Below are 57,671 nucleotides of genomic sequence, written 5' to 3' on the forward strand. Positions count from 1 at the left end.
CCAAGGACACCGAACTCGACAAGGTGATGGCGCTCGATGGCGGTGCCGACGATTACCTGACTAAGCCGTTTTCGCTCATGGAGCTTGCGAGCCGTTGCCGCGCACTGCTGCGTCGCGGCGGCATGGTCAAGCAGGCGAGCGATGTGCTCAGCGTGGGCGATATCGTACTTTCGCCCAGCCACCGCGAAGTGACTGTTGCCGGTGAACCGCTCAAGCTCACGCTGCGCGAATTCGACCTGCTCGAGTACCTCATGCGCAAACCTGGCGTGGTCTTTACCCGCGAGTCGCTGCTGCAGAGCGTATGGGGCTGGGACTTCGACGGCGGTTCGCGCACCGTCGACGTACATGTGCAGACGCTCCGCCAAAAGCTCGGCGAGCATGCGAGCGCCATCGAGACCGTGCGCGGCGTGGGCTATCGTCTGGCCGAGCCTTCGGCCGGTGATGGTGCCGAAGGTGACGACACCGCGTCCACTGCATCGGAGGAGTAACCCGTGGTCTTCGCCCCCCAGGGAAAACAAACGTTGTCGCACCGCGTTTTTGTGACGATCTTTGTTTGCGCCATGGCGGTTATCGTGGCGTTTACGGTGCTGGGTGCGTTCTTTGTGCAAAACACCTTGGCGGATGCCACGAGTGCCAATCTGGCGCAGGAAACCGAGCTCATTGCTGCCGCCCTCGACGAGCAGCAGGAGCCCATCCCGTTCTTGCGTAGCCTCGATCGCGAGGACTTACGCATCACGCTGATTAACAAGGATGGATCGGTTGCCTACGACAACGAGGCGTCGCCTTCCGCACTGCCCAACCATGGTGATCGCCCCGAGGTCATCGAGGCCTTTGAGAGTGGTTTGGGTTCCGCGGAGCGCGCAAGCTCTACGCTCGACGAGATTATGCTGTATCGCGCCGTCACCCTTGATAACGGCCAGGTCGTTCGCTTGGCGCAGGCCCAGCCTGGCGTTGCGGCGATTTTGCTGTCGATGCTGGCGCCGATGCTGCTTATCGCAGCAGCGGGTGCAGTACTCTCGTTTTTTATGGCGCGCCGTGAGTCCCGTGCCATCATCGCGCCGTTACAAGAGGTGGATTTGGATCACCCACGCCGTAGCTATGAGCACGCCTATGCCGAGATGGTTCCCATGCTTGAGCGCATCGAGTCGCAGCGCCAGGAACTCAAGCGCCAAATGGCGGTGCTAGCGGACAACGACCGTATGCGCCGCGAGTTCACGGCGAATATCACCCATGAGCTCAAGACGCCGCTTACGGCGATTTCGGGCTATGCCGAGCTCATCGCAAATGGCATGGTCGAGGGCGAGGACGACCTGCGCAACTTTGGCGGTCGCATCTATCGTGAGGCGGGCCGCTTGGCAGCGCTTGTCAACGACATCCTTACGCTGTCTAACTTGGACGAGGCCGAACGTGCGACTGAAGGCGAGACAGTGCCCATTGGTTCCACGGAGCCTATTGAGCTCTCGCGTGCGATCTACGCGGTTGAGCAGCGTCTTGAACAGGTCGCCCGTCAGGCGAATGTGACGATAAGTCATGAGACCAAGCCTGTGGTCATCGAAGGCGTGTCGCGCTTGATCGACGAGCTCATCTATAATCTGGCAAGCAACGCCATCCGCTACAATCGACCCGGCGGTACGGTTACGTTGCAGTGCGGCACCAACGACGAAGACCATCCGTTCCTCGCTGTCGCCGACACGGGAATCGGTATCGCGCCTGAAGAACAGGGCAAGGTATTTGAGCGGTTCTATCGCGTGGACAAGAGTAGGTCCAAGGCACGCGGCGGAACCGGCCTGGGGCTTGCCATTGTCAAGCATGCGGCCCTGTATCATCACGCCACGCTCGATCTGTCGAGTGAGTTGGGCGTGGGAACCACCATTACGGTGACGTTTCCCATACAGCAGGACGAGCCATTCGCATAGCGATACAACATAGATATTGATGTAGACGCCGCATTTGACTTTCGGGTGCGGCGTTGTTGCGCAATTTTACGATTGCTTCCGACATTTTTACAGGAGAGCCTGTTTCTTATGTATAGAGTTTGGTCTCGGTAAAAAGATGCGATAACATACGGACAGTTTTGTCAATCCGAACTGGGGAAATGAAAGGCAAGCTGCATGACCCTTCTCGAACTGTTCCAGCTGCTGAAGAAGCACCTCAAGCTGGTCATCACCCTTCCGGTGGTCTGCGCGATCGCCATGGGCATCGTGTCCTTCGTTGCGATGGACAACACCTATACCGCGACGACGAGCATGTACATTCTCGCCAAGACCGACGATAGCGGTCAGATGAGCTACAACGATCTCTCGGCGAGCCAGATGCTTTCCAACGATATCGCCACGCTGCTGGATAGCGATAGCGTTAAGAGCGGCGCCGCCAAAGAACTGGGCCTTACCGATCTGGATGACTACAAGGTGTCTGTTTCCTCCGAGACCACCACGCGTGTCATTACGCTTTCGGTTACCGGCACCGATGCCAAGGAGACGGCTGAGGTCGCAAAGGCCATTGCCAGCTCGGTGAGTACGGTCGCTCAGAACGTCGGCGCTGCCCAGAGCATCAACGTTATCGACGAGGCTAAGACCCCCGAAGCCCCCAGCGGCCCCAAGCGCACGCTGTATATTGCCGTCGCGTTCCTCGCCGGTATCTTTATCGCAGTTGCCTATGTCGTTTTGGCAGACATGCTCAATACCCGCATCCGCGGTGCCGAAGAGGCAGAAGAGCTCCTGGGTATTCCCGTTGTTGGCCGAATTCCGGCTATGAAAGGTGGTAAATAGGCATGGCTAAGGCAAAGAACACCGATAAGCTCGTTGTGCAGAATGCCGCCAAGACCCTTCTGGCCAACATCCGCTTTGCGAGCGTGGATGACCCCATTCGCACCATCACCGTTACCTCCTCGATTCCCAACGAGGGCAAGTCTACGGTTTCCATTAACCTTGCTCAGGCAATCGCCACGAGCGGCAAGAGTGTCCTGCTGGTCGAGGCTGATATGCGTCGCAGGTCCCTTGCCGATATGCTCGGCGTCCGCTCCCGCGGCGGACTCTATGCAGTCCTGTCCGAGCAGGTTTCTATCGACCAGGCGATTGTCGAGACGGGTCAGAAGAACTTCTACTTCCTCGATGCCGAGCCGCACATTCCCAATCCTGCCGACATCATCGTCTCCCATCGCTTTGCCAAGCTGGTAAAGGCACTGTCCGCCAAGTTCCAGTACGTCATCTTCGATGCTCCCCCGGTCGGCACCTTCATCGATGCTGCCGAGATTGCCAGCCTGACCGACGGCGCGCTGTTCGTGGTGCGCGAGAACTTTACCAAGCGCGAAGAGGCGCTCAACGCCATCGGTCAGCTTAAGAAGTCCGAGAAGGTCAAGCTCATCGGTACCGTCATGAATTACTGTGAGACCGAGACCAGCGAGTACTACTATTCTTACTACACCAAGGACGGTAAGAAGGTTAAGAAGGGCTCCGACAATCAGGGGACTTCCAAAAAGGGCATCTTCACCAACCGAGCAAACGTTTAGTTGATTAAGGCTGACCTATGCGTGACATTCATTGCCATATCTTGCCGGGTGTAGACGACGGCGCCGCCGATCTCGATGAGAGCTTGGCGATGCTCGAGGCTGCCAAGCGGGCCGGTGTAACCAGAATCGTTTGCACTCCTCACTGCCGTGATCCCTATTTTGATTACGACAAGATGTGGGATGCCTTTGAGCTGCTGCGTGATAACGCTGACGGTTTTCCGCTCCAGATGGGCTTCGAGGTCAACCATCGAAAGCTCGTTGAGCTTGGTATCGATGCCGCGGAGCACCTGCATTTCGATGGGACCAACGAGTTTCTGCTCGAGCTTTCGACGCATGCCGATGCGTATGCGTTTAGAGAGTACGAGAACACGATTTACGATTTGCAGTGCCGTGGCTACCAGGTGATCATCGCTCATCCTGAGCGCTATCGTGCGGTTCAAAAGGATGTAAGCGTGGCGGAGCGCCTGGTCGATATGGGCTGCAAGCTGCAAGCTTCGGCGGACTTTATTGCCGGCGGTCGCTTTGGTCGCGAGAAAAAGCCGGCACAGCGCCTGTTCGATCAGAACCTGTACAGCTTCATCGCGAGCGATGCCCATAACGTGGGTCATTACGATTGCCTGGCGAAGGCTCGCGCGAAGTTTAGCGTGCGCGGAGCTCATTTTCGCTAAAATCTGTCCCTAACGTTCGCATTGAATGAAAGGGCAGCATGGATATCCAACTTAAGACGGGATGCTTTGATGACGCGGCGTTGGTGCGCCGCGTCGTTTTTATGGACGAGCAGGGCTACGAGAATGAGTTCGACGCTATCGACGAGGATCCGAACTGCATTCATGTGACGCTCTATGTAGACGGCGAGCTTGCTGGTTGCTCGCGCGTGTTTCCCGAAGAGCTTGAGCGCGCGGCTGACGCAGGGGCTCCGGTGTCGCCGGCGTGCGACTTGGACGAAGGCGTCGCGGCGGGGGAGACCTACATTATGGGGCGCGTGGCTGTGCTGCCGAGCATGCGCCGTCGCGGTCTGGCGAGCAAGATTGTCGAGGCCAGTGATACGTGCGCGCGTGATGCCGGCGCCAAGCTCATTAAGCTGCATGCGCAGGAATACGTGCTGCCGCTCTATGCCAAGGCGGGCTACACGCAGATTGCCCCGGTGGACTACGAAGACGAGGGCCAGCCCCATGCTTGGATGGCCAAGCGCGTAGATGGCAGATAGGGACGTTCCTTTCCTGCCGGCAGTCGGGGACACTCCTTGGCAATTGGCGTATCAGAGCGTTTAGACATACAGTTTTTCGATTCCGTATGTATATATGCGCGCTAATGGGTTATAAAATCTAAGTCTGGACATAGCAGGTCTGCGATGCGGCTCGGGCAACCGGGCCGTTTTTGCGGACGGGGGTAGCGCGAAAGGACTGCACATGCGTCAATTTAAGACCGAGAGCAAAAAACTGCTCGACCTCATGATCAACTCCATCTACACCAATAAGGAAATCTTCCTGCGCGAGCTTATCTCTAATGCGAGTGACGCCGTCGACAAGCTCAACTTTAAGAGCCTGCAGGACCCGAGTGTCAAGCTCGACCAGGGCGACCTGGCTATTCGCGTCTCTTTTGATAAAGACGCCCGCACCATTACCATCTCGGATAACGGCATTGGCATGACCGCCGAGGAGCTCGAGCGCAATCTGGGCACCATCGCCCATTCCGGCTCCGAGGAGTTTAAGACCGAGAACGCCGAGCAACAGGGCTCCGATGTCGACATCATCGGCCAGTTTGGCGTGGGCTTCTACTCCGCCTTTATGGTCGCCAGCCACGTGAAGGTCGTCAGCCGCGCTTATGGCGAGGACACCGCCCACGTTTGGGAGTCCGACGGTCTTGAGGGCTACACCATCGAGGATGGCGAGCGTGCTGAGCACGGTACCGATGTCATCCTGACGCTGCGCGAGAACGAGAAGCTCGACGCCGACGGCGAGGCCGAGACCTACGATCGCTTCCTGACCGAGTGGGGCCTCAAGAGCCTGATTCAGCAGTACAGCAACTATGTGCGCTACCCGATTCAGATGATGGTGAGCAAGAGCCGCCAGAAACCCAAGCCCGAGGACGCCGGCGACGACTACAAGCCCGAGTACGAGGACTACCAGGAGCTCGAGACCATCAACTCCATGACGCCGATTTGGAAAAAGCGCAGCTCCGACGTTGAGCAGAAGGATTACAACGAGTTCTACAAGTCCACGTTCCACGACTTTGACGATCCCGCGCGCACTATCAGCTTCCATGCCGAGGGTACGCTTGAGTACGATGCGCTGCTGTTTGTGCCGGGTCGCGCCCCGTTCGATCTGTACAGCAAGGACTACGAGAAGGGCCTGGCGCTCTACAGTTCCAACGTGCTGATTATGGAGAAGTGCGACGACCTGCTGCCCGACTACTACAACTTTGTGCGCGGTGTCGTGGACTCTGCCGACGTGACGCTCAATATTTCGCGTGAGACGCTGCAACAGAACCGTCAGCTCAAGGCCATTGCCAAGCGTGTCGAGAAGAAGATCACTGCCGATCTTGAGGACATGCGCGATAACGACCGCGAGGCATACGAGAAGTTCTTTGAGAACTTTGGTCGCGGTCTGAAGTACGGCATCTACTCGAGCTACGGCATGAAGGCCGACGAGCTCGCCGACCTGTTGCTGTTCTGGTCTGCCAAGGAGCAGAAGATGATCACCCTTGCCGAGTATGCCAAGGGCATGCCCGAGGGCCAGAAGGCAATCTACTATGCCGCCGGCGATTCGCGCGAGCGTCTGGCCAAGATGCCCGTCGTGAAGGGCGTGCTCGACCGCGGCTACGATGTATTGCTGCTGACGCAGGACGTGGATGAGTTCACCTTCCAGGCCATGCGTGAGTACGTGGCTGCCGATATGCCCAAGGTCTACGAGGATGACGCTGCTCGCGAGGCTGCCGAGAAGGCAGTTGCCGATGGTGCCGAGCCCGAGGTCGAGGATCGTCACCTGGAGCTTAAGAACGTCGCGACCGGCGATCTTGACATGGCGACCGATGACGAGAAGAAGGAGGCCGAGGACGCCACCAAGGAAAACGAGGACCTCTTTAGCGCTATGAAGGAGGCGCTCGGTGACAAGGTCGAGAAGGTTGCCGTCTCTGCGCGTCTGACTGACGCTCCCGCCTGCATCACCACCGAGGGTCCGCTTTCGCTCGAGATGGAGAAGGTGCTCCAGAAGGGACCCGAGGGCGCGCCCGACGGCATGCCCAAGAGCCAGCGCGTGCTCGAGCTCAACGCCAAGCACCCGGTCTTTGACAAGCTTGTCGCTGCCCAGAAGGCAGGTGACGCCGACAAGATCAAGCAGTACTCCGGCCTGCTCTACGATCAGGCCCTGCTGGTCGAGGGCATTCTGCCTGAGGACCCCGTTGCCTTCGCGGCGGCTGTTTGCAACTTGATGTAGTTAAGTAGTTACGCCTTTGGGTCCGCCGTTCTAACGAACCTATTGGTTCCGTCGTTCTAACGAACGACGGACCGGTCGACGCTGCAAACGCCCCTAAGCGGCAATCTGACGTTCAATCGTCGGTCGCGTACCAAAGTACGCTTCCCTCCTCTTTCACGTCACCTTGCTCGCTCAGGGGCGTTTTCGCTGACTTATGCTCAACCTGCGACGCTTTCGTGGCCCTAAGTAGTCATCGGGGACGTTCTTGTTTGACTGGTCGTTTAAGAACGCCCCCGATGACTATTCGGATTGTTAATTTGTGCGGGTTGTGGTTTTGCGACCTGCTGAAATTTGAGATACTGTACAACTGTACGTTAACTAATCTTCGTAGTATATTGCTACCCGCAAAACTCAATACCATTGTGCTTCGAGACGCTAAAGCGCCTACGTACAATGGTTGTTGATAGTACGATTTGATTCAACGACAGGATGGATGGTCTAAGCGTGAGTCTCGGCAGCAAACTATCCAACGCAAAGGTATCCTTTGCGATCTTTAAGCGTGACATCAAGCGATTGCTCGTGAACCCCGTCGCCTTGGTGGTTACCCTCGGCGTGTGTGTTATTCCCTCGCTGTATGCCTGGTACAACATCGTGGCAAACTGGGATCCGTACGGAAACACCCAGGGCATCAAGATTGCTATCGCCAACAACGACCAGGGAACCCAAAACGACCTGGTGGGCGAGCTCAATGCGGGCGACAAGGTCGTCGATCAGCTCAAGGAAAACGATCAGCTGGGCTGGACCTTCGTCGATTCGGCCGCCGATGCCAAAGAGGGCGTCGAGAGTGGTGAGTACTATGCGGCCATCGTAATCCCCAAGAACTTCTCAGATAACCTGGTCTCGATGCTCGACGGCAATTACCATCAGCCCAAGCTCACGTACTACGTCAACGAGAAGAAGAGCGCTATTGCGCCCAAGGTCACCGACACTGGCGCCAATACCATCGAGGAGCAGATCAACTCGGAGTTTGTCTCCACGGTGGGCGAGACCGTCGCGGGCATTGCTAAAGATGCTGGCATCGACCTTAAAGACAAGGCGACCCAGACCCGGGATTCGCTGGCGGGCTCGGTGTCCGAGGCGTCTGATACCCTGGGCGAAGTACGCGATTCCATCGGCGACATGAACACCGCCATCGACAAGACGAGCAGCTCGATTGCTTCGGCCGATGCTGCGCTGGCGGGCCTGCAGGGGCAGGCGCCCTCTCTAACGCAGGCGATCTCCCAGGGCAACGACCTGCTGGGCGAGGCTCGCGCCACGGCGGGCAACTCTATCACCTCGCTCTCCAAGGCACTCTCGGAAGGTAGCCTTGCACTCACCAAGACGTCAGCCTCCGCGAACGCTGCGATTGGCAAGCTAACGGGTACGGTCACATCTACGACCACCCGCATCGACAACTCGCTCGAGTCTCTCCAGGCGACGATCGATCACAATAAGGTCGTTATCGGACACTTGGAGATTCTCGTTAATGACGCGTCGACAGGTTCCGAGGAAATTGACGCGCGCATTGTATCGACCATCGATTCGCTTCGCGAGCAAAACCAGAAGCTGCAGAGCATCAAGGATGGCCTTTCCGCACAGTCGAGCGCCATGGCAAACGACGCTACGGCAATCTCGAACGCGAGCAACGCACTCAACGCGGCAATTCAGACCGGTACGGCTAACCTCGGTCAGGCTCAGACCGATCTGGGTCAGAACGCACTTCCGAAGGCTTCGAGCGCGCTTGATTCCTTTGCCGCCGTTTCGGGCGATTTGACCGGCATTGTGTCGGGTATGACCCCCACGATAGCGAGCGCGCGCGGCACGCTGGCGCAGCTCGACGCCACGCTCAAGCAGGCAAAGACCACGCTATCCCAAACCGACGCCTCCCTTGCCAAGGTTCAGGACAAGCTCGCGACCGCCGCCAATGACATTGCGGCGCTGCGGACCTCTGAGTCTATGGGCGAGTTAGCCGACCTCATGGACGTCGACGTCAATGACGTGGCAGATTTCATGGCATCTCCGGTTGAGCTGACGTCCAAGTCAATCTATCCGGTCAAGAGCTTTGGCTCGGGCATCGCGCCCTTCTACACCAATCTGGCGCTGTGGGTAGGCGGCTATGTGCTCATCGCTATCTATAAACTCGAGGTCGACCGCGAGGGCATCGGTAGCTTTACGGCGCGTCAGGGCTACTTTGGCCGCTGGCTGCTGCTGGTGATCCTGGGCGCGTTCCAGGCCATTATCGTTACGGTGGGCGACCTGGTCATTGGCGTTCAGTGCGTCAATCCGCTGCTCTTTGTACTGGGCGGCATCGCTATTTCGTTCACCTACGTCAACATCATCTATGCGCTGTCCACCACGTTTAAGCATATCGGTAAAGCCATTGGCGTCATCCTCGTCATTGTGCAGATCCCCGGCTCGTCGGGCATGTATCCCATCGAGATGATGCCCGGCTTCTTCCAATGGCTGCATCCGCTGCTGCCCTTCACTTATGGCATCAACCTGCTGCGCGAGACCGTCGGTGGCATGTATTCGTTCAACTACCTGTTCAACCTGTGCATCCTGGGCGTGTTCCTTGCCATCGCGCTCTTTATCGGTCTGCAGCTGCGCCCGTTGCTGCTCAACCTCAATCTGCTCTTTGATAAGCAGCTTTCCACGACGGGCCTCATGATCTGCGAGTCCAACGACCTACCGCGCCAGCGCTATTCGCTGCGCACGGCCATGCGCGTCATGCTCGATTCGGATTCGTACCGTCGCGAGCTGCTCGATCATGCCGTGGCGTTTGAGCATCGCTACCCGTACTACATCAAGGGCGGTTTTGCCGCCGTGGTAGGCGTGCAGGTTCTGCTCTTTGTGCTTTCGACGGTGCTCGATATCGACAATAACGGCAAGATCATCCTGCTCGTTATCTGGATTATCTCGGTCATTGCCATCTGCGGCTGGCTCATCAACATCGAGTACATCCGTGCAAGCCTCAACACACAGATGCGCATCTCGGCGCTTTCGGACGAGGACTTGCGCCGCGAGATGCGCGAGCACACGGCTGCCATCCCTGCCGCCCGTCGCATGTTTGGTCTCAACGCCAGCGAGCGGGGCACCAAGGACAGCGAACAGCCCACGAGCCGTCTGCCGCATATTGGTGCGCATCGTAAGGCTCAAGATGCCGACGGCGCTGACAACGTAAACGGAAACGACGGGGACACCACCTCGCTTGGCAAGCACTCTAAAGGAGGTGAGGCATAAATGAAAAACATCCTGCACCTGTTTAAGCGCGATGTCCAAAACGTGTCTCGCTCCGTGATCGGCATGGTCGTCGTGATGGGCCTGATCATCGTGCCATGTCTCTATGCATGGTTTAACATCGCCGGAAGCTGGGATCCCTACGGCAATACCGGCAACCTTAAGATTGCAGTGGTCAACACCGATGAGGGTTACGAGAGCGATCTGATTCCCGTCGAGGTCAACGTGGGCGAAAACGTAACCGCCACCCTGCGCGGCAACGAGAACTTCGACTGGGTCGTCCTCAACGACCGTGATAAGGCGATTGAGGGCGTTAAGTCGGGCGCGTACTACGCTGCCGTCGTTATCCCTAAAACGTTTAGCGCCGACATGATGACGCTTTTCTCGACCGAGGTGAAGCACGCCGATATCGAGTTCTATGAGAATCAGAAGGCCAACGCCATCGCACAGATCGTGACTGAAAAGGGTTCGAGCGCCGTCCAGAGTCAGGTCAACGAGACCTTTACCAAGACCATCACGACCATCGGCCTTAAGACCGTGTCCAGCCTGCTCGACTATATGAGTACCGACCAGGTGAGCAGCTTTATCGCCAATCTGTCCTCGACGCTGGGCGATTCGGTCGAGGACCTGCAGGACGTTCAGGCGAGTGCGACGTCGCTCGCGGGCATTTTGAGCTCCACGTCCGATTCACTGACATCGGCGGGCGGCATGCTCAAGCAGACGGGCACCGTTGATGAGTCGACGAAGCAGCTGATGGAGCACGCCAAGAGTGGCATCAATGATTCCAAGGAAGCGCTCAAGGCCGCCAACGATGCCGTTGACGCGGCGATTGACGGAAGCGCGGGCTCGTTCGACAACGTGTCCGCCGAGCTTGCGAAGGCATTCGATGCCGCGAATCAGCATGTTTACCTTACGGTGTCTCAGCTCAACGAAGCCGCAGCGGCGCTCAATACGCGTGCTGACGATATCGATGCGATGACCGATCAGCTCCGTAACCTTGCCGACCAGGTGAGTGATGACAAGCTCAAAGACGGTCTCGAGTCCGCTGCGACGTCGCTGGGCAGAATTGCCGTGGAGTACCGCAACAATGCGAAGGACCTGACGGCGACCGCAAAGTCCCTTTCGGACGGCATGGCGGAGGTCAACAACTCGCGTGCCGAGGTCGACCAGGCCATCGCCGATGCCAAGGCGGGTATCTCGGGAGCCAAGTCCGACTACGATTCCACGTTCTCGGTTAAGGCCAAGGAGCTCAAGAAGACCATTTCGGGCGTTCTGGATTCCCTGAACGGTATCTCGGGTGACTTGGATAGCGCCGTGAGCGGTCTGACCGACGCCTCTGGCTCGCTCGCAAAGGGCCTCTCCAAGGCTGCGACGCTGGTCAACAAGGCTTCCGATCAGCTGGGTGAGGCATCGGACAAGATCAGCGCCTTTAAGGACGAGCTCGATGGCGCCCTGATGTCGGACGACCTTGCCACGATCAAGACGATGATTGGCAACGACCCCGAGGGTTTGGCCGTGTCGCTTTCCGGTCCCGTCGCGCTCGATCGCAAGCCGGTCTATCCGATCCGCAACTACGGTTCGGCCATGGCGCCGTTCTACACGATTCTGTCGCTTTGGGTCGGCTCGATCGTGCTGGCAGCCATGATGAAGGTGTCGGTTGACGATGAACTTATCAACGAGCTCATCCCCGTACGCCTGCACGAGATCTATCTGGGCCGTTACCTGTTCTTTGGCGGTTTGGCCCTGCTGCAGGCAACGCTCGTGTGCGCGGGCGACATTCTGTTCTTTGGCATTCAGTGCGACAACCCGCTGCAGTTTGTGCTGGCGGGCTGGGTCGCGAGTCTCGTGTTCTCCAATATCGTCTACACGCTCACCGTGTCGTTTGGCGATATCGGCAAGGCGCTCGCCGTCGTGCTGCTGGTCATGCAGGTCGGCGGTTCGGGCGGCACGTTCCCCATCGAGATGACCGGCCCCGTGTTCCAGGCGATCTATCCGTTCCTGCCGTTCACCCACGGCATCAACGCCATGCATGCCGCCATGGCTGGCGCCTACCATATGGAGTACTGGATTGAGCTGGGTATCTTGGCGAGCTATCTGATTCCGTCGCTGGCACTGGGCGTCGTCTTCCGCCGCCCGGTCATCAAAGCCAACGACTGGATCATCGAAAAGCTGGAGTCGACTAAGTTGATCTAGTTCAGCCAGGTAAACGCCGTCGGAACATCGAGATCTTCCAGTTTGATACTTTATTATGCTGGATTGCGATGCAACACCGGTTGTTGCTACAGTAGCGGGGCGTACCGGGGGTCCGGTGCGCCCCGTTTTATTTGACCATGAGGCGGCACGCGGCCATGCACGTGCGGACACCACGCCCAGACTGAGCGCGAGGATGCCCTATGGCCCAGAATGCCGTTGATGAAATCGAAAACATGCCCGATAGCCCTGTAGCGCGCGAAGACCTGGGTGCCGGCGGCACCTCCCGCGGCGCCGGCGCGCGTTCTCCGTTCTTCTGGAAGGTCTTGCTGCTTTCGGTGGCGGTCATCTGGGGCTATTCCTTTACCACCATGAAAGATGCGCTCGATACCGTTCCGGTGTTCGAGCTGGTCTACGTTCGCTTTCTCCCGGCTTCGCTGGTTATGTTCGCCATCTTCCGTAAACGCATCATCGCACACTTTAATGCTCGCAACCTTATCGTCGGGCTGGGCATGGGTGCGCTCATGTGGGGAGCATACGGACTGCAGACGATTGGCCTGGCACAGACCACGGCAGGCAAGAGTGCATTTTTGACGGGCACGTACTGTATCCTTGTGCCGTTTGCCAGCTATGTCCTGAGCGGCGAAAAGCTCACTCGCTATAACCTGGGTGCGGCACTGCTGTGCCTGGCGGGCATTGGCCTGGTGGCACTCGATAGCGTCGAGTTCAATATCGGCGATGCCATTACGCTGGGCGGCGCGGTCTTCTTCGCCATCCAGATGGCGGTGACCGCCAAGTACGGTCGCAAAATGGACATCAACGTCATCACGTTTTGGATGTTTGTGGGCAATGGCATCCTAAGCCTGGTCTCGTCGCTGCTATTCGAGACCCAGGCGCCTCTGTCCGTGTGGACGCCGAATTTTATCTGTGTGATGGCGTTTCTCTCGGTGGGCTGCACATGCGTGGCTCTGCTCATCCAAAACGTCGGCCTGGCGCATGTCCCGGCTTCGACGGGCTCGCTGCTCCTTTCGATGGAATCGCCTTCGGGCGTGTTGTTTTCGGTGCTGCTGATGGGGGAGGCGCTCACCTCGCGCCTGCTCGCCGGCTTTGTGCTTATCTTCCTGTCGATTATCTTGAGCGAGACTCACTTCGATTTTTTGCGTCGAAAGCCGCGCTCGCAATTGTAAACAACTTGTTGCGCCGCCCTCCTGGGGCGGCGTTTTTTATGACTCGCCTTTAAAGTTGTACCTTGCACTTTACGCTATCAAAGTGCTTACTGCAAAAACGTTACTGGAGGGCATTTATGGCACCAGCTCAGTCCGATCTTCAACCGCAATCAGCGCCCAAGGCCACCGCAGCGGCGCAGGCCGCTATCGGTGACGGTCTCGTTGCAGAAGCTCAGGCTTTTGCAGACGAGCTCGCTGCGTGGCGACACGATTTACACCAGATGCCCGAGCTGGGTAATAGCCTCCCACAGACCTCTGCGTATATTCAAGCGCGCCTGACCGAGATGGAAATCCCATTTGCCACGCTCGTCGATGGTTCCTGTGTCGTGGGCCTTGTCGGCGCCGGCGCCGCCGCGGCCCAGGGCAATGGCGTCTGCACGGACGAACAGGCCGGTACGGTCATCATGCTCCGTGGCGACATGGATGCCCTGCCCGTTGCCGAAGAGTCAGGCGAGCCTTTCGCCTCTACGAACGGCTGCATGCACGCATGTGGACACGATATGCACGCGACGGCGTTGCTTGGAGCGGCGCGCCTGCTCAAGGCCCGCGAGTCTGCGCTTGTCGACGCCAACGCCACGGTTAAGTTGCTGTTCCAGCCGGGCGAGGAAACCTTTGAGGGTGCCCGCGCCGCCATCGCCGACGGTCTGCTGCAGAACCCGCGTCCCCAGGCCGCCTTTGCCATGCATGTCAATAGCCAGTCGCCGCTTGGCCTGGTGCTCTACGGCAGCCCGGCGCTCTCGGGCGTGTACGGTTTTCGCATCACGCTTCAGGGCAAGGGCGGCCATGGCTCGAGCCCCGAGATCTGCATCGACCCCATCACGGCCGGCGTCCATGTGCATCTGGCGCTTCAGGAGCTTATCTCTCGCGAGGTGCCGGCGGCCAAGGAGGTCGCGCTTACCGTTGGCAAGTTCGCCGGCGGTCAGGCCGCAAATGTCATCCCCGACACTTGTGTGCTCGAGGGAACGCTGCGTGGCTTCGACGTCGAGCTCATGGAGCACCTCAAGACCCGCATCGCGGAGGTCGTCAAAGGCGTTGCCACGACCTATCGTACGCCGGCGACTATCGAGACACTCTCGGATGTTCCCCCGCTCGTACTCGACGACGGCATGACGCAGGCGTCGCTTGGCTACGTGGGCGCGGTGCTGCCCAAGTCCGCCTTCCTGCCGCTGTTCCACGCCATGGCGAGCGAGGACTTCGCGTTGATCTCGAGCGAGATCCCGAGCGCGTACTTTACCGTGGGCGCTGCTGTGACTGATACGGACGAGCATTTTGCTCAGCATCATCCCAAGGCACGTTTTAGCGATGCCGAGCTTCCCCTTGGCGCCGCGGCTTATGCCGCCGTCGCTTTGGGCTACATCGCCGACCACCGGTAGCACCCAATCTTGCTACTCGTTTGCTTAAAAAGGAACAGTATGTCTCAGCAACGTAAGTTCTTCCCCGGCTGGCTCGTGGTGGCCTCCGGCTTTGTGATCATGGCCACGTGCTACACCATTTTCGTCAACTGCATGAGCCTGTTCCAGCCGCTCATCGTCAGCGACTTGGGGATATCTCTTGCGCAGTACAACATCTCCAATGCGATCTCCACGGTGGTGAGCGTTATCGGATCGCTTGTCATTGGCCATGTTGCCGACAAGGTTAGTGGTCGTATTTTGGGTTCGCTTACCGTCATCGCCACCTCGGCGGTGCTCGTGGGCATGAGCTTTGTCGGTGAGCTGTGGCAGGTCTACGTGCTCTTTGCCGTCTCGGGCTGCTTCGCCGTCGCATCGACCCGTCTGCTTATTAGCCTGGTGACCGCTAATTGGTTTACCGCCAAGCGCGGTCTTGCCATCTCCATCGCGCTTTCGGGCTCGGGCTTTGGCGGTGCCATCCTTTCGCCGATTGTGAGTTCACTTATCGTGAGCGTGGGTTGGCGCTCCGCCTTTCTGGTGCTTGCCGCCGTCTGCATGGTGGCGGCGCTGCCCATCACGGCGTATTCCTTCCGCACCAAACCTTCCGAGATTGGCCTGAAGCCGCTCGGCGAGAACCCGGGCGATCCGTCCGTCTCGACGGCTGGCGACAAGGACGAGCGCACGGCGCCCGAGGTTAACGTTGGCTGGTCTCGCATCAAGAAGAGCCCGGCGTTTTGGCTGCTCGTCGTCGCCTTTCTCTTTATGGGCCTCGTTAACGGCGCCATTTTGCCCAACCAGGTCACCAACATGACGAGCGTTACCGTCAACGGTGCCAAGATCGTCACGGGTGGCCACGACCCCATGTGGGCCGGTACGGTTCTTTCGGCCTACATGGTCACCGTCGTTATCGCCAAGATTTCGCTCGGCGCCATTTACGACCGTTTTGGCCTGCGCTTTGGCAATGTGCTGGGTTCTGTCGCGTGCATCATCGCCTGCGCCGCCCTGTGCTTTCCCGCAACCGACCTTGGCCCCATTGTGGCTGCCATTAGCTTTGGAATCGGAACGTGCATGGGCACCATCACGCCTACCATTGCCGCGTCCAAGCAGTTTGGCATGGCCGACCTGGGCAAGGTAACGGGCACCATCACCTCGCTCGAGATGGTTGGCGGCACGGTGGGCGCCATCGTCTCGGGAATACTGTTCGATGCCACGGGCTCCTTTACGAGCACATGGATCGTGTGCCTGGCGTGCTCGGTGGCAATGCTGGTGTTCCTGCTGGCGTCTGAGCCCATCGCGGCTAAGCTGCGCGCGAGCGTGGCGGGGGAGTAGGGACGACGTCGCTCGTAGCTCTTTGCCCCGTTTTGTCCGTGGCTGCCTTGGAAGCCGAATGGATGCTCGTACCGTCATTCGGTTTCCCATGCAGCCACGGGCTCAAGAGATGACCCGAAGTCTTTCCGTCCAACGGATTTTGTGATCCGAAGAGGCGGAAGGATTGCAGATTGCACACCGCGGCGGTGCATCTGGCCGAACGAGTCCCCATACCCTCGTTCGGTCAGATGCACCGCCGCTGTTTGTGTTTGTGCCGTATAATGACCACTACCTATGACGCGATACAAAAGAAAGGTGTTTGCCCATGCAGGCACAGAAGGCGGAGGGAACCCGCGACCTTATCGGCGCTGAGATGCGCGCCTGGCAAAAGATGCAGCAGATTGCTGCCGGCGTGTTCGAGCCGTTTGGCTTTAAGCCCATCGAGACGCCCGCCATCGAGCAGGTGGACGTGTTTGTCCACGGCATCGGCCAGTCGACCGACGTCGTGCGCAAGGAGATGTTCCGCGTGTTTAGCGGCGCCAACCTGGAGCGCGTCTTTACCGAGGGCACCGATACCAAGCTCAAGCCCAAGCAGCGCCTGGCGCTTCGTCCCGAGGGCACGGCTGGCGTGGTGCGCGCCGTCGTGGAGAACAACTTGGTGCCCCAGGGCTCCACGCCGTTTAAGGCTTACTACGCCGAGGCCATGTTCCGTGGCGAGCGTCCCCAGAAGGGCCGCTTGCGCCAGTTCCATCAGGTGGGCATCGAGTGGCTCGGCGCTCCCGATCCGGCGGCAGACGCCGAGTGCATCATTATGCTCATGGAGTTTTACAAGCGCCTGGGCTTCGATCTGTCCAAGCTCCGTCTGCTCATTAACTCGATGGGCGATGCCCAATGCCGTCCGGCCTATCGCGAGCAGGTTAAGCAGTTCATTCTCGACCACGCCGATGAGATGTGCGACGAGTGCCGCGAGCGCGCCGAGCTTAACCCGCTGCGCGCCTTCGACTGCAAGAACGACCACTGCCGCGAGATCATGGCCGACGCCCCGCTGATGGGCGACAACCTGTGCGATGAGTGCCGCGAGCACTACGAGCAGGTCAAGCGCTATCTGGACGTCGCCGGTATCGAGTACGTCGAGGATCCCACCCTGGTGCGCGGCCTGGACTACTACACCCGTACCGTCTTTGAGGTCGAGGCCCCTGGCGCCGGCGTCGGCTCCATCGGTGGCGGCGGCCGCTACGATGGCCTGGTCGAGCTCGAGGGCGGCAAGCCCACGGCCGGCGTCGGCTTCGCCGTCGGTTTTGAGCGCGCCCTGCTGGCCCTTCAGGCATTTGGTAACGACTTGGGTGCCGAGGAGGCCCCGTGCGTCTACGTCGCCAATGCCGGCAAGGAGCTGCGTCAGAACGTCTTTGCCATCACGCAGGAGCTTCGCGCCGCAGGCATCGTGACCGAGGCCGACTACCAGGGTCGTTCGCTCAAGGCCCAGTTTAAGCAGGCCGACAAGGTGGGCGCCAAGCTCATCCTGGTCCTGGGCGGCGACGAGCTTGCCGCCGGCAAGGTCAAGGTGCGCGACATGCAGAGTCACGACGAGGTTCTCGTCGATTTGGCCAACGTGGTCGAGGCGGTTCGCGAGCGCCTGTAGCGCATCTTTTTGAGCTGCGGGCCTGCTAACGTGCCCTGCTCATGGAGAGCGATTGTTACGGGGGTGTTTCGCATTTATGCGGAATGCCCCCGTTTGCATATGCCGTCCACCGAGAAATACGACCATTTGGGGCAAAAACCCTTGCAATGCAGAAAATACTTTTGTGTGGTAAAGCGCAATCAGTGTCGAAAGTATTTCTCAAGCGCCTATAATGAATACCGCATGTTACGTGCATAGAAGGAGGAATGGGAGGAAACGTGGCTGAGAACCTAAGCAACCAGTCTGTACCCGAAGCCGCGGCGCGCGTCGCTGCCGTGGTCAACCGCCTCGTTAACCGAATCGGCTCGAATGCCGAGTCCAGGGAGCGTCTCGCCGAGATCGAGATCCCCGAGGAGCTGCGCGACAATCTGGCGCTGTTCTTGCGCCTGGAGCGCCGTGTGCTTAGCGAGTATGATCCCGAGATCGCGGACCTGTTCGACAAGATTTTGACAGCCGAGATTGTGGTCAATGCCGGCAACCCCGGTACCTGCGCTGCCGACGAAGCCGTCGACGAGCAGGGCGTGCCCACCGCCGACGAGCCCACTGCCGTGGCATTTCGTGAGGTCGTCGATTTGATCGACAGCCTGCCGCTCGATAAGCAGCAGGTCATTGTCCGCGCCTTTACGAGCTTTTTCCATCTGGCAAACCTGTCGGAGGAGAACTACCGTGTGGCGCAGCTGCGCGAGCGCGAGGCCGGTGCGTCGACCGATACCGAGGTCGATCCTGCCAACGAGCTTACCGTTGCCTATCACCAGCTGGTGAATGAGCTGGGTGTCGAGGGTGCCAACGAGCTGCTCGACAAGCTCGAGTTCCACCCTGTCTTTACCGCACATCCCACCGAAGCCCGTCGCAAGGCCGTCGAGGGCAAGATTCGCCGTATCTCCAACCTGCTGGAGGAGCGTCCGCGTCTGGGCGGCTCCGACCTGGTGGAGAACGAGCGCCATATGCTGCAGGAGATCGACGCCCTGGTGCGTACGAGCCCCATCGCGCTCAAGAAGCCCACGCCGGTCGAGGAAGCCGATACCATCATCGACATCTTCGATAACACGCTGTTCGACGTTATCCCCGTTATCTATCGTCGTTTTGACGATTGGGTGCTGGGCGACAAGGCCGGTACTGTGCCGCCGCTGTGCCCGGCGTTCTTCCATCCCGGCAGCTGGATCGGTTCCGACCGCGACGGTAACCCCAACGTCACCGCCAAGGTGAGCCGTGAGGTCGCCGCCAAGTACTTTACGCACATGGTGCTCAAGCTCGAGGACAAGTGCCGCCACATCGGCCGCAACCTCACGCTCGAGGCTACCTACAGCAAGCCGTCGGCCGAGCTCATTAACCTGTGGAACCATCAGGTCGAGATGAGCCCTCGGTACACGGCCCGCGCCGAGCTGATCTCCGAGCACGAGCCGCATCGCGCCGTCATGCTCGTCATGGCCGACCGTCTGAACGCCACCGTGCGCCGTATCACCGACACCATGTACCACAGCGCCGACGAGTTCCTGGATGACCTGCGCGTCGTCCAGCGTTCGCTGGCCGCCTGCGGTGCCGTCCGTGCCGCCTACGGCCCGGTCCAGACCATCATCTGGCAAGTCGAGTCCTTCGGCTTCCATATGGTCGAGATGGAGTTCCGTCAGCACTCCGTGGTGCATGCCCGCGCCCTCAAGGATATCCACGAGAACGGTATCCATGGCGACCTGCAGCCCATGACGCGCGAAGTCATCGATACCTTCCGTGCCATCGGCTCCATCCAAAAGCGCTACGGCAAGAAGATGGCGCACCGCTACATCATCTCGTTTACCAAGAGCGCCCAGCATGTGGCTGACGTCTTCGAGCTGGCCCACCTGTCCTTCGCACACGAGGAAGATGTCCCCGAGCTCGACGTGATCCCGCTATTCGAGCAGCTCGAGGACCTCGAGGGCTGCGTCGACGTGCTCGACCAGATGCTTACGCTGCCCGTGGTGCAGAAGCGTCTTGCCCAGACCAACCGCCGCATGGAGGTTATGCTGGGCTATTCCGACTCCTCCAAGGACGCCGGTCCTACCACGGCCATGCTCGCGCTGCATTCCGCGCAGGAGCGCATTGCCAAGTGGGCCGAGAAGAACGATATCGACCTGGTGCTCATGCACGGTCGCGGCGGTGCCGTTGGCCGTGGCGGCGGCCCGGCCAACAAGGCCGTGCTGGCGCAGCCCAAGGGTTCGGTCAACTGCTTCTTTAAGCTCACCGAGCAGGGCGAGGTCATCTTTGCCCGTTACGGCAACCGCACGCTGGCTCAGCGCCATGTTGAGTCCGTTGCCGCCGCAACGCTTTTGCAGTCGGCCCCGAGTGTCGAGAAGACCAACACAGAGACCACGCAGAAGTTCTGGGATATGGCCGAGAAGCTTAACGCTGCAAGCCACGAGCGCTATCTGGACCTGCTGAACACCGAGGACTTTACACCGTGGTTCTCGACCGTGACGCCGCTGACCGAAGTCGGTCTGCTGCCGATCGGCTCGCGTCCCGCTAAGCGCGGCCTGGGCGCCAAGTCGCTCGACGACCTGCGTACCATTCCGTGGATCTTCAGCTGGAGCCAGGCACGCATTAACCTGGCCGCTTGGTACGGCCTGGGCACCGCCTGCGAGCAGCTTGGTGACCTTGACCAGCTCAAGGCTGCCTACCAGGAGTGGCCGTTCTTCCGCACGTTCATCGACAACATCGAGATGTCGATTGCTAAGACCGATCAGCGCATTGCCAAGATGTATCTACACCTGGGCGATCGCCAGGATTTGTCCGAGAAGGTCTTCACCGAGATGCAGCTCACGCGTAAGTGGGTCCTTGCCATCGTCGGTGACGAGTGGCCGCTGCAGCGTCGTCGCGTGCTCGGCTGCGCCGTTCGCGTGCGTAACCCCTATGTCGACGCCCTGTCCATCGCCCAGGTCCGCGCCCTTCGTGAGGTGCGTATGAACCAGGACGAGATGGCCGAGGAGAAGAAGGCCGAGTACATGAGCCTGATTCTTTCGACTGTGACTGGCGTCTCGGCAGGATTGCAGAACACGGGGTAATCGATAGCCCTGTAGTCGTCCGGGCCCGCCATCAGTTTACTTTTAGGCACGTCCTCGGACATGCAAGAAGCCCTCGCTGCGCACTTCGTGCGGCGAGGGCTTCTTGCGTCCTGCGGAGTGTGCCTAAAAGTAAACTGATGGCGGGCCCTGCGATGTCCGGTCTTCGGCGGATTACTGCTGGGGGAATAATGGCGCGCTTCGCGCGTTTGGAAAGGGCTTCGTGCTGCGGAATGCATTCAGAGGGAAACCCGTCGGGCCTCTTTGTCCTCGGTCTTCTGGGATTGGGGCTGAAGAGATTAAAGTGCGCTTTGCGCCTCGCGTCTTATCGATCGGGTTTGAGATGCATGTGGCGCTTCTCGACTTATGACTGTAGCGGCCGCGGTCCCGTTTGGGATCGCGGTTGTTTTGTTGTGGGTCAAATATGAACGTTGTGTTAATGAGTCGGTGGACGGTGGTGTTTTTCGGTGAGCGGCGTATCCTTCCAACGGTTTATCTAGTGTGTCAGTTGAAAGGAAGAGGGCGCTCGTCATTGTTTGAATGTGAACTGCCGTTTGACCACAAGACGTTGCATCTGGAGCTCGAGGATAAGAACTTCGCGGGTGTGATGGAAGGTCATCAAAACGAGTTTAAGACCACGAAATCGCAGGAAGAGCTGGTGGAGGAGTCGCTTTCCAACCCTTACGGCTCGCCTTCGCTCGAGGAGCTTTGTGCTGGCAAGAAGGATATTGTCATCATTAGCTCAGATCATACGCGTCCCGTTCCCTCGCGTGTGACGATGCCTATTCTGCTGCATCACATCCACTCCGCTGCGCCTGAGGCGCGCGTTCGCATTCTGGTTGCTACGGGTATGCATCGTCCGTCGACGCACGAGGAGCTCGTCAACAAGTACGGCGAGGAGATCGTTGCCAACGAAGAAATCGTTATGCACGTCGCGACTGACGACAGCATGATGAAAAAGATCGGCACCCTGCCTTCTGGTGGCGAGTGCATCATCAACAAGATTGCGGCCGATTGCGATCTGCTGCTTGCCGAGGGCTTTATTGAGCCGCACTTCTTTGCCGGTTTCTCTGGTAGCCGCAAGTCCGTCCTGCCTGGCATCGCCAGCTACAAGACCATCATGTACAACCACAACGGTCAGTTTGTGAACGATTCCCACTCGCGTGCCGGCAACCTGTGCCACAACCACGTGAGCGAGGACATGTTTGCCGCCGCCGAGATGGCTCACCTTGCCTTTGTGCTCAACGTGGTGCTCAACGGCAAGCACGAGGTCATTGGCTCCTTTGCCGGCGACATCCACAAGGCGCACGAGGCTGGCTGCGAGTTCGTGAAGAGCCTTGCCGGCGTTGAGCCCGTCGAGTGCGAGATCGCCATTACCACTAACGGCGGCTACCCCCTCGATCAGAACATCTATCAGGCTGTGAAGGGCATGTGCGCTGCCGAGGCCACGCTTCCCGAGGGCGGCGTGATCATCGACGTCGCCGGTTGTGCCGACGGTCACGGCGGCGAGGGCTTCTATCACAACATCGCCGACAACGATCCGGCAGAGTTTGAGCGCGCCTGCATCGATCGTCCTAAGGACGAGACCCTGCCCGATCAGTGGACGAGCCAGATCTTTGCCCGCATCCTGGCGCATCACCCTGTGATCATGGTCACCGACCTGTGCGATCACCAGATGCTCAAGGATATGCACATGACGCCGGTCAACACTATCGAGGAAGCGCTCAAGCTCGCCTTTGAGATGAAGGGTGCCGATGCCAAGGTCGCCGTCATCCCCGATGGCCTGGGTGTTGTTGTCGCACAGCACTAGTGCGCGGCTTAAACGAATCGTTTATAACCGACAAGAAAGATAAGGTTTTATGCTTACCAAACTCCTCTGCGAATTCGGCGCAACGGCCCTCATGATCGTCTTTGGCGTGGGTGTTCACTGCGATACCGTGCTCAAGGGCACCAAGTATCAGGGCTCCGGCCATATGTTTGCCATCACCACCTGGTCCTTTGGCATCTCGGTCTGCCTGTTTGTCTTTGGTGGCGCTGTGTGCATGAACCCCGCCATGGTGCTTGCCCAGTGCATCGTCGGCCTGGTGCCGTGGGGCAACTGCATCCCCTTCATGCTTGCCGATATGCTCGGCGGCTTTGTGGGTGCCGTGATCGCTTGGTTTATGTATGCCGATGAGTTCAAGGCTTCCGAGGACGTCGTCGACCCCATTGCCCAGCGCAACATCTTCTCGACCAACCCCACCACCGAGGGCACGAACTATGCTCGTAACTTCTTCTGCGAGGCTATCTGCACCTTCGTGTTCATCAGCGCCATCCTTGCTGCCGCTAGCCGCGCCGGCGAGAACGTTCTGATGCTCGCAATCTGCGTCGGCCTGATCGTTTGGGCCGTTGGCATGGGCATGGGCGGCATCACCGGCTTCGCCATGAACCAGGCTCGTGACCTTGGTCCTCGCATGGCCTATCAGGTGCTGCCGATCAAGAACAAGGCCGACAACAACTGGAAGTATGGTCTGCTTGTTCCTGGCATCGCGCCGTTTGTCGGTGCTATTGTGGCCGCGCTGTTTGTGCATGGTTTCTTGGGCATGTTCTAGTCCAAGGCTACATAGTTGTCCGCTGGCCGCATGGGGTAACTTCCCAGCGCGTCCTCGGACATGAAAGAACCCCCGCTGCGCACTTGAACTGCCTCCCATTTCTTGGACACAAGAAATGGGAGGCTTTTTTATGGCTGGAAACGCTTTGTACGACGTCGGGATGAGGCTGCGAGCGGCAGAGCTGCACGACGAGGGGCACGGCCGCGCGGCGATCGCGGCCCTTCTCGGGATGCCGGAGGAAACCGTGAGAGAATGGCTGTGCACCTACAGGTCTGCTGGTATCGAGGTTCTGGCCATGATGGGAAAGAAACACACCGCCTATTCGTTCGAGACGAAGCTGGCCGCCGTCAGGGCGGTCGTCGACGAGGGCATGACGAAGCCCGAGGCCATGGAGAAGTTCGGGATAGCCTCGCCAAGCCCTTTCAAGAAATGGCTGAAGGCCTACAGGGAGGAGGGCCCGGAGGCGCTCAGGCCAAAGCCCAGGGGGAGGCCGAGGGGGTCCGGCTCCCCGTCCGGGGAGACGACGCGCGAGCAAGAGCTCGAGCGCAGGATCAAGAAGCTCGAGGCGGAGAACGCCTACCTAAAAAAATCGATCGCCATGAAGGCGGAGAAACGCTCTCGAACGGCGAGAAGGCCGCGGTCGTGAGCGGGCTTTCAGGGCAATACCCCCTCGCCGACCTGCTCGAGTGCGCCGGCCTGGCGAGGTCGAGCTACTACTACGCGCTGTCGCACCCGAAGGCTCCCACCAGGCCCGAGCTCTGGGAGGCCGCCGCCGAGATATTCTCGCGCACCGCCAACGGGTGCGGCCACAGGCAGATCGCCATGTGCCTGCGCGCCGAGCGGGGCGTGCGCATAGCCGACAAGACGACGCTGAAGATGATGCGCGAGATGGGCATCAGCTGCGGGATCCGCCGCGAGACCGACTACCACAGGTACAACTCGTACAGGGGCAAGGTCGGAAAGACCTTCGAGAACGTCATCGGCAGGGACTTCGCCGCCGACGGGCCGTGGGAGAAGATGGGCACCGACGTCACCGAGTTCAAGCAGCCCTGGGGCAAGGCCTACTTCGCGCCGGTCTACGATTTCGGCAGCAAGGAGATCGTCGCCTGGTCCACGTCGCTGCATCCCAACATGGCCCAGCAGCACGAGCTGCTCGACCAGCTCGTGTCCAAGATGCCCGAGGGCTCCAGGCCGGTCCTGCACTCGGACATGGGCTGGCAGTACCAGCAGGCCGGGTGGTGCAAGCGGCTGGAGGAGGCCGGCGTGGTGCAGAGCATGTCCCGGAAGGGCAACTGCATCGACAACGGCGCGACGGAGCAGGTGTTCGGCCATATGAAGGACGAGTTCTTTCGCGGAAGAAAATGGCCTTGCTTCGAAGACTTCAAGAGAGACCTGGACGAATACATCATCCATTGGAACACGAGAAGGAGGCAGGTTAAACTGAAGGGACTGACCCCGGAGGAATTCCGGAATCAGTCCCTATGTGCGGCGTAGGCCGCTTATTAGCCCGTCCAAGAATTGGGGCGCAGTTCACACTTCGTGCGGCGGGGGTTCTTTCGTCCTGCGGAATGCGCTGGGAAGTTACCCCATGCGGACGGCTGCGGGGTCTTTGCTGCGCTCGAGCAAGCAACCCAACATATAAATCTGAATTTGGATGGGAGGGGCTTGTTGCTGATAGGGGCGCTGGGCTGTTGTTGACACTTTGGGATGCGTGGCGCCTTGGGGTGGGGCGGTGCTTTGGGATGAGCTTCTTACTTAGTTGAAGAGGGGCTTAATGGCTGATAGGTAGTCTTTGGCTACGTCGGTCTTATCTGCCTCGAAGTTGTGCCAGGCCCACCATTGGACCATTCCTACGAAGCTTGAGGCTATGTGGTGTAGTAGGAAGCTTCGGTCCATGGTGGCGGCGGGGCCGTTTGGGTCGGTGGGGACGGTTTCGGCTGCTCGGGCCATGATGATCTTGCGGAGACAGTCGGCGAAGACGCGTGAGCCGGCACCGGCTACGAGGGCTCGTACGCCCTGGCGGCGCTCCCAGAAGTTGTTGAGGATATGCTCGACCTGCACGAGTGAGTCGTCGAGCGGTGTGCCATCGTCGTCGAGGGCGTGGGTGCAGATGTCGCTCACGAGTTCGGACAGTAGGTCATCTTTGCTCTTGAAGAGGCCATAGAACGTGGCCCGACCCACATGGGCGCGAGCGATGATGTCGCCGACGGTGATCTTGCCGTAGTCCTCCTCGCGAAGGAGCTCGGAGAATGCTGCAACGATGGCAGCGCGGCTTTTTGCCTTGCGGGCATCCATGGCTATGCGTCCGCGTGAACGAGCAGGCAGCGGAGCGTGCCGGAGCAGCCCTCGTAGGGGCGCTTGCCGGCGCCGTAGCCGACGGCTTCGATGCGGTAGCGGGCCGGCAGGTGCTCGGACGTGCGCAGTGCGGCGACGACGGCAGCGCCCGTGGGCGTCACGAGTTCACCGGCGACCGGTGCAGGCGTGAGGGCGATATTGCCCGCCTGACACAGGTTGACGACAGCGGGGACGGGAATGGGCATGAGGCCGTGGGCGCAACGGATGGTTCCGTGGCCCTCGGAGAGCGACTCGACCACGATATCCTCAATACCCAGATCGTCGAGGCAGATGGCAACGGAGCAGACGTCGACGATGGAGTCGACGGCGCCCACCTCGTGGAACATGACGGTCTCGGGCGTTTTGCCGTGGGCCTTGGCCTCGGCGGCGGCGAGCGCGGTAAAGATGGCGAGCGCGCGACGCTTGGCGCCATCGCTTAGCTGCGAGCCATCGATGATGGCGGTGACGTCCGCCAAAGAGCGGTGGTGATGGTGGTGGGCGTGATGGTGACCCTCGTGGTCGTGGTCATGCTCGTGGTCGTGGTCATGCTCGTGGCAGTGCTCGTGTTCGTGCTCGCCATGATCATGATGGTGGTGCTCATGCTCGTGCGTGTGCTCGGCAGCTGCTTCGTTGCCGTAGAGCCAGGCCATATCGTGATCGTGGTTCTCGAGCTCCTCTGCAAGCTGGACGTCGAAATCGCAGGCGTCGATGCCATGCTTGCTTACGCGTGTGACGGCGATCGTAAAGCCGTCGACCGGCAGCGTGGCGAGCTGCTCGCGCAGGTGCTCCTCGCTGGCGCCTAGGTCGAGCAGGGCCGCGACGGTCATATCGCCGCTGATGCCCGAGGTGCCGTCGATGATAAGCGTGCGCTGATGATTGGACATGGAATGCTCCTTAACGGGCGCAGGGCGTGCCGGCGCTCAGATGATTGATAAGACTTGCCTGGTAGGCGGCACCAAAGCCGTTGTCGATGTTGACGACCGAAACGCCGCTGGCGCAGGAGTTGAGCATGGCGAGCAGCGCGGCTACGCCACCAAAGCTCGCGCCGTAACCCACGCTGGTGGGAACGGCTATGACCGGACAGCTTACCAGGCCGCCGACAACGCTCGCCAGTGCGCCCTCCATGCCGGCAATGGCGATGACCACCTGTGCCTGGGCAAGTTCCTCGGCATGCGCGAGCAGACGGTGCAGGCCAGCGACACCCACGTCGTAGAGGCGGTCGACCTCGTTGCCATAGAACTCGGCCGTCAACGCGGCTTCTTCGGCGACGGGCAGGTCGCTCGTGCCGGCGCAGGCGACGACGATGCGTCCATTGCCGGTGGGGGAGGGCTTGCCGCCCACGAGGGCGAGCTGTGCGTCCGGGACATATCCCAGGTCGATGCCGTTGCCAAGAAGCTCAGCGGTGCGCGCGGCTTTTTCGGCATCCAGGCGCGTGACCAGGATGCGCTCCTGGCCGGCATCGCGCAGTGCTTCGATAATGGCGGCAATCTGATCGGCGGTTTTACCGGCCCCGTAGACAACCTCGCCGGCCCCCTGGCGCACCCCGCGCGAAAGATCGAGCTGCGCAAAGCCCAAATCGGAGGTCGGAGCCGTTTGGATGCGCGTGAGGGCGTCGGCAGGGGTGACTGCTCCGCCGGCAACATCGCTCAGCAATTGCTCAAGATCTCGCTTATCCATATATGTTCCCTTCGACGGCGCAAAGTCTAGCACTCAAAGGGTATGTTTCCGAACACTAAGACAAAATTGTTCGGAAACTATAGGACAGACTGATTCAATTGTTAGACGGATCGACTAGTCGCGCAGGATGATGTCCATGGCGAGCATCAGGTTGCGCTCGTCGATGGCAAACGGGGCGGCCTCGCGCGTCTTGGGCTTGGCGCAAAACGCGATGCCCGTGCCCGCGGCCTGAATCATGGGGATGTCGTTGGCGCCGTCGCCGATTGCGACGGTGTGGGCCATATCGACGCCGCACTCAACTGCCCAATCTAGCAGCTGGATGAGCTTGGACTCCTTGGTTACAATGTCTGCCGCCAGCTTGCCGGTGAGCTTGCTGTCCATGACTTCCAGGCGGTTGGCCAGGCAAAAATCGATGCCCGCGGCGGCCACGATCTTATCGGCGACCTCGTGAAAGCCGCCGCTTACCACGCCGACCTTCCAGCCCTTGCTGTGTGCCGAGCGCACAAGCTCCAGCGCGCCGGGGGTAAACGTCACGCGCTCAAAGGTGCGCTCGAACACACTCTTGTCCAAGCCGGCAAGCAGCCCCACGCGCTCCTCGAGCGCCTGCTTAAAGTCGAGCTCGCCGCGCATGGCGCGTTCGGTGATTTGTGCAACTTGCTCGCCCACGCCGGCTTCCTCGCCCAACAGGTCGATGGCCTCCTGGTTGATGAGCGTGGAGTCGATATCCATAACGATGAGGCGTGCAGTCATGGCGGGCCTTTCCGAGTGCAGTTGTATTGGGGCACATTGTCGCACGTGGCGCGCGTCGGCGACGGTCACGGTGCGTCAATTGTTTCGTCTCCGTCAAGTCTTTGGGCAGGAGCTACTTTTTCGCGGCACATCGACGCAGGTGCGATAACATAGAACGCCATGTCTGGCTGCGCGGTTTACGCAGGCCGGGTAAATCTGTACGACGCCGCCCGGAACGACACGGGGCGGCACAGATCCATAAAGGAGGATCACTGGTATGAGCCAGACCCGTCCCATCGACGAGCATTCCATGCACACCCGTACTTGCGGTGAGCTTCGCCGCGAGAACGTGGGCGAAGAGGTCACCCTCACCGGTTGGGTGAGCCGTCGCCGCGACCACGGCGGCCTTATCTTCTGCGACCTTCGTGACCGCGAGGGCATCACGCAGCTCACCTTCGACCCCGAGCACTCCGACGGCGACGCCTTTAAGATCGCCGAGACCATGCGTCCCGAGTGGCCCATCAAGATCCACGGCGTCGTGCGCTCCCGTGGCGAGGAGACCACCAACACCAAGCTCGCGACCGGCGAGATCGAGGTCCTGACCGACCACGCCGAGGTGCTCAACACGTCCGTCACCCCGCCGTTCCAGATCGAGGACGGCATCGAGACCAGCGAGGACACCCGTCTGCGCTATCGCTATCTGGACCTTCGTCGTCCCGAGATGATGGCCAACCTCAAGCTGCGCTCCGACTTTACCTTTGCCATTCGCGAGGCGCTGCACAACCGTGAGTTCATGGAGGTCGAGACGCCTTCCCTGTTCAAGTCCACGCCCGAGGGCGCCCGCGACTTCATCGTCCCCAGCCGCATCCAGCCGGGCAACTTCTACGCCCTGCCGCAGTCCCCGCAGCTCCTGAAGCAGCTGCTTATGGTCGGTGGTGTCGAGCGCTACTATCAGGTTGCCAAGTGCTTCCGCGACGAGGACTTGCGTGCCGACCGTCAGCCCGAGTTCACCCAGGTCGATATCGAGATGTCCTTCGTGGACCAGAACGACGTTATGAGCGCGCTCGAAGAGGTTCTTGCCGATGCCTTCGGCCGCATGGGTGTCGAGATGCCCACGCCGCTGCGTCGCATGAACTACTGGGAGGCCATGGACACCTATGGCTCCGACAAGCCCGATACCCGCTATGGCATGCACCTGGTCGACCTGACCGACATCTTCGCCAACTCCAAGTTCAAGGTCTTTGCGACTGCCGCGAACGAGGAGGGCTCTGTCGTCAAGGCCATCAACGCCAAGGGCGCCGGTGCCTGGGCTCGCGCCAAGATCGATAAGCTTGCCGGCGTGGCTTCCACGTTTGGCGCCAAGGGCCTGGCCTGGATCGCATTCCGCGAGGACGGCTCCATCAACAGCCCCATCGTCAAGTTCTTCTCGGACGAGGAGATGGCCGCCCTGCGCGAGCGCATGGACGTCGAGCCCGGCGACCTTGTGATGTTCGCCGCCGGCCCGCGCCTGCTCTCCGACGAGATCCTGGGCGGCATGCGTTCCCACATGGCTAACGCGCTCGAGATCAAGCGCGAGGGCCACGACTTCCTGTGGGTCGTCAACTTCCCGCTGTTCCACTGGGACGAGGACCGTAAGGCTTACGCTGCCGAGCACCAGCCCTTCACCCTGCCGACCGAGACCGACATCGCCAAGATCGAGGCCGATCCGTTGGCAGCCGGTTCGTGCACCTACGACTTTGTCATGGACGGCTTTGAGGCCGGCGGCGGCGGTATGCGTATCCACAACGCCGAGATGCAGATGTCCATGCTCAAGCTCCTGGGCTTTACCGAGGAGCGCGCCGAGTCGCAGTTTGGCTTCCTCATGGAGGCCCTCAAGTTTGGTGCGCCCCCGATGGGCGGTTTCGCTCTGGGTCTGGACCGCGTGTGCATGCTGCTCACCGGTTCCGACTCCATCCGCGACGTCATGGCGTTCCCCAAGACGGCCAGCGGCTCCGACCTCATGTCGGGTGCTCCGAGTGCCGTTTCCGGCGCCCAGCTCAAGGACGTCAGCCTGCGCCTGATGTAGGCGAGCGGCTACCTATTGCCTGTAACGAGGGAAGGACGTGTGCCTTCCCTCGTTTTTTGTGGGACGGGGGTGCGCCGGTAACGTACAATAACTACCACGTGGCTGGGTTTGCCGGCCGAATGTGCGATGCCGCGGGAGGGGACATGGTCGAGTTTACAAAGACGATTAAAGATCCGTTGGGATTGCATGCCCGCCCGGTTGCGCTGCTCTATGACATTATTGCCAAGCATCGTAGCGACGTATCGGTCAGCATCGGCGATCGCCATACCGACGGCCGCGATGTGATGGGGCTCATGGCTCTCTACGGCGAATGTGGCGAAGACATCGTGTTCCGCGTTTCGGGCGTGGATGAGGCCTCCTGCGTCACATCGATCAGAAACCTCTCGCTCTAACCTCAACAATGTGACAAGGGGACAGGCCCCTTTGTTGCATAAATTGGTATGACAAGGCACCGCAAAGAGATGGTCTTTGCGGTGCCTCTTTTGTTTCGTATAGGAAACTTTTTCGAAAACTGAATGGGGACCCTTCCAAAAAAGTTAACCACGTGCTAGTTTACTAAAGCGAACATAGACGTGGCTAACTTTTGCCATGTCGATGTTGAGGACGAACCGATGTTAGGAGCTCACTCATGTCTTGCGGACCGCAGATGCCGGCTATGCCGCTTTCGATGGTAAAGGCGGGCGAAACCGTGCGCGTGTCTCGTGTAAAGGGCAATGAGGACATGAAGCACCACCTTAAGGACCTCGGCTTTGTCGAGGGCAACGAGGTTCACGTGGTGAGCTCGAGTGGCGCCAATATCATCGTCACCGTGCTCGGCGCGCGCTTTGGTATCGATTCCAAGGTCGCCATGCACATCATGACTGTCGGTTAGTTCGCAGCATTCCATAAAAGCTGAAAGGGGGAAAAGAATATGAAGACGTTGGGTGACGTTAAGGTGGGCGAGAGCTCTACCATCGTCAAACTTCACGGCGAGGGCGCACTTCGCCGTCACCTTATGGACCTGGGGCTCATCAAGGGCACTTCGTTCAAGGTCGTAAAGGTTGCACCGCTCGGAGATCCGGTCGAGATCAACGTGCGCGGCTACGAGCTCTCCATCCGCAAGGAGGAGGCTGCCGTCGTCGAGGTCCAGTAAGGGCCGGCGGCACATATTTCTGCAGATAAAGTTAGGTTTTTCTAACTTAAACTTGCAACGTTGAAGCACATTATCCAGCCCGCGCGGAGAAAGCAGCGCAGGCACACAAGGAAGAAGGATTGAATGGCGGATTCTCAGATCCATGTCGCGCTGGCGGGTAACCCCAACTGCGGCAAGACCACGCTTTTCAACCTGATCACCGGCGCCAACGGCTACGTTGGCAACTGGCCCGGCGTCACGGTTGAGAAAAAGGAAGCCAAGCTCCTGAGCGACAAGAACGTTACCATCACGGACCTCCCTGGCATCTACTCGCTTTCCCCCTACAGCCCCGAGGAGCAGTGCTCGCGCGATTACCTCATGAGCGGCGAGCCTGATGTCGTCGTCCAGGTGGTCGACGCTACCAACCTCGAGCGCAACCTGTACCTGGCGCTTCAGGTTATCGAGACCGGCCTGCCCGTGGTCGTTGCCCTCAACATGGCCGACTTGGTCGAGAAGAACGGCGACAAGATCGACACGGACAAGCTCTCCAAGAAGCTCGGCTGCCCGGTCATGATGATCTCCGCTCTTAAGAACAAGGGCATCACGGAGCTATTCGAGCAGGTCAAAAAGTCCGCTGCTTCCAAGGGCCAGGTGCCGGAGCACAAGTTCGATTCCTCCATTGAGGACGTTCTGGACCACATCGAGAACAATCTGCCGGCGAGCGTTCCCGCCAACAAGCGTCGCTACTACGCCGTCAAGCTGTTCGAGCGCGACGCGGACGCCTGCAAGCTCATCAACCTCACTAAGGAGAAGGCCGCTCGCGTCGAGCAGCTGGTCGCCCAGTGCGAGCAGGATTGCGACGACGACGCCGAGTCCATCATTACCGGCGAGCGCTACGGCGTGATTGCCCACATCATCGACGAGTGCCTCACCAAGGCTCCGGCCAAGATGAGCACCTCCGAGAAGATCGACCGTGTGGTTACCAACCGTATCTTGGGCCTGCCGATCTTTGTGGTCATCATGTTCTGCGTGTACTACATTGCCGTCTCTACCTTGGGCGGCACGGTGACCGACTTCACCAACGACCAGCTCTTTGGCACCGACGGCTGGTATGTGCTCGGCCAGGGCCGCGACGCCTACGACGCAGCTGTCGAGGCTGCGGGTGACGCCGCCGACTCGGTCGACCCGGCACAGTACGGCCCCTATGTTCCGGGTATCACCACCGTGGTGCACGACGCCCTTGTGGCGGGTGGCACCGAGGATGGTGGCCTGGTCGATTCGCTGGTCTGCGACGGCATCGTCGGCGGCCTGGGCGCCATCTTTGGTTTTGTGCCCCAGATGTTCCTGCTCTTTGTGATGCTGTCGTTCCTGGAGGACTGCGGCTACATGGCCCGCGTCGCCTTTATCATGGACCGCGTGTTCCGCCGCTTTGGCCTGTCCGGTAAGTCGTTCATCCCGATGCTCGTCTCTTCTGGCTGCGGCGTCCCCGGCGTCATGGCCACCAAGACCATCGAGAACGAGAAGGACCGCCGTATGACGGTCATGACCACCACGTTTATTCCCTGTGGCGCTAAGCTGCCGATCATTGCCCTGCTCATGGGTTCCATCATCGGCGATTCTTCCACCACCGCCGCGTGGATCAGCCCGCTTTTCTACTTCCTGGGCGTCTTTGCCGTCATTGCTTCGGGCCTCATGCTCAAGAAGACCAAGCTCTTCGCCGGTCGCCCGACGCCGTTTGTTATGGAGCTTCCTGCCTACCACTTCCCGGCGATCCGTTCTTGGGCGCTGCACGTGTGGGAGCGCTGCTGGGCCTTTATCAAGAAGGCCGGTACGGTCATCTTCGCGTCCACCGTCGTCGTTTGGTTCCTCTCCAACTTTGGCAGCTATAACGGTTCCTTTGGCTTCCTGCCTGCGATGGACGGCATCCCCGAGGAGTTCATGGATTACTCCGTGCTCGCCATGCTCGGCAACCTGGTCGCTTGGATCTTCGCCCCGCTCGGCTTTAGCACCTGGCAGGCCACCGCGCTGACTGTCTCTGGCCTCGTGGCTAAGGAGAATGTCGTCGCTACCGCCGGCTCGCTGCTCTCCGTCGCCGATGCTGGCGAGACCGACCCGAGCCTGTGGACCGCGTTTGCGGGCATGTTCCCCACCATGGGTGCTTGCGTGGCCTTTGGTGCCTTCAACCTGCTGTGCGCTCCGTGCTTTGCCGCCATGGGCACTATCCGCAACCAGATGGACTCCGGCAAGTGGACCGCGATTGCCATCGGCTATGAGTGCGCCTTCGCTTGGGTGATCGGCCTGTTCATCAACCAGTTCTACAACCTGTTTGTGTTGGGCCAGTTTGGTATTTGGACGATTGTAGCCATCGTGCTGCTGGTTGCGATGCTCTTCCAGATCTTCCGTCCCATGCCCAAGCATGCATGGACCGACGAGGACGAGACCAACACTGCTTCCGCCGCAGTTTCCGCTTAAGTCCGAATAAGGATTAGCCCCTTTCCACGAGCCCGGGTGTCCCAGCGACACTCGGGCTTTTTGGTGAGGGAGATGTGGCGTTTCCGCAGATAAAACCGACCAAAATATACCTGTCCCTTTTTGGCAGGTGGAGAATGGGGTAAAGTAAGTGGTGGTTAACTAGAGGAGGCTTGCTATGGCACCTATCGATATTGTTGTACTGGCTGTTATCGGCATTGCGTTTGTCGCCGTGTGCGTGCGCATTTATCGCAAGGGCACCTGCGCCGACTGCGCTCAAGGTGGCGTTTGCACAGGACATTGCTCCAACAAAAAGACCTGCGCCGCACTTAAGGGCGTAGACAAAATCGCCGAAGACTTGGGCCGCGGTATCAAATAAAGGTCCAGGCACCCAAGCGCCCCGCGAGCATCCGTTCGCGGGGCGCTTTGCACATTTGGGGGAGAGCGCGGCGAGTTGAAGAGTGATTTTGGGGTATCGTTACCTGTACTGTTAATTGGCAACTTATCTATAACGGAGTAACCCCATGAGCGCTCGCGTAACCATGAAGGACATAGCCGCCGAGCTTGGCGTTTCCATCAATACCGTGCATAAGGCCTTGACGGGCAAGGCCGGCGTGAGCGAATCCGTGCGTGCCAAGGTGAATGCCAAGGCCGAGGCCATGGGCTACCATCGCAACACAAGTGCCTCAAGCCTGCGGCGCAAGGATATCAACCTGGTGTTTTGCCTGCCCCGCGCATCGCGCGAGGGGGCGTACTTTTTCCGTTACCTTTGGGAAGGCTGCAACCGCTTTGAGCAGGAGGTCATCGATCAGGGCATTACGGTTGAGCGCGTAGAATTTGGCGTGGGCGGCTACGCCGATGCGCTCGAGCAGATTGATGAGCGTCTGCAGGTAGGCGAGAAGATTGACGGTCTGCTTGCCTATGTTCCGGGCGATGACCGCGCAACCGAACTCTTGAGGCAGATTGCCGAGGCGGGTGTGGCGATCGAGCTCGTCGACGGCGACCGACCGCACCTCGATCGCCTGGGTGCCAGTCTGGCGGACTATTCCGCGGCGGGCAGTCTTATGGCAGAGCAGGCGGCTAACCTGGTCCACGCTTCTGGGGCTGACGCCCGCGTGCTCCTGTTGGCGGGCGACCCTTATACCGACTCGCACTATCTGACCGCCCGCGCCTTTCATAATTACCTGCGCGAGCACGATATTCCATGGCGGGTTGAGGACCTTGCCGGTGCCCATGCGCAAGTCAAACAGCTCGAGCGCGAGCTTGAGCAGCGCTTGAGTGCGCCGGATGCTCCCGAGCTCATCTGTAGCGTTTTTGCCGTTGGTTCCGAGGTGGTCGCTGACGCGCTTGTTTCGAGCGGCAAGGCCGGCAAGGTCATGGTGATCGGCAACGACCTGTTCCCCGAGAGCGCCCTGGCCTTACGCCGTGGCATTTTTACCAATATCGTCTATAAGGACCCGGTGAGCTTGGCCTACCGTGGTGCCAAGACCTTGGGCGAGTATTTGCTGTGGGGTAAAACTCCGGCGGAGCCCGTGCAGAAGGGTGCTGTGGAGATGGTGTTTGCCAGCAACGTCGACCGCTACTGCGAGCTTGCGGGAATTTAGCCGTTTGGTCAGGTACCCCCTCTTGCGACGTGCATTTTTTGGAGTATTCAGCAATGGCGTGTTCCGAAAGAGGCTCAGAACGACTGTTTTAAGTGCCTCCGATGGCGTAAATCGCCATCGGAGGCACTTTTTTATGCCGATCGGGCGCGATATGCGCATCAAATAGGGCGTCGAGGACGGTGCGCAGTACGCCCCGATGCTGAATATTCCCAAAAATGTACGCCGAGACATGACCCACCTGAGCAAAAACGCCCAGGTTCGGTGTTCGGGGACGTTAGTCCATCCGCAATGCATGCGTGTCACGGCTCCAACAACCGTTGAACGGACAAAATCGACCGTTCACCCCATGGTGGTTAGGTGAACGTTCACCTTTTAAGTCGCAATGAATTAGTATAGTGAACGTTCACCTAGAGGATAACGAGCGCATCGTGCGCCCGCTCCGCCAACAAAGGGGTTGTTTGATGAAAAACTTCATGGACGATCAGGATTTCCTGCTGAGCACCAAAACCGGTGAGGAGCTGTTCCACAACTTTGCCGAGGGCATGCCCATCGTTGACTACCACTGCCACATTTCTCCCAAGGAGATCTGGGACGACAAGCGTTTTGAGAACATCACCGAGGTTTGGCTGGGCGGTGACCACTACAAGTGGCGCCTGATGCGTGCCAACGGCGTCGACGAGCGCTTCATTACCGGCGATGCCCCTGCTCGCGAGAAGTTCCAGAAGTGGGCCGAGACCCTGGGCCGTTGTGTGGGCAGCCCCGTCTTTGAGTGGAGCCACCTGGAGCTTAAGCGTTACTTTGGCTACAAGGGCGTCCTGAACGGCAAAACCGCTCAGGAGGTCTGGGACCTTGCCAACGCCAAGCTCGCTGAGGCCAGCTTTACCTGCCGCAACCTGATCAAGCAGTCCAACGTCCGCATGATCTGCACTACCGACGACCCCGCCGACAGCTTTGAGTGGCACAAGAAGATTGCCGCCGACGACAGTTTTGACGTTCAGGTCGTTCCCGCCATGCGCCCCGATGCCGCCCTGCGCATCGAGCGTGGCCAGGAGTTCGCCGACTACTGCAAGCATCTCTCCGAGGTTGCTGGCGTTGAGATCAGCGACTTCGAGGGCATGAAGGCTGCCATCTCCAAGCGCTACGACGTTGCCCACGAGCTGGGCTGCCGCGCTTCCGACCACGCGCTCGACTACGTTATGTACGTTCCGGCTACCGCCGACGAGATCGAGACTATCTTTGCCAAGGGCCTTGCCGCCGAGCCGCTTACCGAGGACGAGGTCCTCAAGTACAAGACGGCCTTTATGCAGTTCGTCGCCGGCGAGTATGTCCGCCTTGGCTGGGCCATGCAGCTGCACTTTGGCTGCAAGCGTGACAACAACCGCGCTATGTTCGCCAAGCTCGGTCCCGACACCGGCTACGACTGCATCTCCAACTACACGCCGTCCGACCAGCTGGCCGATTTCCTCAACTCCATCCAGGAGTCCACGGGTCTGCCCAAGACCATCCTGTACAGCCTGAACCCCATCGACAACACCATGATCGATACCGTGATGGGCTGCTTCCAGGAGGCTCCGACCGCCGGCAAGATCCAGAACGGCTCTGCCTGGTGGTTCAACGACAACGAGATCGGTATGCGCGAGCAGCTTACGGCTCTGGCTAACGAGGGCGTGCTGGGCAACTTTGTGGGCATGCTTACCGATTCCCGCTCCTTCCTGTCCTACCCGCGTCACGAGTACTTCCGTCGCGTGCTGTGCGGCGTGATCGGCGAGTGGGTCGAGCAGGGCAAGTACCCCGCCGACATGGAGCTGCTGGGAGCCATCGTGCGCGACATCAGCTACAACAACGCGGTCCGCTACTTTGGCTTTGACCTGGATGCCGTCGAGGCCTAAACCCGCATCGAATCACACCGAACTCGGGAGCGCCGTTGCCACACGCGGCGCCCCCGTTTTGCCTGCACGCTAACAGCAATCTAAGGAGAGACATCGATGGAGAACATCAGCTACGAGACGCTCGAGAAGATCGGCTACAAGGGCTACCTGCTGCCCAAGGACGCGCCCGAGAAGGTTCTGCAGTTTGGCGAGGGCAATTTCCTGCGCGCCTTCGTCGACCGCTTCTTTGACATGGGCAACGAGGCAACCGGCTGGAACGGCAAGGTTGTCATGGTCCAGCCCATCAGCGGTGCCTTTGGCTTTGCCGACGGCATTAACGCTCAGGATGACCTGTACACCGTGCTGGTGCGCGGCAAGGAGAGCGGCAACACGGTCGACGAGTCCCGCGTGATCAGCGCCTGCAGCCGCTGCCTCAATCCGTATCGTGAGGACGACTACCGCGCCATGATGGAGGTCGCCGTCTCCGACGATTTGGAGATTATCGTCTCCAACACCACCGAGGCTGGCATTGCCTACGATCCGTCCTGCAAGGCCGACGACATGCCGCCCGCGAGCTTCCCCGCTAAGCTTGCCCAGGTGCTCCACACCCGCTGGGCCGCCGGCAAGCCGGGCGTCATCGTGCTCGCCTGCGAACTCATCGATCACAACGGCGAGGAGCTGCTGCGCATCATGAACCAGTACGTGAGCGACTGGGGCTGGGAGGACGAGTTCTCGCAGTGGATGGCCAACGACTGCACCGTCTGCACCACGCTCGTCGACACTATCGTCCCCGGCCGCATCCGCGACCCCAAGGAGGCCGCTGCCGTGGCCGAGCGCCTGGGCTACGAGGATCCCTTCCTGGCCGTGCGCGAGCCCTTCCAGATGTGGGGTATCCAGGGCGACGAGTCACTTGCCGAGAAGCTTCCCTTCGTGAAGGCCGGCCTGCCGGGCGTCTTTGTGACCCCCGATGTCACCCCGTACAAGAAGCGCAAGGTCCGCATCCTCAACGGCGCCCACACTGCCTTTGTTCCGGGCTCCTGGGTTGCCGGCTTTGACATCGTGCGCGATTGCATGCACGACGAGACCGTCCGTGGCTTCATGAACACCATGCTCTACGACGAGGTCATCCCGACGCTTGCCGCCGATCTGGATGTCGAGGACTGCAAGGCCTTTGCCGCCGCCGTCGAGAACCGCTTCGACAACCCGTTTATCGACCACGCGCTGCTCTCCATTTGCCTCAACTCAACCGCCAAATGGCGTGCTCGCGACCTGCCCACGCTCAAGGACTATGTTGCCGAGACCGGCAGCCTGCCCAAGTGCCTGGCGACGAGCCTCGCTACGCTCATTGCCTTCTATACGCAGGAGCTCGTTGCTCGCGAGGGTGACGGCCTGCACCTGCGCCGCGCCGACGGCACCGAGTACACCGCTCAGGACGATGCCTTCGTGCTCGATTTCTACGCCGCCCACGCCGGTGCAGACGATGCCGAGCTGGTGCACGATGTGCTCAGCAACGAGCAGATGTGGGGCGAGGACCTTACGCAGATCGCCGGCCTTGAGGAGTTTGTCGTCAACGCGCTTGCCGTTGTGCGCGCCGAGGGCGCCAAGCAGGCATTTGCCAACGCCCAGGCCTAAATCCTTCTGTGCGCCCGCCGGGCAACTGACGGGCGCCCGCTGACTTCTGCTCAACCTGTAGGGTTAGGACTCTTTGTAATGAATACTATCCAGATCAATCCGGCCGACAACGTGATCGTCGCGCTGTCGCCGCTTGCCAAGGGCACCGCCGTCGCGGTTCCCGGGGTGGGCGAGGTCGTTGCCGCGGAGGATATTCCGCAGGGCCACAAGATGGCCGTGCGCGCCATTACGGCGGGGGAGGACGTCGTCAAGTACGGTCTTCCTATCGGCCACGTGACGGGCGACATCCAGCCCGGTCAGTGGCTTCATACGCATAACGTCAAGACCAACCTTTCGGGCGAGGTCGAGTACGCTTACAACCCGACGCATCCGGTCGTTGAGCCGGTTGAGCCCGAGACCTTTATGGGTTTCCGCCGCGCTGACGGCCGCGCCGCCACGCGCAACGAGCTGTGGATCATCCCCACGGTCGGCTGCGTCAACGAGGTCGCACGTGCCATGTGCGAGCAGGCTCAGGATCTGGTCGAGGGCTCGCTGGAGGGCGTTTACTACTTCCCGCATCCCTTTGGCTGCTCGCAGACCGGTGCCGACCATGCCCAGACGCGCCGTCTGCTGGTGGCGCTCTCGCGTCACGCAAACGCTGCGGGTGTGCTGTTCCTGTCCCTCGGTTGCGAAAACTGCACGCACCAGCAGGTACTCGACGAGCTCGGTGACTTCGATCGCGAGCGCGTTCGATTCCTCGCCTGCCAAGATGTAGCCGACGAGCAGGTCGAGGGCCACAAGATTCTGTCCGAGCTTGCCGACCTGGCCAAGCAGGCCAAGCGTGAGCCCATTCCTGCCTCCGAGCTGGTCATTGGCCTTAAGTGCGGCGGCTCTGACGGTCTTTCGGGCATTACCGCCAACCCCACGATCGGTCGCGTGAGCGATATGGTTGTCGCCCGCGGCGGCACGTCGGTGCTCACCGAGGTTCCCGAGATGTTTGGCGCGGAGAGCATTCTGCTCGATCGCTGTGAGAGCCAGGACGTCTTTAACGCAGCTGCCGACATGCTCAACGGCTTTAAGGACTACTTTATCAGCCACGGCGAGGTCGTCTATGAGAACCCGAGCCCCGGCAACAAGGACGGCGGCATTACCACGCTCGAGGACAAGAGCTGCGGCTGCGTGCAAAAGGGCGGATCTGCCCCCATCGTCGACGTGCTGCCGTATGCCGGTCAGGCTACCAAGCATGGCCTGAACATGCTGTGCGGCCCGGGTAACGACATGGTATCCACCACGGCCCTGACGGCTGCCGGCTGCCACGTAATCCTGTTCTCGACCGGCCGCGGCACGCCGTTCGGCGCACCGGCGCCTACGCTCAAGGTGTTCACCAACCAGCGTCTGTGCGACCACAAGGCCAACTGGATGGACTTTAACGCCGGCGTGGTGGCTACGGGCGAGCGCACACTCGATGAGGCTGCCGACGACCTGTATCAGATGGTGCTGGACACGGCGAGCGGCAAGCTTACGAGTGCCGAGCGTCGCGGTTGCCACGAGATCAGCATTTGGAAGGATGGCGTCTGCCTGTAGCGGTAAATGGGTTCGCATAGGGCGCTATTGACCATGGCCCCGTCGGGAGTGTTCCCGGCGGGGCCATGTTTGTTCTGTCTGTTCGGGCGTGTCTTCCTGAGGGTACGGGAGCGGCGAAAACAATAAACGTTCACCTAATCGACCTCAAATTTAAACCCACTCAATACCCATGTAATCGTGATTTTTTTCAAGTCAGATATCCGTTTAACGGCAAAAAACGACCGTTCAAGGATAATATACAAGTGAACGTTCACCTATCATATGCAATCGCGCATAATCTAGCTAAACGTTCACCCTACGAGTGGGCGATATGCAGACAGACATCGGTATGGACTCCAATGTCTTGTTACAAGACAATCGAGAAAAGAGAGGGAGCTCGATGACTAACAAGATCGGTAAAAAGCGCAAGATCACATTTTGGACGCGCTTGGGCTTTGGTATGGGCGGCATGCTCAACTCCGGTGCCCTGAGCTTTACGCACAGCTACATGGTGCTGTTCCTGTCCACGGAGTGCGGTCTGTCCGCAGGCGAGGCTGCGCTGATCAGCTCGTTCGCCATCTATCTCAACGCCATTCTGTGCCCGCTCATGGGCTTTGTGGCCGATAACTTCTACGCTACCAAGATCGGCCGCATCTTTGGCCGCCGCCGTTTCTGGATCTTGCTGGCTATCCCGATGATGGTCGCCGAGCCGCTCATCTTTGTGGCTACGCCGTTTGGTTTCCCGTACTACTTTGTGTTGTACCTGATCTACAACGTCGCGTACACGTTCTGCACCGCCAACCTGTCGCCGCTTACCATCGAGATGACCGATGACTTCAAGGAGCGTACGTACCTCACCGGCTACAAGCACCTCTTTGGTAACGCCGCCGGCTTCCTGATGGCTGCACTTGTGGGCTTCGGCTTTGGCACCTTCGGCGAGACCAACCCGTTCAGCTACTTCATCATCGCTACGGTCAACGCTTCGGTTATGGCAATCTCGCTGCTCTGCGTGTACCTGTCCACGTGGGAGCACACCCCCGAGGAGGTCGCTCAGGAGAAGATCGAGAGCGTCGGCGAGGGCATCAAGAAGTTCTTTGTGGACGTTATCTCCACCTTCCGCAACAAGTCCTTCCGCAAGGTCCTGTATGCACAGGTCTCCACGAAGCTCGCTGCTGCCTGCTGGTCTGCCTGCCTGTCCTTCTTCATCGTCTACTGCCTACAGATTCCTAAGTCCTACGAGTCCGTGATGGAGATGCCTGGCAAGGTCGTCGCTATCGTCTGCACCGCCATCTGGGTCGCCCTCATGGCCAAGAAGGGCTTCCACAAGTCTTGGTACCTCGCAAATGTTGGTTGCGCTGCGTGCATCATTGCCTACAACTACTTCGCCTTTGGTCAGATCAACGGCACCTCCACGGTCGCCATCGCCATGATCGCCTACCCCATCATCTTCGCCATCTGGAAGTTCTTCTACGTCGGCTTCCAGTACCTGCCCGATGTTCTGCTCAACTATATCCCCGATGTCGATGAGCTCATCACTCTGCGCCGTCGCGAGGGCATCTACAGCTCCGCGCAGCAGCTCTGCCAGCAGATCGCCCAGGCTATCGCCGTCAACGTGTGGGCTATCGTCCTTGCTGCCTCCGGCTTCATTCAGACCGCCGGCAATAGCGACGCCGTGACTCAGCCCGCTACCGTGCCTCTGTATATCTGCGGCTACATGATCATCGGCTGCGCCGGCTTCTTCCTGCTTGCGGCCGTCCTTGCCCGCGGCATCAAGATCGACAAGGAGCAGTGCGACGTCCTTTGCGACGAGATTCACCGAGTCAAGGAGGGTGGCAAGATGGCCGACGTCAAGCCCGAGGTCAAGGCGCTTTGCGAGGAGCTCTCCGGCTTTAAGTACGAGGACTGCTTTGCTCACAACAACGTTGGCTTCCAGGACGGTAGCGTAACTCCTGCCGAGTAAGGCCGACATATCGTCCAAATCACAGGGCCGTGCCACCGGAATTCCGCCGGCAGGCACGGCCCTTTTTCAACAGCGTACAATTTGCCTTTAGAGCATCTTTTTGAGGGAGAAACCCATGGAGACGAACGTTATCTGGCGCAACGCGCGCGCGGCGGTTATCGAGCTTGACGACGGCGGCTACTTTACCTGTGCCGATACGTGGGAGATCTTTGTCAACGATGAGCCCGCCGGTACCACGAATACGGTCGAGACCTATGTCGACGGCCTGACCCCCGGCAAGCGCAACCTGGTTCGTTTTGTTTGTGGCGAGCGCGAGCTGAGCGTAGGTGTCACCACGCCGGCTGAGCCCTTTACCATCAACGTTCGCGACTGTGGCGCCAAGGGCGATGCCGAGCACGACGACACCACCAACATCCAGGCTGCCATCATGGCCTGCCCCAAGGGCGGGCGCGTGCTGATCCCCGCCGGTAGTTATCGCATCAAGTCCCTCTTCCTTAAGAGCAATATCAACATCGAGCTCGCCGAGGGGGCGGTGCTGCTGGCCCGCCACGATCGTGCCGCGCTTGCCTACATTCCGGGCACGGTCACGGGCAACGAGGGTGCCGGTTATGCCGGTACCGATATGCTGCCCCTGGGCCGCTGGGAGGGCGAGAGCTTCTCGACCTACTGTTCTACCTTTACGGGTCTGGGCGTGCACGACGTGTGCATCTATGGTCGTGGTGCCATCGACGGCCAGACCGATTTTGCCGAGGACAACTGGTGGAACAAGGACTTTAAGAACATCTTTCGCCCCGAGGAGGGCCGCGAGGTCTCCCGCCCGCGCATGATCTTCCTGTCCGAGTGTGAGAACGTGAGCTTGGCTGGCTTCACCGTGCGCAACAGCCCGGCGTGGAATATCCATCCCATCCTGTGCGAGCACGTCGATGCGCTCTGCCTGTCCATCGAGGGCCCCAAGAACTCCCACAACACCGACGGCTTCGATCCCGAGAGCTGCGGCTTTGTCCGCATCTTGGGCTGCCAGTTCTCGGTGGGCGACGACTGCATCGCCGTCAAGAGCGGCAAGCTGGGCATTGACCCCGAGCTTCGCCCCGCTACGCACGACGTGCTGATCTCGCACTGCTACATGCACGATGGCCACGGCGCCGTGGTCTTGGGGTCCGAGGCCGCCGGCGGCATCAAGGACCTCACCGTGAGCAAGTGCCTGTTCGAGCGCACCGACCGCGGCCTGCGCGTCAAGACCCGCCGCGGTCGCGGCAAGGACGCCGTTAACGAGGGCATCACCTTCGAGCACATTCGTATGGACGAGGTGCTTACGCCCTTCGTGGTCAACTCGTTCTACTTCTGCGACAAGGACGGCAAGACCGACTACGTGCAGTCTCGCGAGGCACTGCCCGTCGACGACCGCACGCCCGGCTTTGGTGCCACGACGTTTTGCGATATCGAGGCCACCAACTGCCATGCTGCCGCGGCCTATATCACGGGTCTGCCCGAGAGCAAGGTGACACGTCTGACGTTCCAAGACGTTCACGTTACCTTTGCCGACGATGCCGAGCCCTTTGTGCCGGCCATGGCCTGTGGTGTGGAGCCGATGGTGCGCCAGGGCATCATCGCGCAAAACGTCAAGGTACTCGACCTGCAAAATGTGGTTATTGAGGGCCAGGACGGCGAGGAGCTGCAGCTCCAGAACGTCGACAAGGTTATCCGCGCGTAGGCGTTTGCTCTTAAACAATCGAATTCGGCATGTCGCGACGCGCGATGGGCAGGGCCTTCCCGACCCATTGCGCGCACTTTTAATATGCCGAAACTGCGACGTAGACGGTCTGCGACGGGAGGACGCGGTGACTGATGATGAGTGAGAGACGATTATTTGAGGTTTCACCCGAGCGTGCGGGGGCATATCACAGTATCTCTAAGGCCTTGGAGGCAATTGATGAATCCTGTCCGAATGACGGACGACCGGTGACAATCCATATCGAGCCGGGTGAGTACCGCGAACGGGTCGAGATTCATCGACCGTATGTGACGCTGGTGGGCGAGACGGCTGACAGCGTGCGTATCGTGGGCAGCCTGGGCGCCAAGATGCCCTCGGGGGACGGATCGGGCATTGACGGAAAGCTAGGCACCTTTAGGACCTATACCGTTTTGGTCGATGCCGACGACGTGCGGCTCGAGAACCTCACAATCGTCAACGATGCCGGCGACGGTCGCGAGGTGGGGCAGGCGATTGCCCTGTACGCCGACGGCGACCGTTTGGTAGTCGACGCCTGTTGCATTACGGGGCGCCAGGACACGCTGTTTTTGGGCCCGTTGCCCCCGCGCGAAGTCAAACCGGGCGGATTCATTGGGCCCAAGCAGTTTGCGCCGCGTCGGGTGGGCCGTCAGTATTTTCGACGCTGCCGGATTGAGGGCGACGTCGACTTTATCTTTGGTGGCGCGTGTGCCTATTTTGAGGGGTGCGAGATCCGCTCGCTCAACCGCAATATGGACGTGAACGGTTACGTGACGGCGGCATCGACGCCCGAGGGAGAGCCATATGGCTTCGTGTTCCACGGCTGCTCGTTTACAGCCGCGCAAGACGTGGCACCGGATTCGGTCTATTTGGGTCGTCCTTGGCGTGAGTGGGCCCAGACCGTGCTGATCGATTGCTGGCTGGGACAGCATATCAAGCGCGAAGGTTGGTGGGATTGGGCTAAGCCGGCGGCGCACGAGAGGGCGCACTACGCTGGTGCAAGCCTACATGGCCCGGCGAGTGATGCCGAAAACTGGGCGCCATGGGCGCACGAGCTCGATGCGACAGCCACTACCCGATACGCCCGCGAACAGGTGCTTTCCGGTGCGGACGGCTGGGACCCCGAAGGTGGCCCGGGCGACGCTGCGGAGACCGACAGTCTTTCCGATAACGGTCGCACGGTGCATATCGACACCTATTACGAAGACGAACTGGCATTTCGTGAGCGCCTTAAGCGTGAGGGTCGCTCCGCCGCATTTAAGGGCACGACGCCCGAAGACTTTGAGACATGGCAGGTTGCGACGAGGGTTCGGCTGTTTGACCTGTTGGGCTTATCGATTATGGATCGCGTGTCGATTGAGGCGCGCGAACTCGATCGGGTGCAGATTGCCGGCGGTATCGTGCGCACCCATGCGATGCTGCAGGTGGAGCGCGACGTTTGGATGCCGTTCTACCTGCTCGAGCCGCAGTCGCCTAAGCTCGATGCGCGCGGCCGCAAGTGTTGCTATATCTGCCCGCATGGCCATCAGGGAGCAGGCGCCGCAAGTGTTGCGGGCGTGACGGGCGTGCCGGCGGTCGATGATGCTGTGCGTAAGTTCAATTACGACTACGGTCTACGTTTGGCGCGTATGGGTTACGTGACCGTCTGCCCCGACGCACGCGGTTGGGGATACCGTCGTGACTGGAAGGGTCAGGGCGATGGCGAGAACAGCTTTCTGCGCGGCACGTGCCTAAACCAGGCGCGCATGGCCGAGCCACTGGGCCTTACGGTTGCGGGCCTCAACGTCTGGGACAACATGCGTCTGATCGATTACCTAGAGGCGCGCGGCGATATTGCCATGGATGACCTGGGTTGCTTTGGTTTTTCGGGTGGCGGCTACATGACGTTGTACCTGGCCGCACTCGACCCGCGTGTGCGCAAGGCGTTTGTCTCGGGCTATCTGTACGGTGTCGATGATTCGCTGCTGCACCTCAACGGCAATTGCAGCTGCAACTACACACCCGGACTTTGGCGCTTGCTCGACATGGGCGATATTGCCTCGCTTATTGCGCCACGCCCGCTGTTGGTGCAGAGCTGCGAAGAGGATCATCTGAACGGTTCGCGCGGGCTGAAAAATGTCGATGAACAGCTCAAGATCGTGCGCGATGCCTACAAGTTGCTGGGCCGCAGAGATGCTCTGCGGCACGAGGTGTGTCCGGGTGGACACCATCTGGGCGTGGCACATCTTGTCGAGGATATCGAATGGCTCGATTCGCACGTTGCGAAATGCGACCGTGCATAGCCCCTCGGCATGCTGCAAATAAACGGTACGTACCTGTATGGCCGCCAATGGGCGGATGAGGAGAAGATTATGGAAACGAAGAACTTGAGTGAATCGACCATTTGCTGCTTTGGCGATTCGACCACATGGGGGGATAACGGATGCGGCGCAGGCGGCAACGACATCTCTTGGACTTCGCATCTGGGCGCGTTGCTGGGAGGTGCAGTCGTCGAGAACTTTGGCATCAAGGGTTCGCGTATCGCCATCAAGGCCGACCGTACCGATTCATTTGTCGAGCGCTTGGACGGCATCGACGATGCGGCCGATGTCTATGTTGTCTTTGGCGGCATCAACGACTTTAGCCGCAACGTGCCGCTTGGAGAGCTGGGCAGCACGGACGTGCATGAGTTCTATGGTGCACTCGACTATCTGGTCCGCACCATCACGGCACGCTCGCCTCGGGCAAAGCTCGTGTTTATGACGCCGTGCAAGACGAGCGGTAAGCACGAGAAGGATATCCCGGCAAGCGACGAGCTCAACCACCTGGGCCTGACGCAGGTCGCCTACGTGCGAGCGATGCTCGAGGTCTGTGACCGCTACTCCGTTCCGGTGATTGACCTGTATGCGCAAAGCGGTATCAGCCCGTTTTTGCCGGAGCACCGCGAGCTCTATATGCCGGACGGTCTGCACTACAGCCCGGCTGGCTATGAGCGCCTGGCGCATCGCATCGCCGCGGGTCTCACCGCCGTTTGCCGCTAAAAGTCTGCCGTTCGCGAGGAATATAGGGTTAACGTTCACCCTATATTCCTCGTTCGCGTTACACTAGGGGTAACGTTCACCTATCGTTTATGTCAGAGGGGACAGCAATGGGTTGCAATCAAATCCTGGACCGTTATATCGAGCAGTTGATCGAAACCTCTACGCCGCAGGCGCCGGCTTGGAATATCGAAAAGATTCGCGCCGGCAAGGAGAACACCTGGAACTATATTGACGGCTGCATGATCAAGGCGCTCATCGAACTGTACGAGATCACGGGTGAGCAGCGCTACCTGACCTTTGCCGACGACTATATCGATTTCTTTGTCCAGGACGACGGCACCATCAAGCATTACAACCCGCAGGAGTACAACCTCGATAACGTCAATGCGGGCAAGACCCTCTACAAGCTCTATGACCTGGTGGGCAAGCCCAAGTATCGCGCCGCCATGGATACCATCTATCGTCAGCTCGAAACCCAGCCGCGTACCAAAGAGGGCGTGTTTTGGCACAAGGCCGTCTACCCCAACCAGATCTGGCTCGACGGCATGTATATGGCGCAGCCGTTTTACATGCAGTATGAGCTGAGCTTCCACAACCGTCGTGCCTGCTCGGACAGCTTCCATATGTTCCAGGTCGTGCATGACCTGATGCGCAACCCCCTCAACGGTCTGTACTATCACGCTTACGACGCGAGCCGCAAACAGTTCTGGTGCGACCCGGTCACCGGCCTTTCGGCTAACTTCTGGCTGCGCGCCGAGGGCTGGTTTGCCATGGCGCTCATCGACACCTGGGAGCTTATGCCGCCTTCGATGTCGGCCGAGAAGGACGAGATCCGCAAGATGTTCCACGATCTGATCGACGCCATGCTGCCGTATCAGGACGAGAAGACCGGCATGTGGCACCAGGTCATCAACCTGCCCAATATCGCCCCCAACTACCTGGAGGAGTCGGGCAGCGCCATCTTTGCCAACGCCATCATGAAGGGCGTGCGTCTGGGCGTGCTGGGCGAGCGTTACTACCAGTACGGCCGTCGCGCCTTCGACGGCATCTGCGAGACCTGCCTGTCCGAGTATGACGGGCAGCTGGCGCTCGACAACATCTGCCTGGTTGCGGGCCTGGGCAACACCGCGCACCGCGAGGGCACGTTTGATTACTACATGAGCGAGCCCGTGGTCAAAAATGATGCAAAGGGTGTGGCGCCGCTGGTGCTTGCCTATATCGAGACCATGCATCACGACAAGCTGGCCGGTAAGCGCGATCCGCTCGCCCCCTCGGGCGTGTGCTCCATCGAGGACCCGTTTGGCGGATACACCCCGGGCATCAACGCTCATAAGGGATGTGAATAACGTGGGGGCTATTACTCCGGGCGTACGTTTGCACGACCTTCCGCAGGGGACCGTCGAGGAACGCATTCGCATGGCGGGAGAGCTGGGCTTTTCGTGCATTCAACTGCCGAGCAAGGTGCTCTACGCATCGATGGGGATCGATCGAGGCGGCCTGACCCACGAGCTTGCCGACCATTTGCGTGCGGTGCTCGACGAGGCGGGCGTTTCGGTCACCGTGCTCGGCTGTTATAAGAATCTGGCGACGCCCGATCGCCAACAGCTCATGGATAACTTTGCCGAGTACGAGGCATGCTTGAACTTTGCCCAGATGCTCGGCGGATGCCCGGTTGGCACCGAGACCGGTCGCCCCAATGCACAGAACCGCGTTGCTGACGACCGCATGACCGATGAGGCACTCGATGCGTTTGCAGACGGGCTTGCACACGTCTGCGATCGGGCCGAGGCCGTGGGTGGGCAAATTTTGATCGAGCCTGGTTGGAACGAAACGGTCAACACGCCGGATCGCTGCCGTGAGGTGCTAGAGCGCGTCTCGAGTCCGTCGCTCGGCGTGATCTATGACCCGGTATCACTGCTGCACCCCAGTGTTGTTGACGAAGCGCAGGAAATCACCGCGCGCATGCTCTACTTATGCGGCAGTAAGATCCGCGCGCTGCACGCCAAGGATTTTGAGGTCGTTGATAACGAGGATGAAGCCGGTTGGTGCGACGGTACGGGTTCGCGCCTGGTGTGTCATGGCGTGGGCGAGACGGGACGATATGACTTTGAGCCCGTGGTGGCCTGGGCGGCTGCCGCCTGCCCTGGGATTCCCTGCGTGGTCGAGAACAGCGTGCCGGCGACGGCGGCTGACTGCCTGGCGACACTCGAGCACATGTCCGCTCGCTGCGAGGCTTCGCATCGCGAGTTATAGCATTGGCTTTTGCCGTGTCGGCAGATTGAGATTACCTGTATGGGGGCGGCGGTGAAGGGTCTTTATCGTCGCCCCATTGGATTGCATTAAAAAGGGGAGTTGCGTGGCTATCCACATTGTCGAAGAGGCGAATCGTTGCCTGGGTTGTAAAAGGGCGTTCTGCCAGATTAAGGGCTGCCCGGTTCAGACGACTATTCCACAGGTCATTGACCTGTTCAAACAGCGTCGTCTAGAAGAGGCGGGCGAGCTACTGTTCCAGAACAATCCCATGAGCGCGGTCTGCTCCATGGTTTGCAACCATTCGGGCCAGTGCGAGGGCGCGTGCATCCAGGGCCGCAAGGGCGCGCCGGTGCATTTCTCGAGCATCGAGAACTATATCTCCACGGCATATTTGGATCGTAAGGAGTGGAAGCCCGCACCGTCGTGCGGTAAACAGATTGCTGTGGTCGGTTCCGGTCCCGCTGGTATTACCGTGGCCATTAAGATGGCCCAGCTGGGCTGTGCCGTCACGGTATTTGAGCAGCGGCCCGAGATCGGCGGTGTGCTGGAGTACGGTATCCCCGAGTTCCGCCTGCCCCGTGCGCTCGTGCAAAAGTATCGCCACGTGATGTGCTCGCTTGGCGTGCGCGTGCGCCCCTCGACCACCATCGGTGGCGCGCTGCATATCGACGACCTGCTGCGCGACGGCTACGATGCGGTCTTTGTCGGTACTGGTACCTGGCGAGCTCGAAAGCTGGGTATTCCCGGCGAGTCGCGCGGCAACGTGCTGTTTGGTATCGATTATCTGGTCGATCCCACGAGCGTGGCAATCGGGCAGAACGTGGCGGTTATCGGCGCCGGCAATGTGGCCATGGATGTTGCCCGCACGGCGCTGCGTTCGGGTGCTCGCAAGGTCACTGTGTATGCACGCTCGCGCCATATCTCGGCCATCGACGACGAGGTCGAGCTGACCGAGCTTGACGGTGCCGAGATTGTGCGCGGCAAGGCGATCTGCGCCATCGATGATAACGGTCCGGTGTTCGAGACGGCTATCTTTGACGAGGACAACAATGTGGTGGGCTACGAGGAAGAGCTCGACCATGCGTCTGCCGACACAGTTGTGATTGCGGCTTCGCAGGTGCCCAAGGACAAGCTTGTGCTTACGACGGGCGGTCTGGAGACCGACCATCGCGGCCTTCTTTCGGTCGACGAGCGCGGCATGACCACCGTGCCTGGCGTCTTTGCCGCCGGCGACGTGGTCAACGGCCCGCTGACGGTTGTTCACGCCGTAGCCGGCGCCAAGCTCGCCGTCGAAGGCATGACTACCTATCTGGGCCTCTAACTCCATCCCACCCATCAGTTGCGGTGAAATACGGACTGTTTTGGCTGTCAAAAGCCTCGATTGCTCCGTATTTCACCGCAACTTTTTGGGGTTGAGCAGAGGCTGGAGGAACGCGCACGGTCGGGTGCTGCGCGGTTGCTGGTACGATAGGTACGTCAGCAACTGCCGCCGAGCGGCTCAAATGAAAGGAACCCTGTATGGAGTCCTCCGCCTACCCGATGCTCTTTAGTCCGATCAAGGTCGGTACGACCGAGGTCAAGAACCGCGTCTTTATGCCGCCGGTGTCCACCAACCTGGCCGATCATGGCTATGTGACCGACGACTTGGTCGATCATTACCGTGCCCGCGCCAAGGGCGGCGTGGGCCTCATCATTACCGAGGTCGTGACGGTCGAGCCCACCTATACCTATCTGCCGGGTGACATGTGCTGCTACGACGACACGTTTATCCCTGGCTGGGAAAAGCTCGCCGCCGCCGTGCATGAGTATGGCTGCAAGATCATGCCGCAGCTCTTTCACCCCGCCTACATGGCCTTTAACATTCCGGGCACGCCGCGCCTGATCGCTCCGTCCTTCGTGGGACCGTCCTATGCCCGTGAGGCACCGCGTCCCATCACGGTCGACGAGATTCACGAGCTCACGCATCAGTTTGGCGACGCTGCCGTGCGTATGCAGAAGGCCGGTGTCGATGGCATCGAGGTCCATGCGGCGCACGCCCACGGCATGCTCGGCGGTTTCTTGACCCCGCTCTATAACAAGCGTACCGATGAGTACGGCGGCTCGCTCGACGCCCGCATGCGCTTTTTGCTCGAGGTCATCGCCGAGATTCGCGAGCGCTGCGGCAAGGACTTTATCATCGACGTCCGCATCTCGGGCGATGAGTACACCGATGGCGGTCTGACCCTCAACGACATGATCTACGTCTCGCGTCGCCTGGAGAAGGCCGGCGTCGACATGATTCATGTGTCGGGCGGCACCACCATCAAGCGCGGCTCCGCAATTCCCGCCGCCGGTACCCAGCAGGCCTCGCATGCCGCCTGCTCGCGCGAGATCAAAAAGCACGTCAACATTCCCGTCGCCACCGTCGGACGTATCAACGAGGCCTGGATCGCCGAGGAGCTGATCGAGGACGGCGCTGCCGACATATGCATGATGGGCCGCGCCAATCTGTGCGATGCCGAGTTCTGCAACAAAGCCGCTGCCGGCAACGCCGATGATATCCGTCCCTGCATTGGCTGCCTGCGCTGCCTGAACGGCATTATGTTTGGCAAGCGCATCTCCTGCACCGTCAACCCGGACGTGGAGCGCGACGAGGCCGGCTACGAGCCTGCCGCCGAGGCCAAGAACGTGCTCGTTGTGGGCGCTGGTCCTGCGGGCATGGAGGCAGCCTACATTGCCGCCAAGCGCGGCCACAACGTGGTGCTCGTGGATAAGCAGGATGAGCCGGGCGGCGAGATGCGCATCGCAGCCGTTCCGCCGGCAAAGCAGGAGCTCACCCGCGTGATCAAGTATCAGTACCGTCGCCTGGCCGAGGCCGGCGTGAAGTGCGTATTTGGCACCGAGCTTACTGCCGAGGACATTCAGCGTGACTACGCGGGTTACGAGGTCGTCCTGACTAATGGCGCCGAGCCCATCGCTCCGGCCTTTATGAAGGGCTTTAAGCAGGTTATGACGGCCGACGACCTGCTGGGTGGCAAGGCTTTCCCGGGTAAGAAGATCGTCGTCGTGGGCGGCGGCACCGTCGGCTGCGAGACGGCAGATTACCTGGCCCCGCTGGTCAATGACCTCTCGCCGGCCAACCGCGATGTCACCGTTATCGAGATGACCAAGACGCTCGCCGCCAACGAGGGTGGCGCCGGTCGCGCGGTGCTCATCACGCGCATGCTCTCCAAGGGCGTCCACGTGCTGACCGAGGCCAAGGTGACCGAGATCACAGAGGACACCATCAGTTACGAAAAGGACGGCGAGGTCCACACCATCACCGGTGCCGATACGCTGGTGCTTGCCATGGGCTATCGTCCCAATACCAAGTTGGCCGACGACCTTGCTGCAGCCGGCGTTACCACCCACGTGTTGGGTGATGCCAACAAGTGCGGCAACATCCGCGACGCCATCGGCGACGGCTACAAGATTGCCTGCGAGCTCTAGTCAACCCCTTGGTGCATGTGAGGCCTATCCCCGCGGCGTCAGTCGGTAGATAGCAAAAAGCGGCGGTCGTCCCGTACGTGGGACGACCGCCGCTTGCGTTAGCCGCAATGAGTCGTGCGATTAGAGCCCCAGGAGCTCCTTGACCTTGGCGATGATGGCCTCGTCGGTGGCGTTGGCAAAGAAGTACTCCTGGAAGTGCTCGCCGGCAAGTGCGCCCTTCACCAGGTCCTGATCGATCTCGCCCAGGACGTCGACGAGCGGACGCATGGTCACAGCGCGCACGCCGTCGAGGATCTTCTTGTTGCGCTGCTCGGGCTCAACGCGCTCGGCAGGATAGCCGTTGCCCGAACCAAAGCCAAAGAGCTTCTCGAAGGTGTACTCAAGATTGAGCTCCTGGCCCCAGCCGTTCTTGAGGGCGAAGGGCATGGCAACGGCGTTGCCATCGTTGACCTGGGCAAAGGTGTAGGCGTCGAGCGGGTCGGCAACGTGGCCGCACAGCACGCCGGGGAAGGAGTTACAGGCGAGCATGGCGCCCTCGCCGGTGCCGCAGCCGGTCACGACGTAGTCGGCAGCGCCGGAGTTCAGCAGCACGGCGGCAAGGATGCCGTTCTGCACGTAGGTGAGGGGCTTGGAATCGGCGTCGGCATACATGCCATAGTTAAAGACGGTGTGCCCCATGGGCTCGACAACCTTCTTAAGGGCAGCCTCGATCATAGGGTTCTTGGAGTTCTGAGAGTTCTCATTGATCAGAGCGATCTTCATTGCGAATTACCTTTCTATTTCTAACTTGCGGTGAAATACGGACTGTTTTGCCTGATAGAAGCCAAAACCAATCCTTATCTCACCGCAACTCAAATGAAAAACGAGTGGATGAAACCTGATATGGGCAGTTGCGGCGACGCTTATTGAGGCTGCTTTCCAATGTATGCGAGGATTCCACCGTCGACGTAGAGGATGTGGCCGTTGACGAAGTTCGATGCATCGGAAGCCAAGAACACGGCGGGGCCCTTCAGATCCTCGGGCGTGCCCCAACGGGCGGCCGGCGTCTTGGCAATGATGAACTGGTCAAACGGGTGGCGGCTGCCGTCGGGCTGCGTCTCGCGCAGGGGTGCGGTTTGCGGCGTGGCGATGTAGCCGGGTCCAATGCCGTTGCACTGGATATTGGCCTCGCCAAACTCCGAGCAGATGTTCTTGGTGAGCATCTTGAGTCCGCCCTTGGCGGCGGCATAGCCGGCGATGGTCTCGCGACCTAGCTCGCTCATCATCGAGCAGATGTTGATGATCTTGCCGTGGCCCTTGGCGATCATGCCGGGCAGGCAGGCCTTGGACACGATAAACGGTGCGTTGAGGTCAATATCGACGACGCGGCGGAAGTCCTCGGCGCTCATGTCGAGCATCGGGGTGCGCTGAATGACGCCGGCATTGTTGACCAGGATGTCGGGCGTGGTGCCAAAGTCGGCCTCGATTTTGGCGATGAGCTCGGCAACGGCGGCCTCGTCGGTGACGTCTGCCACGTAACCATGAGCCTCAAAGCCCAGCTCGCGGTAGTGCTTCTCGGCCTCGGCGACCTTGTCGGCGTGACGTGCGTTAAAGGCGATCTTGGCGCCGGCCTCTCCGAGCGCCTCGGCAATGGCCATACCGATGCCATAGGTGGCGCCGGTCACGAGCGCGACCTTGCCATCCAGGCGGAAGCTGTCCATAAGATCAGACATAGCGATCCTTTCAAAAGAAACGTTCATCTATATAAGTCTTGCTTTTCATACAAGGTCAGTATAGGAGAAGAGGGGGAATTAAAAGACAGATTCTCCTAAAAACAGGTGAACGTTCACTTTTAAAAGGTAAACGGTGGTCTCGCCCTTGCCGTGCGGACGTCTATTTGCTCTGTTCCTGCGCTCCCTCTGCGATCATGTTGCGGTTGTACACCAGATGCAGGTACATCGCGTCGTGCGCGGCGGTGGGATTGCGCGAGGCGATGGCGTCGGCCACATCGCGGTGCGTGCGGATAGTTTCCTCGACGAGCTTTTTGCCAGTCACGTCGATAAAGAGGGGGACGGATGCCTTGAGCACGCCCATCAGGCGGGGAACGACGAGGTTTCCGGAGCTCTCGGCAATGGCATTGTGGAACGCGGTGTCGGCGGCGGAGTAATCCTTACCGGCCTCGGCCAGGCGCTCGGATTCATCGCAGAGCTCTTCGATACAGACGACCTGATCGTTGGTTGCGTGCTCGGCCGCCATGCGTGCCATCTGCGGCTCGATCATAAAGCGCACCTCGAGTAGGTCGCGCGCCAGACGCTGCTTGTCGTCGATAAAGGTAAAGCCCAGCGGGTCGTCGGCAACGCCGGGGTTTGACGCCACATAGGTGCCCGAACCCTGCTTAATGCGCACGATATTGCGCGACTGCAGCAACTTCATGGCCTCGCGCACGGTGCTCCTGCCGGCGCCCAAGCGCTCGACCAGCACGGTTTCCTTAGGTAGGCGATCGCCTTGCTCAAGGTGTTCATCCAGAATCAATTGAATGATTTTCTCCGATATTTGCTCGGGGAGTCCCGATTCGGCGCGGGCCATAGCTATACCTTTCATTACAAAATTCATCTGAGCTATTTTAGCGCACCACGGATGCGATATTGGCCGCTGGATTTGAGTCGGGCGGCTTAGATATACCGTTCGCAGCGCAAATACGACCGTTTACCAAATACATCAGATGTATTTCGAACAAATTTCAAAATGAAACATCAGACCTTTCCAAAACACGCTATAGTCATCAGACGAATTCAAAAGGTCTGATGAATTGGAGGAAAGATGTCAGACCCAACGTTTATGGCTGATCCCACCAGGCTGGTCATCGCCGCCATCGTGGGCATCGCGCTGCTGCTTGCGCTCATCATCAAGTTCAAGCTGCACCCCGTGCTTTCGATGATGGTCTCGGCGCTCGCGATCGGCATCGGCGCCGGTATGCCGCTCGACCTGGTGGCGGACACTGTCACCAAGGGCGTGGGCGCCACGCTGCAAAACATCGCCCTGCTCATTGGCCTGGGCTCGATGTTTGGCCAGATTCTTGAAGAGAGCGGCGGCGCCAAGAAGATTGCCCAGACCTTCATCGATACCTTTGGGCAGGGTCACTCTAGCTGGGCACTGGGTATTACCGGTCTGGTCATCGGCACTACGGTGTTCTTTGAGGCCGGCGTGGTCGTTTTGATCCCGCTTGCCTTTAGCGTGGCGTCGCAGACCAAGAAGTCGACGCTCTACTACGGCATCGCGCTGCTCGCAGGACTTGCCGCTGGCTATGCGTTTGTGCCGCCATCGGCCGGTTCGGTTCTGGTCGCCGGCACGCTCGGTGTCGACCTGGGCACCATGATTCTCGTCGGTATCCCTACCGCCTTCATCGCCATGGCGATCGCCGGCGTCATCTGGGGTCGCAACGTGGGCGGTCGCATCTTTACCGATGTTCCGGAGCACTTTACCTCTGCCGAGGGCGCGAGCGACGAAAAGGAGCTTCCCTCCTTTGGCATGGTGCTTGCCATCGTGCTCACGCCGCTTTGTTTGATTTTGCTGGGCACGCTGTCCTCTTATATCCCCATGCCCGCCGAGCTCGCTTCGATTCTCGCCTTCCTGGGCAAGCCGTTCGTCGCCTTGACGCTTGCCACGCTCGTCGCGATGTATCTGCTGGGCGCGCGCCGCGGCTACTCCGGCGCCGAGCTCAAGGCCTTGCTCGACCGCTCTCTTAAGCCCGTCGGCATGATCTTGCTGGTTATCGCTTGCGGTGGCGTCATGCGTTGGATGCTGCAGGACTGCGGCCTAGGTCAGGTTATTGGCCCCATGCTCGAGGCTTCTCCGCTGCCTTTGGTGGTCGTTGCCTTTTTGATTGCCGTCATGGTGCGTGCCTCTGTCGGCAGCTCCATCGTCGCTATGACCATGGCATCGGGCATTATGGCCGCCATGCCCGCGGTTGCAGGAGCCTCGGTGCTCATGCGTGCCGCTATCTGTCTTGCTATCTGCGGCGGTGCCACGGCCCTCTCGCACGTCAACGATGCCGGTTTTTGGATGTGCTCCTCGTTCCTGGAGATTGACGAGAAGACAACCCTCAAGTCCTGGACCGTTATGGAGACGCTCATCGGCCTTTCGGGTCTTGCCTGCGCCCTGGTGATTTCGTTCTTCGCCTAGTTCGCGTAGCTAAGCATCTTTCACCGAGTGCATCGCTCGGTACCCATTTTCACCTGATTCATTAACCAACGATTGGTACAACCGTTCAAACCAAAAGAGGAGAACATCATGGACGAGAAAACCAAAGCACAGATTCAGCAGGAGGCCGCCGACCTGGTTGCCAAGCTGCAGCCGCGTTCTGGCAAGTTCCGCACCATCAGCCCCGAGATGGACCCGCTGCGCCTGGGCTCTGGCTGGTCCATCGAGGATCTGGACAAGCCGCAGGTCATTATCGAGTCGACGTTCGGCGACTCGCACCCGGGTTCTGCCGGCCTGTTTGATCTGGTCGAGGAGGTCCGTGCTGGCGTTGCCGAGGCTGGCGGTCACGGTGCTCGTTACTTCTGCACCGACATTTGCGACGGTGAGGCCCAGGGCCACGACGGCATCAACTACTCGCTGCCCA

The 57,671-nt window shown here is 59.9% G+C and carries 45 protein-coding genes (2 of these 45 cut by a window edge); 38 read left to right on the forward strand and 7 right to left on the reverse strand.

Annotated elements, in window-relative coordinates:
- The 18 genes from DW870_RS01555 to DW870_RS01640 all read left to right on the forward strand — a co-directional run.
- On the forward strand, positions 1–488 hold the 3' portion of the coding sequence (locus DW870_RS01555) for a response regulator transcription factor (protein ID WP_055250507.1). 241 nt of this gene lie to the left of the window's left edge; only the last 488 of its 729 coding nucleotides appear in the window; its start codon lies beyond the left edge, outside the window; the stop codon is at positions 486–488.
- A 3-nt stretch (positions 489–491) separates the two neighbouring features.
- Positions 492–1,916, forward strand: coding sequence for a cell wall metabolism sensor histidine kinase WalK (locus DW870_RS01560; RefSeq protein WP_117563687.1), 1,425 nt, complete (start codon positions 492–494; stop codon positions 1,914–1,916).
- A 195-nt stretch (positions 1,917–2,111) separates the two neighbouring features.
- Entirely contained in the window at positions 2,112–2,768 is a 657-nt protein-coding gene (locus tag DW870_RS01565; protein ID WP_055250503.1) for a YveK family protein, read from the forward strand.
- 2 nt (positions 2,769–2,770) lie between these two features.
- A complete protein-coding gene (locus DW870_RS01570; protein ID WP_117583801.1) occupies positions 2,771–3,508 on the forward strand; it encodes a CpsD/CapB family tyrosine-protein kinase in 738 nt (245 codons plus the stop codon).
- Positions 3,509–3,525: 17 nt separating this feature from the next.
- A complete protein-coding gene (locus DW870_RS01575; protein WP_022094060.1) occupies positions 3,526–4,176 on the forward strand; it encodes a tyrosine-protein phosphatase in 651 nt (216 codons plus the stop codon).
- A gap of 38 nt (positions 4,177–4,214) precedes the next feature.
- Positions 4,215–4,715: a GNAT family N-acetyltransferase gene (locus DW870_RS01580; RefSeq protein ID WP_117563685.1), complete on the forward strand. Its 501-nt coding sequence runs from the start codon at positions 4,215–4,217 to the stop codon at positions 4,713–4,715.
- 202 nt (positions 4,716–4,917) lie between these two features.
- The gene (htpG, locus tag DW870_RS01585) at positions 4,918–6,942 is read left to right on the forward strand and encodes a molecular chaperone HtpG (RefSeq protein WP_117876704.1); all 2,025 of its coding nucleotides are present in this window, start codon (positions 4,918–4,920) and stop codon (positions 6,940–6,942) included.
- 483 nt (positions 6,943–7,425) lie between these two features.
- Positions 7,426–10,200, forward strand: a complete 2,775-nt coding sequence (locus tag DW870_RS01590; RefSeq protein WP_233547373.1) for a YhgE/Pip domain-containing protein — start codon at positions 7,426–7,428, stop codon at positions 10,198–10,200.
- The gene (locus DW870_RS01595; RefSeq protein WP_117876707.1) at positions 10,201–12,390 is read left to right on the forward strand and encodes a YhgE/Pip domain-containing protein; all 2,190 of its coding nucleotides are present in this window, start codon (positions 10,201–10,203) and stop codon (positions 12,388–12,390) included.
- Between the two features lie 200 nt (positions 12,391–12,590).
- Positions 12,591–13,574, forward strand: a complete 984-nt coding sequence (locus tag DW870_RS01600; RefSeq protein ID WP_117876709.1) for a DMT family transporter — start codon at positions 12,591–12,593, stop codon at positions 13,572–13,574.
- Between the two features lie 116 nt (positions 13,575–13,690).
- A complete protein-coding gene (locus tag DW870_RS01605; RefSeq protein WP_117797133.1) occupies positions 13,691–14,986 on the forward strand; it encodes a M20 family metallopeptidase in 1,296 nt (431 codons plus the stop codon).
- Between the two features lie 39 nt (positions 14,987–15,025).
- A complete protein-coding gene (locus DW870_RS01610; protein ID WP_117876711.1) occupies positions 15,026–16,330 on the forward strand; it encodes an MFS transporter in 1,305 nt (434 codons plus the stop codon).
- Positions 16,331–16,634: 304 nt separating this feature from the next.
- Positions 16,635–17,948, forward strand: coding sequence for a histidine--tRNA ligase (gene hisS / locus DW870_RS01615; RefSeq protein ID WP_117876713.1), 1,314 nt, complete (start codon positions 16,635–16,637; stop codon positions 17,946–17,948).
- Between the two features lie 257 nt (positions 17,949–18,205).
- Positions 18,206–21,019, forward strand: a complete 2,814-nt coding sequence (locus DW870_RS01620) for a phosphoenolpyruvate carboxylase (protein ID WP_369831629.1) — start codon at positions 18,206–18,208, stop codon at positions 21,017–21,019.
- Positions 21,020–21,548: 529 nt separating this feature from the next.
- The gene (larA, locus tag DW870_RS01625; RefSeq protein ID WP_233504135.1) at positions 21,549–22,826 is read left to right on the forward strand and encodes a nickel-dependent lactate racemase; all 1,278 of its coding nucleotides are present in this window, start codon (positions 21,549–21,551) and stop codon (positions 22,824–22,826) included.
- A gap of 49 nt (positions 22,827–22,875) precedes the next feature.
- Positions 22,876–23,607, forward strand: a complete 732-nt coding sequence (gene larD / locus DW870_RS01630) for a D/L-lactic acid transporter LarD (RefSeq protein WP_117647965.1) — start codon at positions 22,876–22,878, stop codon at positions 23,605–23,607.
- Positions 23,608–23,737: 130 nt separating this feature from the next.
- On the forward strand, positions 23,738–24,253 hold the full coding sequence (locus DW870_RS01635; RefSeq protein ID WP_117876772.1) for a helix-turn-helix domain-containing protein: 516 nt from the start codon (positions 23,738–23,740) through the stop codon (positions 24,251–24,253).
- Complete coding sequence (locus DW870_RS01640) at positions 24,196–25,101, forward strand: IS3 family transposase (protein ID WP_233547376.1); 906 nt, start codon at positions 24,196–24,198, stop codon at positions 25,099–25,101. The genes DW870_RS01635 and DW870_RS01640 overlap by 58 nt, the downstream gene beginning before the upstream one ends.
- A gap of 261 nt (positions 25,102–25,362) precedes the next feature.
- Here DW870_RS01640 and DW870_RS01645 read toward each other — a convergent pair whose 3' ends face one another.
- The 4 genes from DW870_RS01645 to serB form a co-directional block, all read right to left on the reverse strand.
- Complete coding sequence (locus DW870_RS01645) at positions 25,363–25,902, reverse strand: TetR/AcrR family transcriptional regulator (protein WP_117876715.1); 540 nt, start codon at positions 25,900–25,902, stop codon at positions 25,363–25,365.
- A gap of 2 nt (positions 25,903–25,904) precedes the next feature.
- On the reverse strand, positions 25,905–26,825 hold the full coding sequence (locus tag DW870_RS01650; protein ID WP_117876717.1) for a LarC family nickel insertion protein: 921 nt from the start codon (positions 26,823–26,825) through the stop codon (positions 25,905–25,907).
- Positions 26,826–26,835: 10 nt separating this feature from the next.
- Entirely contained in the window at positions 26,836–27,618 is a 783-nt protein-coding gene (larB, locus tag DW870_RS01655) for a nickel pincer cofactor biosynthesis protein LarB (protein WP_117876719.1), read from the reverse strand.
- 114 nt (positions 27,619–27,732) lie between these two features.
- On the reverse strand, positions 27,733–28,368 hold the full coding sequence (gene serB / locus DW870_RS01660; protein ID WP_117876721.1) for a phosphoserine phosphatase SerB: 636 nt from the start codon (positions 28,366–28,368) through the stop codon (positions 27,733–27,735).
- Between the two features lie 256 nt (positions 28,369–28,624).
- On the opposite strand from serB, the gene aspS reads away from it, so the two are divergent.
- The 18 genes from aspS (at position 28,625) to DW870_RS01755 (ending at position 53,068) form a co-directional block, all read left to right on the forward strand.
- Entirely contained in the window at positions 28,625–30,412 is a 1,788-nt protein-coding gene (aspS, locus tag DW870_RS01665; RefSeq protein ID WP_117876723.1) for an aspartate--tRNA ligase, read from the forward strand.
- Between the two features lie 143 nt (positions 30,413–30,555).
- On the forward strand, positions 30,556–30,804 hold the full coding sequence (locus DW870_RS01670) for an HPr family phosphocarrier protein (protein WP_035136856.1): 249 nt from the start codon (positions 30,556–30,558) through the stop codon (positions 30,802–30,804).
- A gap of 236 nt (positions 30,805–31,040) precedes the next feature.
- Positions 31,041–31,283 (forward strand): FeoA family protein, encoded by a 243-nt coding sequence (locus tag DW870_RS01675; RefSeq protein ID WP_233547374.1) that lies wholly within the window; start codon positions 31,041–31,043, stop codon positions 31,281–31,283.
- Between the two features lie 39 nt (positions 31,284–31,322).
- Complete coding sequence (locus tag DW870_RS01680; protein ID WP_006234774.1) at positions 31,323–31,544, forward strand: FeoA family protein; 222 nt, start codon at positions 31,323–31,325, stop codon at positions 31,542–31,544.
- A 123-nt stretch (positions 31,545–31,667) separates the two neighbouring features.
- Complete coding sequence (locus DW870_RS01685; RefSeq protein ID WP_117876725.1) at positions 31,668–33,995, forward strand: ferrous iron transporter B; 2,328 nt, start codon at positions 31,668–31,670, stop codon at positions 33,993–33,995.
- Between the two features lie 175 nt (positions 33,996–34,170).
- Positions 34,171–34,371 carry a hypothetical protein gene (locus DW870_RS01690; RefSeq protein WP_035136858.1) on the forward strand — a complete coding sequence of 67 codons (201 nt, stop codon included), beginning with the start codon at positions 34,171–34,173 and terminating at the stop codon, positions 34,369–34,371.
- A 145-nt stretch (positions 34,372–34,516) separates the two neighbouring features.
- On the forward strand, positions 34,517–35,596 hold the full coding sequence (locus DW870_RS01695) for a LacI family DNA-binding transcriptional regulator (protein ID WP_117563666.1): 1,080 nt from the start codon (positions 34,517–34,519) through the stop codon (positions 35,594–35,596).
- A 461-nt stretch (positions 35,597–36,057) separates the two neighbouring features.
- Positions 36,058–37,485, forward strand: a complete 1,428-nt coding sequence (gene uxaC / locus DW870_RS01700) for a glucuronate isomerase (protein ID WP_117876727.1) — start codon at positions 36,058–36,060, stop codon at positions 37,483–37,485.
- A 96-nt stretch (positions 37,486–37,581) separates the two neighbouring features.
- On the forward strand, positions 37,582–39,096 hold the full coding sequence (locus DW870_RS01705; RefSeq protein WP_117876729.1) for a tagaturonate reductase: 1,515 nt from the start codon (positions 37,582–37,584) through the stop codon (positions 39,094–39,096).
- 78 nt (positions 39,097–39,174) lie between these two features.
- A complete protein-coding gene (locus tag DW870_RS01710; RefSeq protein WP_117876731.1) occupies positions 39,175–40,659 on the forward strand; it encodes a UxaA family hydrolase in 1,485 nt (494 codons plus the stop codon).
- A 379-nt stretch (positions 40,660–41,038) separates the two neighbouring features.
- Positions 41,039–42,598, forward strand: a complete 1,560-nt coding sequence (locus DW870_RS01715; RefSeq protein ID WP_158565176.1) for an MFS transporter — start codon at positions 41,039–41,041, stop codon at positions 42,596–42,598.
- Between the two features lie 115 nt (positions 42,599–42,713).
- Positions 42,714–44,309 (forward strand): glycoside hydrolase family 28 protein, encoded by a 1,596-nt coding sequence (locus tag DW870_RS01720; RefSeq protein WP_117848129.1) that lies wholly within the window; start codon positions 42,714–42,716, stop codon positions 44,307–44,309.
- A 137-nt stretch (positions 44,310–44,446) separates the two neighbouring features.
- Complete coding sequence (locus tag DW870_RS09360; RefSeq protein ID WP_233506170.1) at positions 44,447–46,609, forward strand: pectinesterase family protein; 2,163 nt, start codon at positions 44,447–44,449, stop codon at positions 46,607–46,609.
- A gap of 69 nt (positions 46,610–46,678) precedes the next feature.
- Positions 46,679–47,347, forward strand: a complete 669-nt coding sequence (locus tag DW870_RS01735) for an SGNH/GDSL hydrolase family protein (RefSeq protein WP_233506169.1) — start codon at positions 46,679–46,681, stop codon at positions 47,345–47,347.
- Positions 47,348–47,454: 107 nt separating this feature from the next.
- On the forward strand, positions 47,455–48,693 hold the full coding sequence (locus DW870_RS01740) for a glycoside hydrolase family 105 protein (RefSeq protein WP_195543847.1): 1,239 nt from the start codon (positions 47,455–47,457) through the stop codon (positions 48,691–48,693).
- A 1-nt stretch (position 48,694) separates the two neighbouring features.
- Positions 48,695–49,600, forward strand: coding sequence for a sugar phosphate isomerase/epimerase (locus DW870_RS01745; protein WP_147332620.1), 906 nt, complete (start codon positions 48,695–48,697; stop codon positions 49,598–49,600).
- Between the two features lie 103 nt (positions 49,601–49,703).
- Positions 49,704–50,921: an FAD-dependent oxidoreductase gene (locus DW870_RS01750; RefSeq protein ID WP_117848124.1), complete on the forward strand. Its 1,218-nt coding sequence runs from the start codon at positions 49,704–49,706 to the stop codon at positions 50,919–50,921.
- Positions 50,922–51,118: 197 nt separating this feature from the next.
- A complete protein-coding gene (locus tag DW870_RS01755) occupies positions 51,119–53,068 on the forward strand; it encodes an FAD-dependent oxidoreductase (protein ID WP_117848123.1) in 1,950 nt (649 codons plus the stop codon).
- Between the two features lie 120 nt (positions 53,069–53,188).
- Here the strand turns inward: DW870_RS01755 and DW870_RS01760 are convergent, their stop codons facing one another.
- The 3 genes from DW870_RS01760 to DW870_RS01770 form a co-directional block, all read right to left on the reverse strand.
- Positions 53,189–53,830 carry an RpiB/LacA/LacB family sugar-phosphate isomerase gene (locus DW870_RS01760; protein ID WP_117563655.1) on the reverse strand — a complete coding sequence of 214 codons (642 nt, stop codon included), beginning with the start codon at positions 53,828–53,830 and terminating at the stop codon, positions 53,189–53,191.
- Between the two features lie 140 nt (positions 53,831–53,970).
- Entirely contained in the window at positions 53,971–54,780 is an 810-nt protein-coding gene (locus tag DW870_RS01765) for a gluconate 5-dehydrogenase (protein ID WP_055309684.1), read from the reverse strand.
- Positions 54,781–54,940: 160 nt separating this feature from the next.
- Complete coding sequence (locus tag DW870_RS01770) at positions 54,941–55,633, reverse strand: FadR/GntR family transcriptional regulator (RefSeq protein WP_230318618.1); 693 nt, start codon at positions 55,631–55,633, stop codon at positions 54,941–54,943.
- A gap of 234 nt (positions 55,634–55,867) precedes the next feature.
- Between DW870_RS01770 and DW870_RS01775 the strand changes: the two genes are divergently transcribed.
- Positions 55,868–57,229, forward strand: coding sequence for a GntP family permease (locus tag DW870_RS01775; protein ID WP_117770598.1), 1,362 nt, complete (start codon positions 55,868–55,870; stop codon positions 57,227–57,229).
- A 108-nt stretch (positions 57,230–57,337) separates the two neighbouring features.
- On the forward strand, positions 57,338–57,671 hold the beginning of the coding sequence (ilvD, locus tag DW870_RS01780; protein WP_199411412.1) for a dihydroxy-acid dehydratase. 1,445 nt of this gene lie beyond the right edge of the window; the window shows 334 of its 1,779 coding nt (coding positions 1–334); it begins with the start codon at positions 57,338–57,340; its stop codon lies beyond the right edge, outside the window.

Origin of the sequence: Collinsella sp. AM38-1BH, assembly GCF_003467545.1 — a bacterium.
Taxonomy (GTDB): domain Bacteria; phylum Actinomycetota; class Coriobacteriia; order Coriobacteriales; family Coriobacteriaceae; genus Collinsella.

What these genes read in the sequence shown, in the direction of transcription:
- DW870_RS01565 (WP_055250503.1), top strand. Translation starts at nt 2,112, where the DNA reads ATGACCCTTCTCGAACTGTTCCAGCTGCTGAAGAAGCACCTCAAGCTG.
- DW870_RS01570 (WP_117583801.1), top strand. Translation starts at nt 2,771, where the DNA reads ATGGCTAAGGCAAAGAACACCGATAAGCTCGTTGTGCAGAATGCCGCC.
- DW870_RS01575 (WP_022094060.1), top strand. Translation starts at nt 3,526, where the DNA reads ATGCGTGACATTCATTGCCATATCTTGCCGGGTGTAGACGACGGCGCC.
- DW870_RS01580 (WP_117563685.1), top strand. Translation starts at nt 4,215, where the DNA reads ATGGATATCCAACTTAAGACGGGATGCTTTGATGACGCGGCGTTGGTG.
- htpG (WP_117876704.1), top strand. Translation starts at nt 4,918, where the DNA reads ATGCGTCAATTTAAGACCGAGAGCAAAAAACTGCTCGACCTCATGATC.
- DW870_RS01595 (WP_117876707.1), top strand. Translation starts at nt 10,201, where the DNA reads ATGAAAAACATCCTGCACCTGTTTAAGCGCGATGTCCAAAACGTGTCT.
- DW870_RS01600 (WP_117876709.1), top strand. Translation starts at nt 12,591, where the DNA reads ATGGCCCAGAATGCCGTTGATGAAATCGAAAACATGCCCGATAGCCCT.
- DW870_RS01605 (WP_117797133.1), top strand. Translation starts at nt 13,691, where the DNA reads ATGGCACCAGCTCAGTCCGATCTTCAACCGCAATCAGCGCCCAAGGCC.
- DW870_RS01610 (WP_117876711.1), top strand. Translation starts at nt 15,026, where the DNA reads ATGTCTCAGCAACGTAAGTTCTTCCCCGGCTGGCTCGTGGTGGCCTCC.
- hisS (WP_117876713.1), top strand. Translation starts at nt 16,635, where the DNA reads ATGCAGGCACAGAAGGCGGAGGGAACCCGCGACCTTATCGGCGCTGAG.
- larD (WP_117647965.1), top strand. Translation starts at nt 22,876, where the DNA reads ATGCTTACCAAACTCCTCTGCGAATTCGGCGCAACGGCCCTCATGATC.
- DW870_RS01635 (WP_117876772.1), top strand. Translation starts at nt 23,738, where the DNA reads ATGGCTGGAAACGCTTTGTACGACGTCGGGATGAGGCTGCGAGCGGCA.
- DW870_RS01645 (WP_117876715.1), bottom strand. Translation starts at nt 25,902, where the DNA reads ATGGATGCCCGCAAGGCAAAAAGCCGCGCTGCCATCGTTGCAGCATTC.
- DW870_RS01650 (WP_117876717.1), bottom strand. Translation starts at nt 26,825, where the DNA reads ATGTCCAATCATCAGCGCACGCTTATCATCGACGGCACCTCGGGCATC.
- larB (WP_117876719.1), bottom strand. Translation starts at nt 27,618, where the DNA reads ATGGATAAGCGAGATCTTGAGCAATTGCTGAGCGATGTTGCCGGCGGA.
- serB (WP_117876721.1), bottom strand. Translation starts at nt 28,368, where the DNA reads ATGACTGCACGCCTCATCGTTATGGATATCGACTCCACGCTCATCAAC.
- aspS (WP_117876723.1), top strand. Translation starts at nt 28,625, where the DNA reads ATGAGCCAGACCCGTCCCATCGACGAGCATTCCATGCACACCCGTACT.
- DW870_RS01670 (WP_035136856.1), top strand. Translation starts at nt 30,556, where the DNA reads ATGGTCGAGTTTACAAAGACGATTAAAGATCCGTTGGGATTGCATGCC.
- DW870_RS01675 (WP_233547374.1), top strand. Translation starts at nt 31,041, where the DNA reads ATGTCTTGCGGACCGCAGATGCCGGCTATGCCGCTTTCGATGGTAAAG.
- DW870_RS01680 (WP_006234774.1), top strand. Translation starts at nt 31,323, where the DNA reads ATGAAGACGTTGGGTGACGTTAAGGTGGGCGAGAGCTCTACCATCGTC.
- DW870_RS01685 (WP_117876725.1), top strand. Translation starts at nt 31,668, where the DNA reads ATGGCGGATTCTCAGATCCATGTCGCGCTGGCGGGTAACCCCAACTGC.
- DW870_RS01690 (WP_035136858.1), top strand. Translation starts at nt 34,171, where the DNA reads ATGGCACCTATCGATATTGTTGTACTGGCTGTTATCGGCATTGCGTTT.
- DW870_RS01695 (WP_117563666.1), top strand. Translation starts at nt 34,517, where the DNA reads ATGAGCGCTCGCGTAACCATGAAGGACATAGCCGCCGAGCTTGGCGTT.
- uxaC (WP_117876727.1), top strand. Translation starts at nt 36,058, where the DNA reads ATGAAAAACTTCATGGACGATCAGGATTTCCTGCTGAGCACCAAAACC.
- DW870_RS01705 (WP_117876729.1), top strand. Translation starts at nt 37,582, where the DNA reads ATGGAGAACATCAGCTACGAGACGCTCGAGAAGATCGGCTACAAGGGC.
- DW870_RS01710 (WP_117876731.1), top strand. Translation starts at nt 39,175, where the DNA reads ATGAATACTATCCAGATCAATCCGGCCGACAACGTGATCGTCGCGCTG.
- DW870_RS01715 (WP_158565176.1), top strand. Translation starts at nt 41,039, where the DNA reads ATGACTAACAAGATCGGTAAAAAGCGCAAGATCACATTTTGGACGCGC.
- DW870_RS01720 (WP_117848129.1), top strand. Translation starts at nt 42,714, where the DNA reads ATGGAGACGAACGTTATCTGGCGCAACGCGCGCGCGGCGGTTATCGAG.
- DW870_RS09360 (WP_233506170.1), top strand. Translation starts at nt 44,447, where the DNA reads ATGAGTGAGAGACGATTATTTGAGGTTTCACCCGAGCGTGCGGGGGCA.
- DW870_RS01735 (WP_233506169.1), top strand. Translation starts at nt 46,679, where the DNA reads ATGGAAACGAAGAACTTGAGTGAATCGACCATTTGCTGCTTTGGCGAT.
- DW870_RS01740 (WP_195543847.1), top strand. Translation starts at nt 47,455, where the DNA reads ATGGGTTGCAATCAAATCCTGGACCGTTATATCGAGCAGTTGATCGAA.
- DW870_RS01755 (WP_117848123.1), top strand. Translation starts at nt 51,119, where the DNA reads ATGGAGTCCTCCGCCTACCCGATGCTCTTTAGTCCGATCAAGGTCGGT.
- DW870_RS01760 (WP_117563655.1), bottom strand. Translation starts at nt 53,830, where the DNA reads ATGAAGATCGCTCTGATCAATGAGAACTCTCAGAACTCCAAGAACCCT.
- DW870_RS01765 (WP_055309684.1), bottom strand. Translation starts at nt 54,780, where the DNA reads ATGTCTGATCTTATGGACAGCTTCCGCCTGGATGGCAAGGTCGCGCTC.
- DW870_RS01770 (WP_230318618.1), bottom strand. Translation starts at nt 55,633, where the DNA reads ATGGCCCGCGCCGAATCGGGACTCCCCGAGCAAATATCGGAGAAAATC.
- DW870_RS01775 (WP_117770598.1), top strand. Translation starts at nt 55,868, where the DNA reads ATGTCAGACCCAACGTTTATGGCTGATCCCACCAGGCTGGTCATCGCC.